Here is a 57671-nt window from a genome sequence, read left to right as displayed (position 1 = left end):
CCGACATCGAGCGAGTCGCAACATTCCACGAAGGCTGGATGCAAAGCCGTGAGCATCGCGCGGCGATCCTGTCCGAAGGCTTCGACCAATTCGGTTTCGGAGTCTCCGGTGAAGGAAACGAAATCTACGCCGTGCAGACCTTTGCCGGCCGCGGCAACGAAGCCGACGACCCCGACTTCGGCGTCGCGGAGGCCCGAGCCACGGCTCTCGAGGGGATCAACGCGCGCCGCAAGGGGATGGGGCTCGACCCGCTCGAAGCGAGCGTGCCGCTCGATGCCGCGGCTGACCGATTGCTCGAGAAGCGCCTATCGGGCGAGGCTCCCGAGAACGCTTTCGAACTGCTGCCCGAGGAATCGACTGGCTGGACTAGCATGTCGATCCTCAGCGCCAGCCGCGGCGGGGCCGGGTCGCTGTCGGAAGAGGCTATGACAGGCATCGTCGATGACTGGGCCGATCAGGGTGCGGACACCGCTTTCGGCGGCGCCCGCGCCACGCATCTGGGCTTCGCTGTAAAGGCACGGGATGAGGGACGAACGACCGCGGTCGCAATCCTTGGCGGACGCGGCTAAAGGCATTTGCCGTCCGCGAATCCGAGGCTACGGATCACCCGGCGGCAGATCCGTGAGCCCCGTTCGAAGGATACACCTCGCCCTTACGCCCTCTTGCTGTCGCGCATCGCGCTTCCCGCGAGACCGTCTGCGTCCGGTTCGATTGCCGGATCGAACGGCCCGCATTGCCGCCACGTTTGCAGGCCGATCCGGCGTGCGAACGGTTTACGAAGCCGTGACGGTGGCGCCGCCGTTCCGGCCTGACCAGTCCAGCGGCGCGTGCAGGAACTGCTCGACCTCGGTCAGGGTCGCGGGGTCGAAATGACCGCCCTTCTTGGCCTCGGCAAGGACGTCCCACCAGGTGGCCAGCGTGTGCAGGCGGATGCCGTGCGAAGTAAGTGTCTGCCGCGTGTCCGGAAAGATGTCGTAGAAGAAGATCACCATCGTGTCCGAGACCTCGGCCCCGGCGTTGCGGATCGCCTCGCAGAAGCGGATCTTGCTGCCGCCGTCGGTGGTCAGGTCCTCGACCAGAAGGGTGCGCGCGCCCTCGGGCAGGTGGCCTTCGATCTGGGCGTCGCGGCCAAAGCCCTTGGGCTTCTTGCGGACGTATTGCATCGGCAGGCCCAGCCGCTCGGCGATCCATGCGGCGAAGGGGATGCCGGCGGTCTCGCCCCCGGCGACGGCGTCGATGCGCTCGAACCCGATGTCGCGCAGGATCTTCGAGGCGGCGAAATCCATCAGCGTACCGCGGATGCGCGGATACGAGATCAGCTTGCGGCAGTCGATGTAGACCGGGCTGGCGAGGCCCGAGGTCAGCTTGAACGGGTCCTGCGGCCTGAAGTGGATCGCGTCGATCTCCATCAGGGCGCGGGCGGTCAGCGACGCCATCAGTGCGTCGTCGGGAAAGGTGGTGGTCAGCATCGCGGCATCCGGTATCGTGAGGGCGCAGTCGCCTTAGCATGGGCCCCGCGGCTTCAATAGCCCAAACCGTCACCTGGGGCGCCGGCGTTGCCGTGCGCCCTCAGCCCAGGCCGACCCAGGTCACGAACCCCAGCGCCAGGCCCAGCAGGATCAGCGTGTTGATCAGCAGGATCGCGGCATATCGCGGATCGACGCGGGCGATCGCAGCAAGGCTCGTCTTGACGCCCAGCGCCGAGATCGCGATCACGAGGCACCAGCGCGACACGTCCGACACGACCGCGATGACGGGTGCGGGCACCACGCCCAGGTTCGCCAGCACGGCAAGCGCGAGGAACATCACCAGGAACAACGGGATGCCCACCCGCTGACTTTGCGCACCGCGGAAGGTAAGCATCACCAGCATCACGACGACCGGCAGCAGCGCCACGCGCAGCATTTTGACGAAGGTCGCCTGAAGACCGGCCTCTTCGCTCACGGAATAACCGGCGCCGACCACCTGCGCCACGTCGTGGATCGTGGTGCCGATCAGAAAGGCGCTTTCCGCGTCGCTCAGCCCCAGCCAGCGGAACAGCAGCGGATAGGTGACCATCGCCACGGTCGACAGCGTGGTGACGCCGATCACCACCAGCAGCGTGTCCTGTGCACGCTCGCCGCGCCGGGGCAGGACCGCGGCGATGGCCAGCGCGGCCGAGGCACCGCAGATCGCCACCGACCCGCCCGCCAGAAGGCCGAAGGCCATCTTCCGCCCGAACAGAAAGGACAGGGCAGCCCCGCAGGCCAGCGTCGCCATCACCAGACCGACCACCGCCAGAGCCGGGACAAGGCCGAGCGACTGCACATCCTCGACCGCCAGGCGCAGGCCCAGGAGGCCGACTCCCAGCCGCAGCAGCGTCGACGACGCGAACTCGATTCCCCGCTGGCAGGAAGGATTCTCGGCGAGGAAGCGGAACGCCATGCCGATCAGCAGCGCGAACAGCATCACCGGGGCGCCGTAGCTTTGTCCAAGAAAGGTGGCGGCGGCGGCGATCATGCCCGCCAGCAGCAGTCCGCGCAGCACGTCGGGGCGCAGCATGCCCCTCGCCTTTTCGCCCCGGCCGGTCACCTAGCGCGCAAGCGCCCGGTCATAGCCGAACAGCGCGGCGGACCCGCCGGTATGGACGAAGACGATCCGGTCGTCGGTCGTGAAGTGCCCCTTGCGCACGAGGTCGATCAGCCCGGCCGCACCCTTGGCGGAATAGACCGGGTCCAGCAGGATGCCCTCGAGTTCGGCGAAGAGGTGGATCGCCTCGATCCCGCCCTCGGTCGGGATGCCGTAGCCGTCGCCGACGTAATCGGTGTTGGCCACGACGTCGTCGCGCGAGACCACGCCGGGGCAGCCCAGTTTTTCGGCGGTGGCGACGGCGAGGTTGTAGACGTTCTCTTCCTGCTTGGGCTTGGGCGCGCGCACGCCGATCCCCAGAAGCGGGATGCCCGCGTTCGTCGCCTTGAGGCCGGTGACCAGCCCGGCCTGCGTGCCGGCGCTGCCGGTGGCGTGCACGATGTGCGACACCGCCAGCGCGCCGTCGTTCAGCTGGCCCAGCAGCTCGAACGCGCAGTTGACGTAGCCCAGCGCGCCCGTGGGGTTCGATCCGCCGCCGGGGATGGTGAAGACGCGGCGCCCCTCGGCGCGGAACCGCTCGGCCACGGCCTCCATCTCGGCAGGCATGTCGGCGCCGCCGGGGCGTTTCTCGGTCGTGGCGCCGTGCAGGTGGTCCAGCAGGACGTTGCCGTTCCCGTTGTAGTTGGGATCGTCCGAGCCGGTCCGGTCCTCGAGCAGCAGGTGGCAATCGATCCCCAGCTTGGCGGCGAAGGCGGCGGTCTGGCGGGCGTGGTTGGACTGGGTCGCGCCCTGCGTGATCACCATGTCGGCGCCGGCGAGTTCGGCCTCGGCCATCAGGAATTCCAGCTTGCGCGTCTTGTTGCCGCCGGTGGACAGCCCGGTGCAGTCGTCGCGCTTGATCCAGATCTCGGGGCCGCCGAGCTCGGCGCTCAGCCGGTCGAGCCGTTCCAGCGGCGTCGGAAGGTGGGCAAGGAAGCGGCGGGGGAAACGGGCGAGGTTCATCGGTGCTCTCCGGTCTGTGATCGGCCCTTGCCTAGCGCGGCAGGCGCCGGAAGGCGAGGCGGTTTCGGCCGTCTCGACCCGGGCCCGCCCGAGGCCCGGCGGTCAATTCGCCGCCCCGGCGGCGGGGGGCCGGGCGGGGCGGAAACGGGTGTCCCACGGTGGGACATCGGGTCGCCCGTGGAAAATCAATGGCTTGCAGAGACGGATTTACCTTTCGGTAAGCTTTGGCCGCTGGGGCGCTGCCTGCGCGCGGCGCGGGGGAGGCCCATCAGGCCAGCTTTCAGGCGTCGGCTTTCAGGCGGAAGCGCTGGATCTTGCCCGTCTCGGTCTTGGGCAAGGCTTCGACGAAGCGGATCGAGCGGGGATACTTGAAGGGCGCGATCGTCGCCTTCACGTGATCCTGCAGGACCTTCACCATCTCGGGGCTCGGGGCGTGGCCGTCGGCCAGCACCACGTGCGCCTCGACGATGGCGCCGCGTTCCTCGTCGGGGCGGCCGACCACGGCGCATTCGGCCACGGCGTCATGCGCCAGCAGCGCGGCCTCGACCTCTGGGCCGGCGATGTTGTAGCCCGACGAGATGATCATGTCGTCGTTGCGCGCGGCGAAGTGCAGGTAGCCATCTTCGTCCATTGAGAACGCGTCGCCGGTGATGTTCCAGCCGTCCAGCACGTAGTCCTTCTGCCGGTCGTCGGCCATGTAGCGGCAGCCGGTCGGGCCGCGCACCGCGAGGCGGCCGACGGTGCCGCGCGGCACCTCCTGCCCGTTCTGGTCCACGACCTTCGCCTCGTATCCGGCGACGGGCTTGCCGGTGCAGGCCGGTCGGTGGTCGTCGAAGCGGTTGGTGATGAAGATGTGCAGCATCTCGGTCGCGCCGATCCCGTCCAGCATCGGCTTGCCGGTCTTGGCGATCCATTCCTCGTAGACCGGCGCGGGCAGCGTTTCGCCGGCCGAAACGGCGGCGCGGAGGGAGGACAGGTCGGCGCCCTCGTCCATCGCGCGCAGCATCACCCGGTAGGCGGTGGGCGCGGTGAACGCCACGGTGGCGCGGTAGGTCTGGATGATGTCGATCATGTTCGGGGGCGAGGCCTTTTCCAGCAACGCCGCCGTTGCGCCGAAGCGCAGCGGGAACACCGCGAGCCCGCCCAGCCCGAAGGTGAAGGCCAGCGGCGGAGAGCCGACGAACACGTCGTCGGGCGTGACGTTCAGCACCTCGCGCGCGTAGCCGTCGGCGATGGCCAGGATGTCGCGGTGGAAGTGCATCGTCGCCTTTGGCGATCCCGTGGTGCCGGAGGTGAAGCCCAGCAACGCCACGTCGTCGCGGCCCGTGGGCACCGCGTCGAACTTCACGGATTTCTCGAGCGCGAGGCGGTCAAGCTCGGCGTCGTGGTTCGAGGTGCCGTCGAAACCGACCACCTTCTTCAGGAAGGCGGATTCCTTCGCGCAGGTCACCATCTCGTCCATCAGGCGGGTGTCGCACAGGGCGAACTCGACCTCGGCCTTGTCGACGATCTTGGCCAGTTCGCCCGCGCGCAGCATCGGCATGGTGTTGACCACCACCGCGCCCGCCTTCATCGCCGCCAGCCACGCCGCGACCATCGCAGGGTTGTTGGCCGAGCGGATCAGCACCCGGTTGCCGGGCTTCACGCCGATATCCTCGACCAGCGCGTGGGCCAGCCGGTTGGTCCAGTCGGCCAGCTCCTTGTAGGTGCGCCGGCGCCCGTTGCCGATCAGCGCGACCCGGTCGCCGTGTCCCTGTTCGACCAGCCGGTCGGTCAGCTCGACGCCGGCGTTGAGCCGCTCGGGGTAGTCGAAGCCGTCCAGCAGGAAGTCGGGCCACTGGTCCACCGGCGGCAGGTTGTCCCGGGTGAAGGTGTCGACATGGGCCGAGGGCCCCAGCACGTCGTTCGCGGTCGTCATGGCCTGTTCCCTTGCTTCGTTCACCGTGCGGCGGTGTCCAGCGTCTGCCGCGCGATGATGACCTTCTGCACGTCGGACGCGCCCTCGTAGATGCGCAGGGCGCGGATCTCGCGGTAGAGCCGCTCGACGATGTGGCCCGAGCGGACGCCGTCGCCGCCATGCAGCTGCACCGCCGCGTCGACGACCTTCTGCGCCTCGTCGGTGGCGTAGAGCTTGGCCATCGCGGCCTCGCGGCTGACGCGCGGCGCGCCGGAATCCTTGGCCCAGGCGGCGCGGTAGACCAGCAGGGCCGCCGCATCCACGCGCAACGCCATGTCGGCGACGTGGCCCTGGACCAGTTGCAGGTCGGCCAGCGGCCTGCCCTGCACCTGTCTTTCGGTCACCCGCGCCAGCGCCTCGTCAAGCGCACGGCGGGCAAAGCCCAAGGCCGCAGCGGCGACGGTGGTGCGGAAGACATCCAGCACCGACATGGCGATCTTGAACCCCTGCCCCGGCTGGCCGATCAGCGCATCCTTCGGCAGGCGTGCGCCAATGAGGCGCAGCGTGGCCAGCGGATGCGGCGCGATCGTGTCCAGCCGTTCGGCGATGTGCAGGCCGGGCGTGTCGGCGGGCACCACGAAGGCCGACAGGCCCTTGGCGCCGGGGCCTTCGCCGGTGCGGGCGAAGAGCGTGTAGACGTCGGCGATCCCGCCGTTGCTGATCCAGGTCTTCTCGCCGTCCAGCACCCAGGCATCGCCGTCGTCGCGCGCAGTCATGGTGGAATTGGCGACGTCCGATCCCGATTGCGGTTCCGTCAGCGCGAAGGCCGAGATCGCCTTGCCCGTGCGCGTCAGCGGCAGCCATTCGGCGCGCTGCGCCTCGGTGCCGAAAAGCGAGATCGCCCCGGTGCCGAGGCCCTGCATGGCGAAGGCGAAATCCGCCAGCCCGTCATGGCGCGCCAGCGTTTCGCGGCTCAGGCACAGCGTCCGCACGTCCAGCGGCTGCGGATCGGCCGGGTCGATCGCGGTGGGCAGCAGCCAACCATCCGCCCCGAGCCGCGCCACGAGATCGCGGCAGGCGGCGTCGGTGTCGTGGTGGTCGATCGGCCCCAGCCCCTGCGCCCACGCGTCCAGCGCCTGGGCATGGTCGCGGTGGCGCGGTTCCAGGAACGGCCAGTCGAGATAGGAGCGGTCGGCCATCAGTTGCCCTCGAACACGGGTTTTTCCTTCGCGACGAAGGCGTTGTAGGCGCGGGTGAAATCCTCGGTCTGCATGCACAGGGCCTGTGCATGCGCCTCGGCCTCGATCGCCATGTCGAGCGACATCGACCATTCCTGGTTCAGCATGGTCTTGGTCATCATGTGGCCGAAGGTCGGCCCCGCGACCAGCCGGGCGGCCATCTCCTGCGCCGCCGTCTCCAGGTCCTCGGGCGCGACGACCCGGTTCCAGAAGCCCCACCGCTCGCCTTCGTCGGCGCTCATCGACCGGCCGGTATAGAGCAGCTCGGCCGCCCGGCCCTGCCCGATGATGCGCGGCAGCATCGCACAGGCACCCATGTCGCAGCCGGCAAGGCCCACGCGAGTGAACAGGAACGCGGTCTTCGTGGCGGGGGTGGCGATGCGCAGGTCCGACGCCATGGCGATAATCGCCCCCGCGCCGACGCAGACGCCGTCGGCGGCCGCGATCACCGGCACGCCGCAGTTGATCATCGCCTTGACCAGGTCGCCGGTCATCCGGGTGAAGGCCAAAAGCTCCTTCATCGACATCTTCGTCAGCGGGCCGATGATGTCGTGCACGTCGCCGCCCGAGCAGAAATTGCCGCCGTTCGAGCCGAAGACCACGGCCTTGACGCTGTCGTCGTAGGGGCGCTGGCGGAACCAGTCGCGCAGTTCGGCATAGCTGTCGAAGGTCAGCGGGTTCTTGCGGTCCGGACGGTCGAGGCGCAGCGTCGCGATCCCGTCCTCGATCTCGCAGCGGAAATGCGTGGGCATCAGGCTTTCTCCTCTTGCGTCGTGACCGCGTCGAAGCGGGTGGCCAGCGCCTCCGCCTCGGCCTCGGTGAAATCGTCCAGCAGCGCGTCGATCCAGGCGGCATGGGCGGCGGCCTGGCGGGTGAACTCGGCCCGCCCGTCGGCCGTCAGCCGCACGACCGAGGCGCGGCGATCGCCCTGCATCTGCACCCGCACCACGTGCCCGTCCTCGGCCAGCCGGTCCACGATGCCGGTGACGTTGCCGTTCGACACCCGCAGCACACCCGACAGCGCCGACATCTTCAGACCGTCCTCGTAGCGGGCCAGCGCGGCCATCACATCGAAGCGCGGCAGCGTGGTGCCGAACTCGGTCCGCAGCCTTTCGCGCAGGACGGCCTCGACCTGGCGGGTGCTTTTCAGCAGCCGCAGCCACAATCTCAGGCGCGCCTTGGACGGGCTCGATTCTGCGGGGCGAGGTGCCGGTTTCATGCGTCGCGGTCTCCTGCCTGTGAGGTCCGGGCGGGCGGTCCGGCCATGGGGCAAGCCGGCATGGCTCAACGCTAGGCAGCGCCCAAAATTGTTTCAAGCAAAAAATGTTTTGGCTTGAAGCATCGGCTTCCGGTTCCCGCGCACAGGCCCCGCAAGAGCTTGGAACATCCTGAGGTTGCGGGATCTTCCGGCCCGGCCGCGCCTGCCCGGATTGCCGGCAGAAAACACTTGCGTCGCATCGCCAACGGGTTTCCGCTGCAGAAATGGCTTGCACGGCGGAAAGCTTCAAGCCTTAAATATTCAAGCCACAAATATCCGCCCCGACCCACGAGGCGCGGAAACACAGGGAGAAGATCATGACCAAGACCAAGCTTCTGGCCAGCACGCTGCTGTCGCTGGCCGCCGTTCCCGCCCTTGCCCAGGACGTGCCGCCCGCGGCGCAGGACGACGTTCTGAAGATCGGGCTGATGTACACGCTTTCGGGGCCCGCCGCGGCGCTGGGCGAGCATGCGCGCGACGGCTTCATGCTGGCGGCCGAGCAGATGGGCGACATCGGCGGGATGGAGACCGAGATCATCGTCGTCGACGACGAGCAGCGCCCCGACCTTGCCGCCGACAAGGCGCGCGAACTGGTGCAGCGCGAGAACGTCGACTTCGTCGTCGGGCCGATCTTCTCGAACATCCTGGTGGCGATTCACCAGCCGGTGACCGAGACCGGCACGATCCTGATTTCGACCAACGCCGGCACGTCGAACTTCGCCGGTGCCGACTGTCACCCGAACTTCTTCGTGACCTCGTACCAGAACGACCAGAACCACGAGGTCATGGGCGCCTATGCGCAGCAGCAGGGCTACGAGAACGTGTTCCTGATGGCGCCGAACTACCAGGCCGGCAAGGACAGCCTCGCGGGCTTCAAGCACTCGTATACCGGCGGCATCGCGGGCGAGGTGTTCACCGAACTCGGCCAGCTCGACTTCTCGTCGGAACTGGCGCAGATCGCGGCGTTCCAGCCCGACGCGCTGTTCACCTTCATGCCCGGCGGCATGGGCGTGAACCTGGTCAAGCAGTACGACCAGGCCGGCCTGTCCTCGATCCCGTTCCTGTCGGCCTTCACGGTGGACGAGACCACCCTTCCGGCCACGCAGGACGCGGCGCTGGGACTTCTGGGCGGCCAGAACTGGGCGCCCGATCTCGACAACGAAGCCAACGCGGCCTTCGTCGAGGCCTTCATCGAGAAGTACGACTACGTGCCCGGCACCTACGCGATGCAGGCCTATGACGCGGCGCAGCTGATCCAGTCGGCGGTGAGCAAGCTCGACGGCGACCTGACCGACCGCGACGCCCTGCGCGCCGCGCTGAAGGAGGCCGACTTCGACAGCCCGCGCGGCGACTTCTCGTTCGGGGTCAACAACTACCCGGTGCAGGACTTCTACCTGGTCGAGGCGGTCAAGCGCGACGACGGCCGCTACGCGACCTCGATCCGCGAGAAGATCTTCGACGACTACGTCGACACCTACGCCGACCAGTGCGAGATGCAGTGAGCCCGCACCGCACCTGACAAGACCCTGACCGGCGGGAGACCACGGCCATGATGAACCTGTTCGTGCTGCAACTGCTCAACGGCGTGCAGCTGGGCGTGCTGCTGTTCCTGATCGCGGCTGGCCTGACGCTGGTCTTCGGCATCATGGACGTGGTCAACCTTGCCCACGGGGTGCTTTACATGGTGGGGGCGTATTTCGTCGCCACCTTCGCCGCCCTCACCGGAAGCTTCTGGTGGGGGCTGGTCCTGATGCTGCCGGCGGCGGTGGCGGTGGGGCTTATCCTGGAATACGTCGTGATCCGAAGGCTTTACACCCGCTCGCACCTGGACCAGGTGCTGGCGACCTTCGGGCTGGTGATGATCGCCAACGAGACGGTCAAGATCGTCTGGGGCGTGTCGCCGCTGTCCGTGCCGCTGCCCGAGATCCTGTCCGGCTCGGTCCCGCTGATGGACCCGCTGCGCTACCCGGTCTACCGCATCGCGATCATCGTCGCGGGGCTGGCGGTGGCGGCGGGCCTGTTCGTCACGATCAACCACACGCGCATCGGCATGCTGCTGCGCGCCGGTGCCACGAACCGCGCGATGGTTTCGGCGCTGGGGATCGACATCGGCAAGCTGTTCGCCATCGTCTTCACGCTGGGCGCGGTGCTGGCCTGCCTTGCCGGCGCGCTGGTGGCGCCGATCCTGTCGGTCGACACCGGCATGGGGGAAAGCGTGCTGATCCTGACCTTCGTCGTGGTCGTTATCGGCGGCATCGGGTCGATCAAGGGCGCTTTCCTGGGCGCGATTCTCGTCGCGGTCGTGGACACGCTGGGCGGCGTCTTCGGTCCGATCCTGCTGCGCGCGGTGCTCGACCCGTCGGCGGCCGGCCAGGCGGGCCGGATGCTGGCGCCGATGCTGGTCTACATCCTGATGGCGGCGATCCTGTTCGCCCGGCCCGCGGGCCTGTTCGGAGGCCGGGCATGAGCGTCGTGTCCACGTCCGCCCCCGCCCGCGCGCCCGTTCTTGCCCCGCGCGTCAAGGCCGCACTGGTGCTGTTCACGCTCTTCGCGCTGTTCCCGCCGGTGGTGACCGCTCTGGACGATCCGTTCCTGATCCTGATCGGCACGCGCATCCTCGCCTACGCCATCGCCGCGATGGCGCTGGACCTGATCCTGGGCTACGGCGCGATGGTGAGCTTCGGCCACGCCGCCTATCTGGGCTTCGGCACCTACGCCGTGGCGATCCTGTCGAGCTACGGCATCCACGACATCCTGCTGCAGACCGCGGCCGCGATCGCGCTGTCGGCGGTCTTCGCCTTCGTCACGGGCGCCATCTCGCTGCGCACGCGGGGCGTCTACTTCATCATGATCACGCTGGCCTTCGGGCAGATGGCGTTCTTCTTCTTCATCTCGCTGTCGGCCTATGGCGGCGATGACGGCTACGGCCTGCGGCAGCGCTCGACCCTGTTCGGCTCGGACGTGCTCGAGAACGAATACGCGCTGTATTACGCGACGCTGGTGGTGCTGATCGGGCTGTTCGCGCTCAGCCACCGCATCGTCGGATCGCGCTTCGGCCGCGTGCTGACCGGCATCCGCGAGAACGCGACCCGGATGGAGGCGATCGGCTACTCGCCCTTCCGCTACCAGCTGACGGCCTTCGTGATCTCGGGCTGCATGACCTCGATCGCCGGCGTCTTCCTGGCCAACCAGGCCGAGTTCGTGTCGCCCGCCTTCATGTCCTGGCACCGCTCGGGCGAACTGATCGTGATGGTGGTGCTGGGCGGCATAGGCACGCTGTCGGGCGCCATCGGCGGCGCGGTGGCGGCACTTCTGCTCGAGGAATTCCTAGGCAAGCTGACCGAGCACTGGCGCCTGTGGTTCGGCCTGTTCCTGGTGCTGATGGTGCTGTTTTCGCCCCGCGGCATCACCGGGCTGATCCAGCAGATCCAGCAGGGGCGTGCGCGATGAGCCGGCTTGTGGTCGAGAACCTGAACAAGAGCTTCGGCGCGCTGACGGTGACCGACGACGTCTCGCTGACGGTCGAGCCGGGAGAGTTGCACGCCATCATCGGCCCCAACGGCGCCGGCAAGACGACACTCGTGGCGCAGCTGTCCGGCCAGCTTGCGCCCGATTCCGGGCGCGTCACGCTGGACGGCCGCGACATCACCCGCGCGTCGATGCCCGAGCGGGTCCGCATGGGCCTGGCACGCAGTTTCCAGATCACGCAGATCCTGCCGGGCTTCACCGTGCTCGAGAACGTGGCGCTGGCCGTTCAGGCGCGGCAGGGATCGTCCTTCCGCTTCTTCGGCGACGTGGTGCGCGAGACCGCGCTGAACGATGCCGCCATGGCCGCCCTGGCCGAGGCCGGCATCGACGAGCGCGCGGCGGCGATCGCCTCGGAACTCAGCCATGGCGAGCATCGCCGGCTCGAACTCGCGATGGCGCTGGCCACGAAGCCGTCGACCCTGCTGCTGGACGAACCGCTGGCCGGTGTCGGCGGCGAGGAATCGGATGCCTTCGTCGCGCGCCTGATGGCGATGAAGGGCCGCTTCACCATGCTGCTGATCGAACACGACATGGACGCGGTCTTCGCGCTGGCCGACCGCGTCTCGGTGCTGGTCTACGGCCGGATCATCGCCACCGGCGCGCCTGACGAGGTCCGTGCCGACCCGGCCGTGCGCACCGCCTACCTGGGCGACGAGGAGGAGATCCCGGCATGAGACACAGCCCCTCCCCTTCAATCCGGCACGGGTCCACCCGGCCCGGGATGCGCCTCACCGGAGCGCGGCCATGCTGAGCGTCGAGGGACTCGAGGCCGCCTACGGCCACAGCCGCATCCTGTTCGGCATCGACCTGCACGTGGGCGAAGGCGAATGCGTCACGCTTCTGGGGCGCAACGGCATGGGCAAGACCACCACGATCAAGTCGATCTTCGGCATGCTCAAGCCGCGCGCGGGCCGCGTCACCATCGGCGGCACCGACCTGACCGGCGCCGATCCGCACAAGATCGCGCAGGCGGGGTTGGGGCTGGTGCCCGAGGGCCGGCAGGTCTTTCCCACGCTCACGACCGAGGAGAACCTGCGCGCCACCGCGCGGCCCGGCAAGTGGACGCTCGACAAGGTCTACGAGCTTTTCCCCCGGCTGAAGGAACGCCGCCGCAACATGGGCACGCAGCTTTCAGGCGGCGAACAGCAGATGCTGGCCATCGGCCGCGCGCTGATGACCAACCCGCGGCTGGTGGTGCTGGACGAGGCGACCGAGGGCCTCGCCCCGCTGATCCGCGCCGACATCTGGTCCTGCCTCACCCGCCTGAAATCCGAGGGCGAGGCAATCCTCGTGATCGACAAGAACGTCGACGCGCTAACAAAGTTCGCCGATCGCCACGTGGTGGTCGAGAAGGGCCGCGTCGTCTGGACCGGCACCACCGCCGACATCCTCGCCACACCCGAGGTCAAGAACCGCTTCCTGCACGTCTGAAAGGACACGCCCATGACCATGATACCCGGCGTCACCCGGTCCACTTCCGGGATCGACGACATCAGCTGGAACATCCTCGGCCAGACCTACGTGCCGAAGCAGAAATCCGAGAACTCGATGGCGTGGCACGCCACCCTGCCCAAGGGCACCTTCGTGCCGCCCCACATCCACCCGACGCAGGACGAGTTCATCTACGTCCTCGACGGCCGGTTCGACCTGCTGCTGAACGGCGTCGAGACCCATGCCGAGCCGGGCGACCTGATCCGCCTGCCGATGGGCATCCCGCACGGCATCTTCAACAAGACCGACACCACGATCAAATGCCTGTTCTGGGTCGCGCCGACGCGGCGCCTCTACGACCTGTTCTGGGCGCTGCACAACCTCGGCCCCGACGCGAACCCCGCCGACGTGGTCGCCGTTTCGGCCGAGCACGAGGTCGATTTCCTGCCCCCGCCCGAGGAGTGATCCAATGCGCGTCATCATCGCAGGCGCCGGCATCGGCGGATTGACCACGGCGTTGATGCTGCATGCGCGCGGCGTTCCCTGCGTGCTGTACGAGGCCGCGCGCGAGGTGCGCGAGGTCGGCGTGGGCATCAACGTCCTGCCGCACGCGATCCGCGAACTGACCGAGCTGGGCCTGCTGCCGGCGCTCGACAAGGTGGGCGTGCGAACGCGCACGCTGTCCTACCTGACGAAGCAGGGCCAGGAGGTCTGGTCCGAGCTGCGGGGGTGTCATGCGGGCCACGACGTGCCGCAATTCTCGATCCACCGGGGCCGGCTGCAGAAGATCATCCACGATGCAGTGATCGACCGGCTTGGCGCGGGCGCGCTGAAGACGGGCCGCCGGCTGACCGGCTTCGTGCAGGACGAAGCCGGCGTGACCGCGCATTTCGCCGACAGCGTCGAGGGTGCGGCGGGCGAGACCTGCCGCGGCGACGTGCTGATCTGCGCCGACGGCATCCATTCCGCCGGACGTCGCGTGTTCTACCCGAACGAGGGGCCGCCTTCGTGGCAGGGCGTCGTCATGTGGCGCGGGGCGACCGAGTGGCCGCTCTGGAAGGACGGCGAGAGCATGGCCATCGGCGGCGGGCTGGGCGGCAAGATCGTGCTGTACCCGATCGCGCCGCCGCAGGGGAAACGCCAGTTGATGAACTGGGTGGTCAACGTCCGCATCAAGGACCCGGCCGTGTCGACGCCGCCGCCCGACAACTGGTCGCGCAAGGCGCCGCTGTCGCAGGTCCTGCCGCACGCGCTGCGCTTCTCGGTGCCCGGCGTCGACATCGGCCGGCTGGTCCGGGCCACGCCCGAGATCTACGAATACCCGATGGCCGACCGCGACCCCCTGCCCCGCTGGACCTTCGGCCGCGTCACGCTGCTGGGCGACGCGGCGCACCCGATGTACCCGGTGGGCAGCAACGGGGCGAGCCAGGCGATCCTCGACGCGCGCTGCCTTGGCGACGCGCTGGCGCGGGCCGAGCATCCCCGCGCGGCCCTGTGGGTGTATGAAAAGGACCGTCTGCCGAAGACCGCCGAGGTGGTGCGCACCAATCGCGTCGGCGGGCCGGAACGCGTGATCGACGAGGTCGAGAAGCGCGCGCCGGCGGGCTTCAAGGACGTGAACGACGTGCTGAGCTTCGAGCACCGCCGCGCCATCGTAGGCGGCTATGCTTCGATAGCGGGCTTCTCGAAGGTGACGCGCTAGACCTCGCCGCCCGCGATGGCGATGGCCTGCCCGGTGATGCCTTCGGATCCCGGCCCGCAAAGCCACGCCATCGCGGCGCGCACCTCCTCGGGGCGGATCAGGCGGCGCTGCGGGTTCATGCGTTCCAGCTGCGCGCGCGCGTCCTCGGCGCTCATCCCGGTCTTCTCGGCGATGTTGGCGACCGACCGGTCGGTCATCTCGGTGTCGAGGAAGCCGGGGCAAAGCGCGTTCACGGTGATGCCCGTGCGCGCCATTTCCAGCGCAGCGGATTTCACCATGCCGACAACGCCGTGCTTGGCCGCCGCGTAGGCGGACACGTAGGGATAGCCCTTCAGCCCGGCGGTCGACGCGACGGCGATCAGCCGGCCCCATTCGGCCCCCTTCAGCCGCGCGGCGCCCTCGCGCAGGGTCAGGAACGCGCCGGTCAGGTTGACGTCGATCATCTGCCGCCATGTGTCGAGGTCGGTGCGCGAGAACGGCGCGCTGGCCGAGGCGCCGGCATTGGCGATGACGATCTCGCACGGGCCGGTGAAGTCGAACATGGCGCGCACGCTGGTCTCGTCCGTCACGTCGCATTCGACCGCGTGCAGGTTCTCGTGCGTCGCGGCCAGCGCGTGCAGCGGCTCGGCCCGGCGGCCGGCGATCCAGGTGCGCGCCCCCGCATCGGCCAGAGCGCGCGCCAGGTCGGCCCCCAGCCCCGAGCCGCCGCCGGTGACCAGCGCGGATTTTCCCGTCAGGTCCATCAAACGCGGATCCCCAGACCCTCGCCGCGTTCGGCGAGGCGCCGCATCTGGTCGCGGCCCGGAAGGTAGGGCAGCGGCCACGCGCTGTCCTCGTCGCCGAGCGCGGCGGCGGCGTGCAGGGTCCAGTACGGATCGGCCAGGTGCGGCCGCGCGAGGCAGACCAGGTCGGCCCGGCCCGCCATCAGGATCGAGTTGACGTGGTCGGGCTCGTAGATGTTGCCGACCGCCATGGTGGGGATGCCGCGGTCGTTGCGGATGCGATCCGAGAACGGGGTCTGGAACATCCGGCCGTAGACCGGCCGCGCCTCGATGCTGGTCTGCCCGGCCGACACGTCGACGATGTCGACGCCCGCGTCGCGGAACATCGTCGCGATCTCGACGGCCTCCTCGCCCTCGACGCCGCGGTCGCCCACCCAGTCGGTGGCCGAGATGCGCACGCTCATCGGCTTGGACTCGGGCCATGCGGCGCGCATGGCGCGGAACACCTCGAGCGGGTAGCGCATGCGGTTTTCGAGACTGCCGCCGTATTCGTCGGTGCGTTGGTTCGAGATCGGCGAAATGAACGACGACAGCAGGTAGCCGTGCGCGGCGTGCACCTCGATCATGTCGAAGCCCGCGCGCGCCGCCATTTCGGTCGCGGCGACGAACTGGTCGCGGACGCGGTCCATGTCATCGCGATCCATCTCTTTCGGCGGTTCGTGCCCCTCGTCCCAGGCGATGGCCGAGGCCGACATGGTCGGCCAGTTGCCGGCCTGCAGGGGCGCGTCCATCACCTCCCAGCCAAGCTGGGTCGAGCCCTTGCGCCCGGAATGGCCGATCTGCATGCACAGCTTCGCGTCGGTCTCGGCATGCACGAAGTCGCACAGGCGCTTCCACGCGGCCTCGTGCTCGGGCGCATAAAGGCCCGGGCAGCCGGGCGTGATCCGGCCCTCGGGCGACACGCACGTCATCTCGACGTAGACCAGTCCGGCACCGCCCTTCGCACGTTCGGCGTAGTGCGCGAAATGCCAGTCGGTGGGGCAACCGTCGACCGCCTTGTACTGCGCCATCGGGGACACCACGACGCGGTTCTTCAACCGCATGTCGCGCAGCTGGAAGGGCGCGAACATCGGCGCGCGGTGCACGCCGTTGGCACCGGCCTGGGCCTGGAACCATTCCTCGGCCTCGCGCAGCCAGGCGGCGTCGCGCAGGCGCAGGTTCTCGTGGCTGATGCGCTGGCTGCGTGTCAGCAGCGAGTAGTTGAACTGCACCGGGTCGAGATGCAGGTAGCGCTCGACCTCCTCGAACCACTCGGTCGAGTTGCGCGCCGCCGACTGGAGGCGCAGCACGTCGGTGCGCCGCTCCTCCTGATACTTCTCGAACGCGCTTTCCAGCGTCGGTTCTTTCGTCACCAGATCGGCCAGCGCGATGGCGGATTCCAGCGCCAGCTTGGTCCCCGAACCGATCGAGAAATGCGCCGTGGCCGAGGCATCACCCAGCAGCACGACGTTCTCGTGGTGCCACTTCTCGCACAGCACGCGGTTAAAGTTCAGCCAGGCCGAGCCGCGCAGGTGCTTCATGTTCGACATCAGGGGATGGCCGCCAAGCTCGTCGGCGAAGATCGCCTCGCACGTCGCGATCATCTCGTCCTGGCCCATCGTGTCGAAGCCCAACCCGCGCCAGGTGTCCTCGGCGCATTCGACGATGAAGGTCGCGGTGTCGGCGTCGAATTGGTAGGCATGCGCCCAGATCCAGCCGGCCTCGGTCTTCTTGAAGATGAAGGTGAAGGCGTCGTCGAACTTGGCATGCGTGCCCAGCCAGACGAACTTGCACGCGCGGGTGTCGATCTCGGGGCGGAAGGCGTGTTCGAACCGCTGGCGGGTCTTCGAGTTGATGCCGTCCGCGGCGACCACGAGGTCGTTGTCGCGCATCAGGGCGTCGATGTCGTCGACCTCGGTCTCGAACTGCAGGTCGACGCCCAGCTGGCGCGCGCGTTCCTGCAGCAGCAGCAGCATCTGGCGCCGCCCCAGCCCGCAGAAACCGTGGCCGGTGGACGTGATGGCGACGTCCTCCTTGACCACCTTGATATCGTCCCAATAGGCGAAATGGCCGCGGATCGCCTCGGCGCTGACGGGATCGTTGGCGGCGAGGTTGTCCAGCGTCTCGTCCGACAGCACGACGCCCCAGCCGAAGGTGTCGTCGGGGCGGTTGCGCTCAATCACCGTGACCTGCGCCTCGGGATCGCGCAGCTTGAGACTGATGGCGAAATACAGCCCCGCGGGGCCCCCACCAAGACAGACGGTCTTCATCGCACATCCTCCTAGATCGGCGTCAAGGTAGGACCATTCCACCAAGCGGCAATCGTTTCAAGCATAAAGCTTTAGGCTTGAAACGATTGCCGTGCTGGTAAAGTATGCCACGATCGCGCGCACCCGCGCCCTGCAGGAGATCGCCCTTGGCCACGTTCACGCACCGGACTCCCGTGATGTTCCAGCATTGCGACCCGGCGGGGATCGTCTTCTATCCGCGCTATTTCGAGATGATCAACGCGGTGGTCGAGACGTTCTTCGACCGCGCGCTTGACTGGTCCTTCGCGACACTGCACGGGAGCGAACGCATGGGCGTCCCGATGGGCCGCATCGACGCGAATTTCCACGCGGCGTCGCGCCTCGGGGACGTGCTGGACTGGTCGCTGACGATCGGCCGCATCGGCCGGGGAAGCGCCGAGATCGAAATCACCGGCGCCTGCGGCGCCGAGGCGCGGCTGAGCGTCCGCGGCACGCTGGTGCTGGTGGACCTGGACAAGATGAAGTCGCGCCCGTGGCCGGAAGCCCGGCGCGCGGCACTGGAACGCTACACGAAGGAGAACACCGCTTGAGCACGATCACCATCCACCCCGAGGGCTGGACGCCCGCCAAGGGCTACGCCAACGGGATCGTCGCCGAGGGCCGCGTTCTTTTCGTCGGCGGCCAGATCGGCTGGAACGCCGAGCAGGTCTTCGAGTGCCACGATTTCATCGGCCAAATGAAGCAGGCGCTGCGCAACATCGTCGCCGTGGTCGAAACCGCCGGCGGATCGGTGGCAGATATCGCCCGCCTCACCTGGTACGTCACCGACAAGCGCGAGTATCTGGCGAATCAGGCGGCCGTCGGCGCGGCCTATCGCGAGGTCATGGGATATCACTTCCCGGCGATGACGATGGTGGTGGTCGCGGACCTGGTCGAGGATGACGCGAAGATCGAGATCGAGGCCACGGCCGTTCTGACCTGAACACGAAGGGGCCGGCCGGCGCGTGATCCGACCGACGCGCCGGATCCCGCTCGGGTCATGGCAGACGGCGCAGGCGGGTTGCCGCCGCCCGCATCTCGAGCGCGGGACCATGCGGAGCCACGGCACGCGGCGAAGCTGCCCGTTCGTCGAGGCCGGCCATCGTGGTCGATGCCAGGAAGACCTGCAGGGCGTCTTCGGGCATCGGGCGCGAGAAATGGAACCCCTGCAGGACGTCGCAGCCGATACGGCGCAGGATTTCCGCATGCTCTTCGGTTTCGACCCCTTCGGCGACGACCGACAGGTCAAGCGAATGCGCCAGCCCGACGATCGCGCGCACGGTGCCCATGCTGCGCTCTGACGTCATGGCACGGCCCGACAGGGTTCGGTCCAACTTGACCGTTTCCGGCCCGATCTCGAACAGCCCGTTGATCGAGGCGTGATCCGAGCCGAAATCGTCGATCTCGATTCGGAAGCCGCGTTCGCGCAACGCATCCAGCACGTAGATCAGCGGCGCCCCGTGCAGTTCGACCGACACGGTCTCGAGCACCTCGAACGCGATCCGGCGCGGGTCGGGAAAATCGATGGCGTCCAGCGTGGACAGGAAGTCCGGCGCCAGAAGCCGCCCGGTCGACGCGTTGAACGACACCGACGGCAGAACGCATCCGACCGCGTCCAGCCGGGCGATCGCGGCCAGACCTGCCTCGAACACCGCCCGGTCGACCGCCGCCTCCTGGCCCAGCTGGCGCGCGACGGGCAGGAACTGGTCGGGCGTGACCGGCCCGATCCGCGGATGGTTCCAGCGCACCAGCACCTCGACTCCGACGACAGCGCCGGTGCGGGCGTCGTGCTGAGTCTGGAAGTACGGCACCAGGTCGCCCTGCGCCAGCGCACGCGGCAGCGCGTCTGCGATCAGCCGCGCGCGCGACGCTTCGTGCTTCATCGCCCGGTCGAAGAGGGCGACCTGCGCGCGCCCGCCGGCCTTGGCGCTGTAGAGCGCGACATCCGCGTCGCGCAGCATGTCCGCGGGTTCGTCGTGGTCCGGGTCAGGCGCGGCGATGCCGAAGCTGGCGCCGTACTGGCACAACCGACCTTCGAACAGGATCGGCTTGAGGAATTCGGCCAGGAACCGTTCGGCGATCCTGGCGGCGTCCTGGATTTGCATGTCGGCCGGGCACAGCACGACGAATTCGTCGCCCCCGATACGCGCCGGGAAACAGTCGGGCGCGAGCCGTTCGTTCAGGATTCCGGCCACGTGGCGCAGAACGTGATCGCCGGCCGCGTGCCCCAGCACGTCGTTGACCGACTTGAACCGGTCCAGGTCGATGCGGATGATCGGACCGACCTCGTGCTCGGACTTCGCGTTCAGGATCTGGTCGAAATGCCGCCGGTTCGGCAACCCGGTCAGCGCGTCGGTCAGCGCGGTCCTGGCAATCTCGGCGTTGGCGGCCTGCAGGCGGCTGACGTAGTGCGACTGGCGCCGTTCGGCCATCACGTAATCGGTCACATCCGCGCGGGTCACGATCGTGTCGCCGAACTCGGTCTTGCGGTGGCGGACGCGGACATAGCGCCCCCCCGCGGTCAGCAGGACGATGCCCTGCTCCTCGAACTCCAGCGTGCGCAGGGAATCCGCGATGAAGTCGTCCGCGCCGCCGGAATCGACGTCAGGATAATGTCCGCGCGCGATGGCATCCTTCAGGATGTCCGCCACATGCTTGCCCGGCCGGACGAAGGCCGGGTCGGGATGCACGGTTTCCGCGTAGGCCTTGTTGCACAGCAACAGCCGCCAATGCCGGTCGAACAGGCCCATGCCCTCGCCGGGGGATTCGAGCGCCAGCTTCAGCCGGCTCGACAGGGCGGCGAATTCGCGCTTGGTCCGTTTCTCGTCCCGCCAATGCGCGACGAACTGGCGCATGAGGATGGCGAACACGATCCATGCGGCCGAGCCCGTGCCGAAGGTCACGAGCATCACCGTACGGTGCAGGATCGTCTCGACTTCGTCGATCAAGGGCTGGAAGACGCTGGAACTGTGGCGCATCTGCTCGAGCGCGTCGAGAACTCGCAGGCGCTGGGCGAAGGCCGATTGCGACCCCGAGCCGAAACGGTCGGCATCCAGCCCCTTCTCGATCGCGTCCAGCTGATCGAGCAGCGCGCGATTCGTCTCTAGCCCGCTTGCGCAGGCAGAGACCACATCCCCGCCGCCGACCGAGCCGGCCAGGAGACGTTCAACCAGACTCAGCTTTTCTATGCACCACCCGACTTCGGCGCGCGCGGACAGGACGAGGGCGCGGACCTTGTCGAGACTGTCGTGCCGGAAAACCGCGACCGACCGGGTGATGTCGATCGCCTGCTGCGTCGCCTGATAATGGGCGAAGTTCCGCGCCCGGTATTCGCTGGACAGCGTCAGGTAGTGATAGCCGATGAACGCGGCCGCAATCAGGCCGGCGATCAAAAGCCCGAACACCACGAAAAGCCGGCGAATGTACATGCGCGCCTTGGTCTGACTGCCCCCAAACCGAAAGGTTAACCTGCAGACCATCAACGAGACGTTAACAAATCCACCGTTTCATCGCCCGGTCAACAATCCGGCTGCGTGGCACCGAAGGAAACAGGCGCTGCAGGACCCGCTTCGGCCGCGAGGCGGGCGGCGGCAGACGCGGCCACCGCCCGGACCCGGTGCCCTACCAGCTGTTGTAGCCCAGGTACTTCCCCGACATCTCGATCCTGACGCGGTCGCCCTTGGGGTGCTCGACGCGGCTGATCCGCATGTCGAAATCGATCGCGGACATGATGCCGTCACCGAACTTCTCGTGGATCAGCGCCTTGATCGTGGGACCGTAGACGCCGACGATCTCGTAGAGGCGATACATGCAGGGGTCGGTCGGCACGGCCTGTTCCCAGATCTTTGTCGGGCTTTCCTCCAGCACGGTGGTGGCCTCTTGCGGCAGGCCCATCACGCGGGCAAGGTCGGCCGCCTTGTTGGCCGGCATGGCGTTCATGCCCATGCAGGCCGAGTGCGTCCAGACCGGCGACATGCCGATCCGTTCGGCGATCTGTTCCCACGTCATGCCGCTGGCGCGCTTGGCCGACAGGATCATCGCGGTGACGTCTTCCCTGGTCATCATCTGCGGAACTTCGAACGTGTCCTTCATGGAGTCCTCCTGGTTGTCGTGTGGAAGGGTGTCGTGCGCCGGCACGCTCATTCGTTGACTGCGCGCAGGCGCCGGGGGCTTTCGGGTTCCGCGCGCGCCGGGGCCGCGACCGCGTGCCCGTTCTCGAAGCGCACCGTCGCGGGCGACTGGTCGAGTCCCTCCGCCGGTCGACCCGCCAGCTCTTTCGACCGCCGGCCGAGGAACTGCACCGTGTGGTTCCGGATCGCGTAGTAGTTCGCGTCCTCGACGATGGTCGTGCGTTCGCGCGGGCGGGGGATGTTGATCTCGACCGATTCCGCCACGCGGGCTTGCGGCCCGTTGGTCATCAGCAGGATGCGGTCCGCCAGCAGGATCGCCTCGTCGATGTCGTGGGTGATCATGAAGACGGTCTGTTCTGTCCCGCCCCAGATCTTCAGCAGCTCCTCCTGGATCGTGCCCCGGGTCAGCGCGTCGAGCGCGCCGAAGGGTTCGTCCAGAAGCAGCAGCTTGGGGTGGTTGGCGAAGGCCCGCGCGATCGACACGCGCTGGCGCATGCCGCCCGAAAGCTGGCTGGGCTTGCGGTGCACCACGTCGCCCTCGAGGCCGACCATGGCCAGGTATTCCCGGGCATGCGCCTCGACCTTCGCGCGGGGCCAGTCCGGATAGCGTGCCTTGACGCCGAAGGTGACGTTTCTCAGCGCCGACAGCCACGGCAGCAGCGAGTAGTTCTGGAACACCACGCCGCGATCCAGGCTGGGGCCGGAGACCTCGTAGCCGTCCATCTTGACCACGCCGGACGTGGGCTCGGCCAAGCCGGCGAGGATGTTCATGATGGTCGACTTGCCACAGCCCGAATGGCCCAGGATGCAGACGAACTCGCCCTTTTCGATCCCGAAGCTGGCGTGCTCGAACACGGTCAGCGTGCCGCCCTGCCCGTCCGGGAACTGCTGCGTCATGCGCTCGATGGAAAGGAATGGTTTCGACATGGAAAGGCTCCTTATTCCGCGTAGGCGACGGCGCGCTGGAGCCAGCCGAAGGCCGCATCCAGCATCATGCCGACGACGCCGATCATGAGGATCGAGAAGATGACGGAGGTCAGGTCGAGGTTGTTCCACTCGTTCCAGACGTAGTAGCCGATGCCGGTCCCGCCGACGAGCATCTCGGCCGCGACGATGACCAGCCAGGCGATGCCGATCGAGATCCGCATGCCGGTGATGATCGTCGGCGCTGCCGCCGGCAGGATCACGGTGAACGCGGTCCTGAAATGGCCAAGCTCGTGCGTGCGGGCGACGTTGACCCAGTCCTCGCGCACGCCGGCCACGCCGAAGGCGGTGTTCAGCAGCATCGGCCAGATCGAGCAGATGAAGATCACGAAGATCGCGCTGGCCTCGGAATCCTGGATGATGAACAGCGCCAGCGGCATCCAGGCCAGCGGCGAGATCGGCCGCAGCACCTGGATGTAGGGGTTCAGCGCCCGGTAGGCGATCGGCGACATGCCGATCAGGAAGCCCAGCGGGATCGCGATCAGCGCGGCCATGACGTAACCCGTGAGCACGCGGTAGATCGAGTAGCCGATCTGGATGCCGATGCCCTTGTCGTTGGGCCCCGCGTCGTAGAACGGGTTCGACAGTTGCTCCCAGGCCTTGGCGATCACGTCCGAGGGCGGCGGCACCCCAGCGCGCTCGGAGCCGAGCCCCATGAGGCGCTCGTATTCGGTCAGGTTCTCGGCCGCCTTCTGCGCCGGGATGGCGGCCTCCCACACCAGGAGGCCGACCAGAAGGATCACGACCGACAGGATGGCCGCGCGCTGGTTGAGCGACAGGGTCATGCGGGACATGGCTCAGACCTTCCCGATCGCGAAGCTCGAGACGTAGGCCTCGGGCTCGGCGGGATCGAAGGTCTTGCCCATGATCGTGTGCGACTTGTAGGTGACGTCGGGCGCGTCGTAGCCCAAGTCGGTCATCACCTTCTTCGCGTCGGCGGCCAGATAGACCTGTTCGGCCACCGCGCGGTAGTCCACGTCGCCCTCGATATAGCCCCAGCGCTTCATCTGCGTCAGGATCCACACGCCCATCGAGTGCCAGGGGAACGGGTCGAAATCGATCCGGTCGGGCACCTGCTTCACCTCGCCCAGCCCGTCGGCATAGGTGCCGGTCAGGACCTGCTCGATCACCGGGACCGGCTGGTTGAGGTAGTTCGTCGGCGCGATCGCCTCGGAGATCTCCTTCCGGTTCTCGGGGTTGCTGGCATATTGCGTGGCGTCGATGATCGACTTCAGCAGCGCGCCGTAGGTGTTGGGCAACTCGCTGGCGAAGCTGGCCGGCGCCGCGAAGGCGCAGCAGGGATGGCCTTCCCAGATCTCCTTGGTCAGGACGTGGATGAAGCCGATGCCCTCCCAGACCGCGCGCTGGTTGAACGGGTCGGGAGACAGGTATCCGTCGAGGTTTCCGGCCCGCAGGTTGGCCACCATCTCGGGCGGCGGCACCACGCGGATCTGGATGTCGACGTCGGGGTCGAGCCCGTATTCCGCCACGTAGTAGCGCAGCAGGAAGTTGTGCATCGAGTATTCGAACGGCACGCCGAAGGTGAAGCCCTTCCACTGCGCGGGGTCACGCTTGTCGAGATGCTCGTTGGAGAGCACGATGGCCTGGCCGTTGATGTTCTCGACCGCGGGCATGATGTAGGGTTCAGCCACCGATCCGGCGCCCAGCGTCATCGCCAGCGGCATCGGCGTCAGCATGTGAGATGCGTCGTATTCACCCGACAGCGACTTGTCGCGCGCCACCGCCCAGCCGGCGGTCTTGATGACCTGCGCGTTCAGGCCATAGCGTTCGTAGAAGCCCATCGGCTGCGCCATGATGATCGGCGTGGCGCAGGTGATCGGGACGAAGCCGATGTTCAGATAGGCCTTTTCCGGCGTGCCAAGGTTATCGAGGATCGCCGCCTTGGCTTTGTCCATCGGGAACACGGACGCGAGCGCGGCGGCCACGGTGCCGCCCCCCATCATGCCCATGAAGGACCGCCGCGACACGTCGCTGTGGCCAAAGACCGACCGCACGACAGCGCTTTCGACGGCGCGTTCCAGCATCTCGTCCGCGTTCATCGCCTGGGGGTTGAGCGTGCCGCCGGCGTGGCCCGAACAGCCGTCGCAGCCGCAGTCGGCGCCGTGGCGCAGGTCGTTCTTTTCCGAATACGGATCGCCAAGGCTCTTGGTCGTCATGATGTTGCCCTCATCGCTTTACCCCTCAAGCTTGCGATGACCAGCGGCACCTTTAGAACGGGGTGCCTGAAATTCGGGCAGTCTTAAAAGTCTTTTTTTCGCAATGGCTTGTCAGTTCCTCGCTGTGGCGATCGTTATGATATTTCGCGAATTACGATTTTTCGTTTTCGCGCACTCGGGCCGGCTGGCTAACCTGCTTCAATGCAAGACAGTCGCGCCTCACTCGATTCCCTGCTCTCGGTCCTGCCTCAGGCGGCGATGCTTCTGGACCTTCGCGCGGACCGCATCCTGTCGGCCAATCGCGCGGCTGCCGGACTTCTGGCGATCGAACCAGGCAATCCGCCTGCGTTTTCCCGTCTGGTCGGGCGGTCGATGCCCCGGTTCCTGGTCTTTCTGCAGGAAGTCGAACACCGGTCCGAGGCCTGGACCCGATCGGTCCGGCTGTCGAATGCCGATGGCGAGGGGCTGGGCCTGGAATTGCGCGCACGGCTGCTGCCCGACGAGCCCGGGCTTTTGTTGCTGGTCCTGCTGGACCTGTCGGAACTCGCCCGCCGCGCCGAAGTTATCGAGGCCAGCGCGCTGCAGCGGGCGGGCCTGGGCGAATGGAAGCGCGCGCAGACCTTCTTCGCCGAGCTCGAGCGTGGAAACCAGCTGATCCTGAACGCGGCGGGCGAAGGCATCTACGGCGTGAACGCCCAGGGCGAGGCGACCTTCGTCAACCGCGCGGCGCAGGAGATGCTGGGCTGGACGTCCGAGGACCTGATGGGCGAGAACATGCACTCCAAGATCCATCACCACCATCTCAGCGGCGACGTCTACGCCGCGCATGACTGCCCGATCTATCGCTCGTTCCGCTTCGAGCAGGTCCACCGGATCGAGGACGAGGTGTTCTGGCGCAAGGACGGCAAGCCGATCCGCGTCGAGTACGTCTCGACCCCGATCTACGACCAGAAGGTGCTGGTGGGCGCGGTGGTGATCTTCCGCGACATCACCGAGCGCAAGGAGAACGAGCGCAAGCTGCGCGAGGCGCTGGACGAGGTCGCGGCGCTGCGCGACCGGCTGGAGCAGGAAAACGCCTACCTGCAGGAAACCATCACGACCGAACGCGCGCATCACGACATCATCGGCACGTCGGCGCCGATCCGGCAGCTTGTCCGCAGGGTCGAACTGGTGGCCGAAACCGACGCCACCGTCCTGATCACCGGCGAGACCGGCACCGGCAAGGCGCTGGTGGCGACCTCCATCCACAAGGACAGCGCGCGGCGCAAGCGGCCGCTCATCCACTTCAAGTGCGGCTCGGTCGCGCCGGACGCGGTCGAGGCCGAACTGTTCGGCCAGATGCGCGGCGCCTTCGTCGGCGCGCTGCGGGACCGGCCCGGCCGGCTGGAACTGGCGCATGGCGGCACGCTGTTCCTGGACGACGTCGAGGAGCTTCCCTCCGAGGTGCAGGGGCGCCTGCTGCAGACGCTGACTGCCGGCGCGGTGACGCGGCTGGGCGACACCCGGGCGCGCAGCCTGGACTTGCGGGTGATCGCGGCGACGACCACCGATCCGGACCGCGCGGTCGCCCAGGACCGCCTGCGCGAGGACCTGCTGCTGCATCTCAGCGTCTTCCCGATCCACTGCCGCCCCCTGCGCGACCGGCGCGAGGACATCCCCGCGCTTGCCGCGCATATGCTCGACCTGGCATGTCGGCGGCTGAACCGCCCGGTGCCGGTGATCACCGAGGGCACGATGCGCGCGATGGTCGAGTACGACTGGCCGGGAAACGTGCGAGAGTTGCGCAACGTGGTCGAACGCGGCGCGATCGTGTCGAAGGGCGGCAAGCTGGTGGTCGAGCTTGGCGCCGACACCACGAACGCGCGGCGCGGCACCGACGGCTTCCGTCCCGAGGCGGAAATGCAGCAGATGATCCGCGACAACCTGATCGCCTGCCTGCGCGAAACCGGCGGCCGCGTCTCCGGCGCGGCCGGCGCGGCGGAAATGCTCGGGCTTCCCGCGACCACGGTCTACTCACGGATGCGCAAGTTCGGCATCGACCGCGCGGCGCTTGGCGCCCGGGACGGAACCGCATGACCGCTCCGGAGTTTTGACAGGCCGTCGCGCAATCCCCAGCGACGGGCGGCAAGCCGCTCCTTCGACGCCGGCGCGGCCCCGCTACGCGAACCGGCAATCTCGCGCGGTCGTGCGCAGGAGGGCATTGCACCCGGCCGCGATCTGCGGCCATCACTGGGCTCGCAGGCCGCTTGCACGCAGGAGAAGACCATGAAGTTTCGTTTCCCCATCGTCATCATCGACGAGGATTTCCGCTCGGAGAACTCGTCCGGGCTGGGCATCCGCGCCATGGCCGACGCGATCGAACGTGAAGGCTTCGAGGTGCTGGGGGTGACCAGCTACGGCGACCTGTCGCTGTTCGCGCAGCAGCAATCGCGGGCCAGCGCCTTCGTGCTGTCGATCGACGACGAGGAATTCAGCCCCGGCCCCGACCTCGACCCGGCGGTCGTCAATCTGCGTAACTTCATCCAGGAGGTGCGGCGCAAGAACGAGGACGTGCCGATCTACGTCTACGGCGAGACCAAGACCTCCCGCCACCTGCCCAACGACATCCTGCGCGAGCTGCACGGCTTCATCCACATGTTCGAGGACACGCCCGATTTCGTCGCGCGCCACATCATCCGCGAGGCCAAGGGCTATCTGGAAGGCATCCAGCCGCCCTTCTTCAAGGCGCTGCTCGATTACGCCGAGGACGGGTCCTATTCGTGGCACTGCCCCGGCCATTCGGGCGGCGTCGCGTTCCTTAAAAGCCCCGTCGGACAGATGTACCACCAGTTCTACGGCGAGAACATGCTGCGCGCGGACGTGTGCAACTCGGTCACCGAACTGGGCCAGCTGCTGGACCACGACGGCGCCATCGGCGCGTCGGAACGCAACGCGGCGCGGATCTTCAACGCCGACCACTGCTTCTTCGTGACCAACGGCACCTCGACCTCGAACAAGATGGTCTGGCACCACAGCGTGGCACCGGGCGACGTGGTCGTGGTCGACCGCAACTGCCACAAGTCGATCCTGCACAGCATCATCATGACGGGCGCGGTGCCGGTCTTCCTGAAGCCCACGCGCAACCACCACGGCATCATCGGCCCGATCCCGCAATCCGAGTTCGAGATCGACTCGATCCGCGAGAAGATCCGCGCCAACCCGCTGCTCAAGGACGTGGATGCAGACACGGTCCGGCCGCGCATCCTGACGCTGACCCAGTCGACCTATGACGGGGTGCTGTACAACACCGACACGATCAAGGGCCAGCTCGACGGGCATATCGACAGCCTGCATTTCGACGAGGCCTGGCTGCCGCACGCGGCGTTCCACCCGTTCTACGGCGGCTACCACGCCATGGGGCGCAAGCGCGAGCGGCCCATGAAGTCCGTCACCTATGCCACCCAGTCGATCCACAAGTTGCTGGCCGGGATCAGCCAGGCCAGCCACGTGCTGGTGCAGGACAGCCAGGAGCACAAGCTCGACCGCCACCTGTTCAATGAATCCTACCTGATGCACAGCTCGACCAGCCCGCAATACAGCATCATCGCCAGCTGCGACGTGGCCGCCGCGATGATGGAGCCGCCGGGCGGCACCGCGCTGGTCGAGGAAAGCCTGGCCGAGGCGCTGGATTTCCGCCGCGCCATGCGCAAGGTCGACGAGGAGTTCGGCGACGACGACTGGTGGTTCCAAGTCTGGGGCCCCGAGTCCATGGCCGAGGAAGGCATCGGCGAGACCTCGGATTGGGTGCTGGGCAAGTCGGAGGCCGATTTCGCGCAGGGCAAGGGCAGCGCGGACACCTGGCACGGCTTCGGCCGGATCGAGCCCGGCTTCAACATGCTGGACCCGATCAAGTCCACGATCATCACGCCGGGGCTGAACCTCGACGGGCGGTTCGACGAGACCGGTATCCCCGCCTCGATCGTCACCAAGTTCCTGACCGAGCACGGCGTCGTGGTGGAGAAGACCGGGCTCTACAGCTTCTTCATCATGTTCACGATCGGCATCACCAAGGGCCGGTGGAACACGATGCTGACGGCCCTGCAGCAGTTCAAGGACGATTACGCCAAGAACCAGCCGATGTGGCGCACGATGCCGCAGTTCAGCGCCAAGCATCCGCGCTACGAGAGCATCGGCCTGCGCAACCTGTGCCAGCACGTGCACACGCTCTACAAGAAGTACGACGTGGCGCGGCTGTCGACCGACATCTACCTGGGCGACCACACCCCGGCGATGAAGCCAAGCGACGCCTTCGCCCATATCGCGCAGCGCAAGACCCAGCGCGTGCCGATCGACGAGCTCGAGGGGCGCATCACCACCAGCCTGGTCACCCCCTACCCGCCGGGCATCCCGCTGCTGATCCCCGGCGAGGTCTTCAACCGCAAGATCGTCGAGTATCTCGACTTCAACCGGACCTTCACCAAGGAATGCCCCGGCTTCGAGATCGACATCCACGGCCTCGTCCAGGAGATCGACAAGGACGGGGTGGTCCAGTATTTCGCGGATTGCGTCGCCACCTAGGCGCCACGGGCGGAACCCCGCCGGCAGAGTCAGGGTTAACCCTCGAAGCCGCCCGGCGGCCGCCAGACAGGCGGCCGCGCCAGGGGCGGGCGCCGGGAAAGGCCGGCCCATCGAAGGCGAGGAGAACCGAATGAAGTCTGCATTGCTTGGGGCGGCCGTTGCTTGCGGCTTTGCCGGGTTGGCGCAAGCCGATGAAGTCACCGTTACCGGCGACTCGATCACCGTGATCAACGAAGCGGGCGAAGTCGTGGCCGAAGGCGACGCGACCATCGTCATACAGGGCGACGGCCAGATCGCCGTCGAAGGCGACGGCGGCGCCGCATCCGGAAGCGGCCAGGCGGCCGGCGAAGGCACCGCTGCTGCGGCGCCCGAGGCCGCGGGTGGCGCGGCCACCGAAACAGGCGGCACGGAGGCAGGCGGCACGGAGACAGCCGAAGGCGAGATGGCAGCCGAAGGCGACATGGCGGCCAAGGAGATCCCGGTTTCAGCCGACGTCGCCGCCGGGGAAGAGGCCTACCAGGGCGTCTGCCGCAACTGCCACGGGCCGAAGGCGCAGGGCATCGCGAGCTATCCCAGGCTTTCCGACAAAGACTTCGCCTACATCGTGGACCGCCTCGAAACCTATCGCTCGGGCGAGCGAGTGGGGCCGAACTCGATGCTGATGATCCCGCACGCGCGGCCGCTGTCGGACGAGGAGATCGTCAACCTCGCGGCCTACGTCACGACCGCCTTCGACTGACACGGCCACGGCCGACGCCTTCTCCATCGGCTTGCCGAAGCGGAAGTGCGCAATACGTTTCGACCATCCGGGGCGCCATGCACCGCGAGGATCGCAGGGCCACCCGGCAAACATGCTTAAGGGAGGACACCATGCATAACCCGTTCCGCAATACATCCGCGGCCTACCTGCTGCCCCTCGTGGCTGGTGCGGCCGTGGCCGCTTCGCCGGCGCTTGCCCAGTCCGGCATGAACACCACCAGCCTCGAGCATGAGGTGGTGATTTCCGATCTCGACAACCCGTGGGACATGTCTTTCCTCGATGACGGCACGATGTTCTTCACCGAGAAATGCGAGGGTCTGTCCGTGCGCATGCCCGATGGCTCGGTCAACACGCTGCTGGGGATGGGCGACACCGAGGGCTACCCCACGAACGCGGACGACCTTTTCTGCGAAGGCCAGGCCGGCATGATGGGGGTCGCCGTCGACCCGAACTTCGACGAGAACCGGCGCATCTACGTCTACGCGACGTCGAACATGTCGGACCCGCACACCAACCGGCTGATGCGACTCGAGGTGAACGAGGACTTCACCGACGTGTCGAACCGAACCGACATCGTCGACGACGTGCCCTACAAGATGGAAGGCACCGATCACCCGTTCGGCGGCCCCGGCGCGCATAACGGCGGCCGCGTGCGCTTCGGTCCCGAGGGCGCGCTGTGGCTGACCACCGGCGACAACCACAACCCCGAGATCCCGCAAAGCCCGACGATGATGGGTTCGAAGGTGCTGCGGATCGACACGGACGGCAACGCACATCCCGACAACAACCCGCCGGAAGGCTTCGATCAGCGGACCTACACCTACGGTCACCGCAACGTGCAGGGCATCGCCTTCCATCCGGAAACGGGCGACGCCATCGTGGTCGAGCACGGCCCCTGGCACTCGGACGAGACCACGGTGCTGGAAAACGGCGGCAACGCCGGCTGGGACCCGCGTGACAACATGGCCGGTCGCGGCGAATGCCCCGACGATTACTGCGGCTACATGCCCAACCAGAACGAGGGCATGAACCGTTACGAGCGCGCCGCCTTCATGCCGATGACCGACTTCGAGACCTACCCCGACGCGATGCCTCCGATCTGGGAAAACAACGGCTGGTCGCAGGGCAGCGCCACGGCCGCCTTCCTGGAAGGCGAGCAATGGGGCGACTGGAACGGTGACATGGTCGTCGGCATCATGGGCATCGGCTTCGGCGGCACGCCGATCGGCCAGCGCATCGACGTGATGGACCTGAACGTCGAGGAGGGCGAGATCTCGGTCAACGACGTGACCGAGATGACCCTGCCGATGGAGCCCGCGCGCTTCCGTTCGCTGGTTCTCGGGCCAGACGGCAGCCTCTATGCCGCAGTGGACGAAGGCATGATCCACAAGCTCACGCCCGGCGGCGAGTGATCCGCCTGCCGCGCCGCCTTCGGGCGGCGCGGCATCCCGGCCAAGGCCGCTTCGTCACGCGCCACGCGCGTGACTTTTTTTCCGTCCAGTGGGACGTCGCGCACGAGACGAACCTTCCCAAGGTCGCGAGGCCGCGTCGAGTAAGGTCCTGGTGCGCGTGGCACCGCCCCGTTGCGTCAGCTCACTTCGTCGAGGGCGGCACCGAACGTGCCCAGCAGCTTGTGCTTCAGGATCTTGCCCGTCGCCGCGGCCGGCAGAGCGTCCACGATCAGGATGCGCGACGGGCGCTTGTAGCCCGAGAGTCTGCCCGCCACGAAGGCCCGCAGCGTCTCGGCATCGACGGCGCCTGGCGCGGTGGGCACACAGAAGGCCAGCACCTCTTCATCCCCGGCGGCCTTCCGGCCGATCACAGCGGATTGCACCACGCAGGGATGGTCATTCAAAGCCGCCTCGACCTCGGGCGGATAGACGTTGAAGCCGCCGCGGATGATCAGTTCCTTCGACCGGCCGACAATGTGCAGGCGGCCTGCGTGGTCGATCCGGCCCAGGTCGCCGGTGCGCATGAAGCCGTCCGGCGTGATTGCTTGCGCCGTCGCCGCGGGGTTGCGGTAATAACCCTTCATGATGTGCGGCCCGCTTGTCAGCACCTCGCCCACGCCGGGTTCGTTGCCGACGCTCTCGTCCAGCCTGACCTCGACCCCCGGCAGCGGCGGCCCGACCGAGGTGTCGGGATCACCGATCGGGTTGCGCGTGCCGCTGACTCCGGCGGTGGTTTCCGTCATGCCGTAGCCGTTCTGCAAGGGCAGGCCGTAGAAGGCTTCGGCCTTGCGCTTCCACGCAGGATCGAGTGGCGCCGCGCCCGACGAGACGTAGCGCAGCCGCGCCGAGCCCAGCGTCTCGTGGCCATGCTTGGCGGCGTAGGCCATCAGCACCGCGTGCATCTGCGGCACCGCCGGCACGACCGTCGCGCCGCGCTTGAGCGCGTCGTAGAGCGCCTCGGCCGAAAAGCGCGCGGCCAGTTCCACCGTGCAGCCGGTCAGCGCCGAGGCCATGAGCATCGAGGCCAGCCCGAAGACATGCGTCATCGGAAGCACGCCGTAGACGTGGTCGGTGGGCGTCAGGTTGCGCAGGTCGCGCGACGCGGTGGCGGCGAAGATCAAATTGCCGTGGGTCAGCATGACGCCCTTCGGATCGCCGGTGGTGCCGGTGGTATACAGGATCACCGCCACCTGATCGCGCCCCGGCTCGGTCGGCTCGGCCGCGCCGCCGGGACCTTCGGCCATGCTGAGCGCGCCGAAGCACGTTACGCAGGGATGCGCGGCGGCATCGTCCGCATGCGCGGCGGCCTCTTTCGAGACGTGGCTGGTGAACAGGATGCGCTTGGGTTGCGCGTGGTCGCGGATGCGCGCCAGCTCGGCCCCGGACATGCGGGCGTTGACCGGCACGGCCCAAGCGTCGAGCTTCGAGCACGCCATCACCAGAACCGCCACGGCGAGGCAGTTCTCGGCCACGATCAGCACGCGATCGCCCGCGCCGACGCCCTGCACCGCCAGAAGCTGCGCGGCCTCTTCGACGAGGGCGTCGTAGCGCGCCCAGTCGACCTGCTTGCCGTCCGCGTCTATCACGGCGATCGAGTCGGACCGCGTCTGGGCATGGGCCGCGATCATCTGGTGAATCCGGGTGAAGTCGGTCATCTGGCGTCCCTCCTTGCGCCAAGGGCATGCGCGGGACTTGGTCGGCGGCTCACGCATCGCCTCCGCGGTCCATCTTCTCGCGCGGGACGCGCTTGAACACGCCTGTCGCCGTGGCGATCAGCGCGCCGTCGTCGGCTTCCAGCCGCGCCTCGATGAACAGCAGCGACTTGCCGCCGCCGGCCACCTGCCCAGTCGCCGTCAGCCGCTGCCCCACATGCGCGGGACCGACGAAGCTGGTCGCCAGCGAGATCGTCAGGAAGGGCGTGCGCCCGGTGTCGTCCACCGTCAGGCTGCCCGTCGCCCCCATCGCGTTGTCGAGCAGCAGCGCCGCGATGCCGCCATGCAGCACGCCATGACGGTTGGCATGCGCCTCTGTCACGGTGAGCATGCAGCGCGCGCGCCCGTCCCCACGGCTGACGTCGAGGACGTAGCCAAGCGTGCGCTGCGCGCCGGTCTCGTTCTCGATCAGGGCCATCAGGCGGCCGAGAGGCGGATGAAGCGTTCGAGGTGGTGATCCGCGTCGCCGAAGCGGTGGTCGACCATCGTCAGCCGCTTGACCAGGTGGCCCAGCGCGTATTCCTCGGTCATGCCGATGCCGCCATGCATCTGGATCGACTCCTCGACCACCAGCCGTCCGGCGCGGCCGATCAGGTTCTTGGTCGCGCTCACATGCCGTTCGCGGGTCGTCCGGTCGGCATCGACGTGCCCGGCAAGGTTGATCACGGCCGAACGCGCCTGCTCGATCTCGACCAGCATGTCGGCCATGCGGTGCTGCAGCGCCTGGAACTTGCCGATGGGCTGGCCGAACTGCTTGCGGTTCTTCAGGTAGTCGACGGTCAGGCCGCGGATGGTTTCCATCAGGCCCAGCGCCTCGGCGCAGAGCGCGCATGTCGCCCGTGCGGCCGCGCGTTCGATCGCCGCGTAAGCGCCGCCCTCCGGGCCGATCAGCGCATCGGCAGGCACGGTCACGTCCAGCGTCACCTCGGCTGCGCGGCCGCCGCCGTTCAGCGGGTAGTCGCGAATATCGACGCCCTCGCCGGCCGGGACCAGGAAGGCCGAGATGCCGTCGGTTTCGGTCGTTTCCCCGCCGGTGCGGGCGGTCACAAGGAAAGCCTCGGCCACGCCGGCGTGGGTGACGAGGCTCTTGCGGCCGGTGATGCGCCAGCCGTCGCTGTCCTTTTTCGCCTTGGTCTCGACGTGCTCCAGATCGTAGCGCGCGCCGGGTTCGCTGTGCGCGAAGCCGATGATCGCGCCGCCGATGATCGCCTCGACGCGGTCGGCCTGCGCTTCGCCGCCCAGTTCTGCGAGCAGCCCGCCGGCGAGGATGCCTGTCTCGGCCAGCGGCTCGAACACGCCCGCGCGGCCGACTTCCTCGAACACGACGGACAGGTCGAACCCCGCGCCGCCGAACCCGCCCTTGTCCTCGGGGAACAGCGCGCCGATCACGCCCATCTCGGCCAGGCCCTTCCAAAGGGTTTCGGAATGGCCGGCCGCGCTAGTGGTCGCCTGCGCCAGCATCTCGGGCGAGACGCTGTCGGCAAGGTAGCGCCGCAGGCTGTCCTGCAGCATCTGGCGCTCTTCGGTCAGTTGGAAGTTCATCTCAAAGCTCCAAGATCGTCTTGCTGATGATCTGGCGCTGCACCTCGTTCGAGCCGCCGTAGATCGAAAGCTTGCGGTTGTTGAAATAGGCCTGCGTCGCGGGCAGCGCGTAATCCGGGCCGACCGGCTCGACGTTCGAGCCTTCGTCCAGCGCCTCGGACACGAAGGGCATGGCGAAGGGGCCGACCGCCTGACGGGTCAGGGCGTTGATCTCCTGCCGGATCACGGTGCCCTTGATCTTGAGCATCGAGGATTCCGCCCCCGGCGCCTGCCCGGCCGCCGCGGCGGCGATGGTGCGCAGGTTCGTGGTGGCCATCGCCATCAGGTCGATCTCGACCTGCGCCATCTTCGCCGCGAAGAACGGGTTCTCGATCAGGGGGCGCCCGCCGGCCTTTTCCAGCCCGGCGATGCGCTTGAGGTTTTCAAGGCCGGCCTGCGCAAAGCCCACGCCGGCGATGTTGGTGCGTTCATGCGTCAGCAGATACTTGGCGTAGGTCCAGCCCTTGTTCTCCTCGCCGACCAGGTTCTCGACCGGGACCTTCACGTCGGACAGCCAGACCTCGTTCACCTCGGCCTCGCCGTCGATCAGCACGATGGGACGGACCTCGACGCCCGGAGAGTCCATGTCGATCAGCAGGAAGCTGATCCCCTGCTGCGGCTTGCCCTCTTTCGACGTGCGCACCAAACAGAAGATCTTGTCGGCGTATTGACCCAGCGTGGTCCAAGTCTTCTGGCCATTGACGATGTAATGGTCGCCCTCGCGCACAGCCGTCGTCTTGACCGAGGCAAGGTCCGACCCCGCGCCCGGCTCGGAGTAACCCTGGCACCACCAGTCGTCGCCGTTCAGGATGCGCGGCAGGTAGTGGTCCTGCTGCGCCTTCGATCCGAACTTCATCAGCACCGGGCCGAGCATGTTCAGACCGAAAGGCACGATGCGCGGGGCGTGGGCGCGCGTGGTCTCTTCCTCGAAGATGTGGCGCTGCACGGCGTCCCAGCCGGTGCCGCCGAACTCCGCCGGCCAGGTCACGCCCAGCCAGCCGCGTTCGTTGAGGATGGCATGCCACTCCTCGTAATCGGCCTTGGTCAGCCGCTTGCCGCCGGCGACCTTGTCGCGCTGCCGCTTCGGCAGCTTGTCGTCCAGAAAGGCGCGAACCTCGTCGCGGAACGCCTTCTGCTCGTCGGTATAGGTGAGATCCATCGGTCTCTCCTTCGTTTGGTTGCGGCCGGGAGAAATGCCCGGACCGAGGAGGCCTGCGCCTCAGAAGATTTCGAACAGCCCGGCAGCACCCTGCCCGCCGCCGATGCACATGGTCACGACGCCCAGCTTGGCACCGCGGCGCTTGCCCTCGACCAGCAGGTGGCTGGTCGTGCGCGCGCCGGTCATGCCGAACGGGTGGCCGATGGCGATCGCTCCGCCGTCGACGTTGAGCCTGTCGTTGTCGATGCCCAGCCGGTCGCGGCAATAGAGCAGCTGGCTGGCGAAGGCCTCGTTCAGTTCCCACAGGTCGATGTCGTCGACCGTCAGCCCGTGACGCTCCAGAAGGCGCGGCACGGCAAAGACCGGCCCGATACCCATCTCGTCCGGCTCGCACCCGGCGACCGCGAAGCCGCGGAACCGGCCGAGCGGCTCGAGGCCGGCGCGCTCGGCCTCCTTGGCGTCCATCATCACCAGCGCCGCGGCGCCGTCGGACAGCTGCGACGCGTTGCCGGCGGTGATGAACTTGCCTTCGCCGCGCACGGGCTTCAGCGATTGCAGCGCCTCGAGCGTCGTCGACGGGCGGTTGCACTCGTCCATCTCGACCGTCGCGGTCACCTCGGCGGTTTCGCCGGTTGCCTTGTCGGTGATCTTCTTGACCACCTCCATCGGCACGATCTCGGCGTCGAAGCGCCCGGCCTTCTGCGCGGCGGCAGTGCGCATCTGCGACTGGTAACCAAGCTCGTCCTGCGCCTCGCGGCTGACGCCGTAGCGTTCGGCCACGTTGTCGGCAGTGTCGATCATCGGCAGGTAGAGGTCGGGCTTGTGCTCCATGATCCACGGGTTGGGCGATTCGTCAGGCGGCGGCTGCACGCCCGAGATCGACTCGACCCCGCCCACCAGCACGGCCTTCGCGCCTTCCATTGCGATCATGTGGCCGCCCATGGCCACGGCCTGCAGGCCGGAGGCGCAGAACCGGTTGACGGTCGTGCCCGCGATGTCGACCGGCAGGCCCGCGCGGATCACCGCCTGGCGTGCGATGTTGCGCCCGGTGACGCCCTGCGGGTAGCCGCAGCCCCAGATAGAATCCTCGATCATCTTCGGGTCGATGCCGGCGCGTTCGACCGCGTGTTTCGTGACGTGGCCGGCCATGTCGGCGCCGTGGGTGATGTTGAAGCTGCCGCGCCCGGCCTTGCCGATGGCGGTGCGGGCGACGGAGACGATGACGGGATCGGACATTGGACCTCCTCAGCCGTTCAGGCTGGCGAATGTGCGGTTTTCGGATGCGAGCCGCTGCAGAAGCGGCGCGGGCTGCCAGAAGAACGGGTCTTCCTCGGCGTAGCGTTCGATGTCGGCCTTCAGATCGGCCAGCCCCACGGTGTCGGCCCAGTGCATCGGCCCGCCGCGCCAGCGCGGAAAGCCGTAGCCGTAGAGGAACGTGACATCGACATCGAGCGGCCGGCGCGCGATGCCTTCGTCGACCACGCGAGCGGCCTCGTTCACCATGGCGGCCATGTAGCGGCGCTGAATCTCCTCGTCCGAGAAGTCCCGGGGGGTGACACCCTGCGCTTCGCGGGCCTTGGCGACGAGCGCCTCGACCTCGGGGTCTTCCTTCCCGCCGCGCTGACCCGCTTCGTAGATATAGTAGCCGCGGCCGGTCTTCTGGCCCAACCGGCCCAGGTGATAGAGTTCGTCAGCCCAAGTCGGCACCACGTCGCGCGGATCGCGGGTGGCGGCCTTGCGCTGGCGGGTGGCGTAGCCGATGTCCAGGCCCGCCAGGTCGCCCATTTCATACGGCCCCATCGGCCAGCCAAAGGCCTTGACCGCCCGGTCGACCTGGTAGGGCGAGGCGCCGGCCAGCACCATGCGGTCGGCCGCGGCGCGGTAAGCCGACAGGATGCGGTTGCCGATGAACCCGTCGCAGACGCCCGCGCGTACGGCGGTCTTGCCCATCGTCTTCGCCAGCGCGAAGGCCGTCGCGGTCACGTCATTCGCGGTGTCGTCGGCGACCACGACCTCGAGCAGCTTCATCACGTGGGCGGGGCTGAAGAAGTGCAACCCGATCACGTCCGCCGGGCGGGACGTGCTGCGCGCGATCGCGTTCACGTCGAGGTAGCTGGTGTTCGTCGCCAGCACCGCGCCGGGTTTCATCACTCGGTCGAGTTCGGCGAAGACCTGTTTCTTGACGTCCATGTCCTCGAACACCGCCTCGATCACAAGGTCGGTGCCCGAAAGCGCGTCGTAGTCGGTCGCGGTGCGGAAGGTATCCTTCAGGATCGCATCGCGCTGCGCTTGCGCCAGCTTGCCGCGCTTCACCGCGCCGTCGAGGTTCCTGGCGATGGTGCCGGCGGCCTTCTCGGCCGAGGCGTCGTCGCGTTCCACCAGCGTCACATCCAGGCCCCGAGTCAGCGCAGCGGTAGCGATGCCCGCGCCCATCGTGCCGCCGCCGATCACGCCGATCTTGGCGATGTCGCGCGGCGCGACACCATCGATTTCTGGCAGCTTCGCGGTCTTGCGTTCGATGAAGAAGGCGTGGATCAGCGCCGCGCGCTGCGGCGTGTTGATCATCTCGTCGAAGATGCGGCGCTCTTCGGCCATGCCCGGCTCGATCGCCAGCCGGGTCGCGGCCTCGACGGCGTCGATGGACGCCAGCCGCGCTACCTCGCCGCTGCTCTTCTTCGACCAGAGCGCACGCGCCTCCTCGAAGGCCTGCGCGCCGTGCTCGGGGCACGGCATCCGGCCCACGGGGCGTGGTCCGGCACCCTGTTCGATCAGTTCCCGCGCATAGGCCAGCCCGGCCTCGCGCGGATCGCCCGTCGCCAAACGGTCAGCCAGACCGATCTCGACGGCACGTTCGGCCGACACCGTGCTGCCGGCCGGGATGAGCTCGAGCGCGGCGGCGACGCCGGTCACGCGCGGCATCCGCTGCGTGCCGCCCGCGCCGGGGATGATGCCGAGATTGACCTCGGGCAGGCCCAGCTTCGCGCCCTTCATGGCTAGACGGTAGTGACAACCCAGCGCCACCTCAAGCCCTCCGCCCAGCGCGGCGCCCTGAATCGCGCAGACAACCGGCTTGGACAGTCCTTCGAGCCTCGCGATGATCTCGGGCAGCCAAGGGTCCTTCGGCGGCTTGCCGAACTCCGAGATGTCGGCCCCGCCGAGGAACAGCTTGCCCGAGCCAAGGATCAGCGTGGCCCGTGCCGCGTCATCGCCGGCGGCCCGCTCGATCGCGCCCAGCAGGCCCACGCGGACCGCGTGGCCCAGCGCGTTGACTGGCGGATTGTCGATGGTGATGACGGCCATCCCGTCGATCAATTCGTAGCGGACCTTGTCTGTCACGTCGTCCTCGTTTTCCTGTGCGGGGTGCCCCGCGTTTTCCTGATGCGGGCGACGCCCGCGCCGGGGTCAGTCGCGGAAGATGGTCCCGCCGCCCTGCCCCATGATGCGTTCCAGTTCCTGCACCGCGGCGTTCAGCTTCGGGCCGACCTCGTCGCGCATGCGCTCGAGACTCAGGTCCTCGGGCATGGCGCCGCAGGTGAAGATCACAGGCTCGGACAGGTCGCGCGACTGGAACGGACGCGCCACCGCGTGGATCGACGGCGCGAAATAGGCGGCCGGGTCGTGGATTACGAAGCCGCGGCCCATCAACTGGCTCCAGGCCTCGCGGCGCGTCTCGGCGGCCGCGGCCGGATCGGCACCGGTCAGCAACACGGTGCGGTGATACGCTTCTTCGGATTGCGCCGCCAATAGCGCGCGCCCCGAGCTTGACCCCATCACCGGCACCCGGTGCCCCGCCTCGAGCCAGAGCGAGGACACACCACGCGGCCGCCACGTCTTGACGATCAGCAGCTTGGCCTGGTCGCGCACCAGCAGCAGCGACAGCGTCCCAGTCTCGTCCGCCGTACGCTGCATGATCGGCCCGGCCAGGTCGACGAAGCTGATGGACGCCGACGCGACGCTGCCCAGCGCCAGCAGCGCGGGGCCGGGACGGTAGCGGTCGGCGCGGCCCGAATGGGTGAGATATCCCAGCTGGTGCAACGTCCAGCTGAGCCGCGACACGGTGGATTTGGGCAGGCCCGTGCGCTCGGCGATCTCGCCGTTGCCCAGGCCGTCGTCGCTGGCGCGGAAGGCGCGCAGCACAGCCAGCCCGCGCGCCAGCGTCGTGGCAAAGCGGCGATCGGCCTCGGGCGCGGTGTGGGACACGTGTTCGTTCATCGCGGCCTCACATCGACGAGGGTATCAGCAGCGACAGGATCGGGAAGGCCATGATGAGGCCCAGGACGATCACGTCGACGCTCAGGAACCGCAGGATGCCCGAGAAGATGCGGTCGATCGGCACCTCCTTGCCGACGACGCCCGCGATGACGAAGACGTTCAGCCCCACCGGCGGCGTGATCAACCCGATTTCCAACAGCTTGATGACGACGACCCCGAACCAGATCAGGTCCCAGCCGTAGCTTTCCACCAGCGGAACCATCAACGGCAGGGTCAGCACCATGATGCCGATCGGGTCGAGGAACATCCCCAGCACCAGGTAGATTGCGGCGATCGCCAGCAGCAGGACCACCACGGACAGGTTGGCGTCGCTGACGAAGCCGACGATGTCCGAGGCCACGCCGGTCAGCGCGATGAAGGCGACGAAGATCTTGGCGCCGGCGGCAATGATGAAGATCGACGTGGTCTGGATCACCGTTTCGCGCAGGCTTTCCCACAAGGCGTCGAAGGTCAGCTTGCGCTGCGCGAAGCCGATCAGGATCGCGGCCGAAACGCAGACGGCCGCCGCCTCGGTCGCGGTGAAGATGCCACCGTAGATGCCACCCACGATGATGACGAACAACGCCACGGCGGGCCAGGCCTCGATCGCGGCGGTCAGGCGTTCGCGGGTGCTGACCGTGCCGGTGAAGGCCGGCGCGGCCTCGGGCTCGCGCCAGACCCAGATGTAGATGACCAGCAGGAAGCCCAGCAACGACAGGATGCCGGGGATGATGCCCGCCAGGAACAGCGCCGAGATCGATGTCTCGGTGAAGATGCCGTAGATGATGAACAGAACCGAGGGCGGGATGAGGCTGCCCAGCGTGCCGCCCGCGGCGACCGATGCGGTCGCCAGCCGCTTGTCGTATCCCATGCGCAGCATCTCGGGCGAACAGATCCGGCCCATCGTCGACGCGCAGGCGATGGACGACCCGGTGATGGCGGAAAACCCGCCGCAGCCCAGCACCGACGCCATGGCGACACCGCCAGGCACCGAAGTCAGCCAGACGCGCGCGGCATGGTAGATCTTGGTCGTGATGTCGGCGCGGTAGGCGATGTGACCAAGGGCGACGAAAAGCGGGATCATCGAAAGGTCGTAGGAATGGATCAAATCGAACGAGTTCGAGAAGACGAGGCTGGCCGTCGGCGTCAGCGCGCGCTCGGGCATGAAGGTGCCGGTGCGCAGCGCGAAGATCGCGAAGGTGCCCAGCGTGGCCACGCCCGCCAGCGCGAAGGCGATGGGGACCCGCAGGCCCAGCAGCACGATGACCGCGGCAAAGGCGATCAAGCCGATCAGCGTTCCGTCCATGTCAGGCCCCGTGCCCGGTCTCGGCCAGCGGCTCGCCCCGGCGCATTGCGCCGACGTCCTGCCAGACCATGATCGCCAGCCGCAGCCAGCAGAAACTTACGCCGATGAGGAAGATCACTCGCCCCGGCCATTTCGGCAGGTTCAGATCGCCGAAGAAATAGCCCCCCGACGCGATGGTGTGCGTGACCTCGCGCCACCCGGCCCAGATCAGTGGCGCCAGCGCCAGCAGGCCGAAGACCGAGCCGAAGATCACCAGCCCGTCGCGGATGCGCGGGGGCATCCGGTTCGACACGAACTCGACCACGATGTGCGACCGCGAAGCCGTGGTGGCGGCCAGCGGCAGGATCACGGCCGCGACCATCAACTCGCTGACCATGACGATCGCGTCGGGCACGCCCGAGTTGAACACCGCGCGCAGGACGACCGTGGCGGTGATCAGAAAGCCGAGGCCCAGCACCGAAATGATGGACAGATCGACCAGCAGGCGCTCGATACGGCGCAGCATGGCTTACCTCGATTGTCGGAAAGTGGTGGATCCGGCCGCGCCCCGTGAAGGCGCGGCCGCGAAAGGCGAGCGAGCCTAGCCCTGCTCGCGCTCCCAGGGGTAGCCCTGCGTGTCGCGTTCTTCGGCGTACTTGGCCAGCAGGGCCTTGTACTCGTCGAGGATCGCCGCACCGTCGAGCCCCATGCCCGAGACCTGCTCGACCCACTCGTCGATGTACTTCTGGCCGGCCTGGACCAGCTTGGCGCGCTCTTCGTCGGGCAGTTCGATGATCTCGACGCCGGCTTCGCGCATGGTCTCGATCGCCGCCTCGTTGTCGGCGGTGATCAGGCGGCCCAGCTCGTCCGACATCGACGCGCCGGCTTCCAGCAGGATCTGCTGCTTTTCTTCGCTCAGACGGTCGAAGGCTTCCTTGTTCATGAACACGCCCAACGCGCCGGTCTGGCCCCAATCGAGCAGCGTGTAGCTGTCGATCACTTCCTGCTGCTTCAGCGCCGCGGTGGCGTAACTGTAGGTCTGCGAGCAGTCCAGCAGGCCGGTGTCGAGGCCCTGGTACGCGTCGTAGATCGACATCGGCACGAGGTTGGCGCCGAAATCAGCGAAGGTGTCGCCGTAGGCGCCGACGCCGCGGATCTTCAGGCCCGCGATGTCATCGACGGTGCGGATCGCCGTGTCCTTGCAGCCGATATGCACCGCCGAAGTGGTGAAGGTGCCGAGGTAGACAAGGTTCTGCGCCGCCAGATGTTCGGCAATCTGCTCGTTGTTGCGCATGATCTCGTCGGTGGCCTTCATGCCGACCCACGCATCCGAGCTTTCCAGCGGCATGTCGGCGATCCGGTAGGGCGCCATTTCCTGCGGAAAGTAGACCGCGATGATCGTGCCCATGTCGGCCACGCCGTCGGCGATGCCCGACAGCGCCGCGCCAGCCTTGAAGAGCGCGCCGCCCCACTGGATGTTCAGCGCCATCTCGCCGCCAGACTTCTCCTCGACCTGCTCGGCGAAGTAGTTGAGCGATTCGCCCCGCGCGCCTCGGTTCGGCCCGGCCTCGCCGACGAAGAATTCCTGCGCGCCAGCGCCGGCTGCGCCGAAGATCAGCGCGCCAGTCAGGGCCGCCTTCACAACATTGGTCATGGGTTCCTCCTCCCAGTTTCACTATGCAGAATTTAATTCCACTTTATGGAACACGGGAAGGCGCGCCTCGTCAACCCCGTGCAGGACCGCGAAAGGCCCCGAGGGCAAAGAACGCCGAAGTGCGCTGCCGACCGAGGGAGCAGAAGAGATGTGGGAGATCGACCTGCGGCGCGGCGCGCGGCGATCGGCAGGTCACATCGCGGCCAGCTTGCGCGCCAGAGTCATGGGGCCAAGCGGATGCATGATTTCCACCGTGCGCCACACGCGGTCGTCGCCCTGCTCTATCGTCATCACGCTTATGAACGAGGGCAGCGCAAGCATCTGCCCGCTCAGCACATGGGTTCGGTAAAGACCCTGGACCCGCCGATCGCCCAGCCGGCGCGCGCGCTTGACCAGGCGCACCATGTCGGTGATCTCGTTCATGCGGAAATCCGCAAGCACACGATCGAACTGGGCCCGCAGGGTATCCCTCGTGCGGACGATGTGCGTGCCTTCCGTGTTCTGCAGGAATAGCGGATGACGGGTCGTGTCGCACAGCAGGTCGAAGTCGCCTTCGAGAAACGCCTGCGTCATCCGGTCGAGCGCGTGCGAAAAGATCGCGGCGACCTCGGCATGATCTTCGTCCGCACCCGGCGCCATTTCGAAACCCATCCCCGCCGTCGCATCGTCGGCCAGCGCGAACTGCGCCCGCGACAGCCGCCAGTGCCCGTCGTCCTGTTCGATGACGGACAATCCGGAATGCGGCGCGCGCGCCAGCGTATCGCCGCTCCAGAGCCGGGTCACATGGGCCCGCAGCAGCCGCCCGCGCCCATCCTCGACCACCGCCTCGACCGTGCTGTCCACGCGGGTCACCTTCAGCGTCCTCGCAGCTTCGGCCATGCGGCGAAAGGCGGCTTGCAGAGACGCACGCGTCTCGAAGCGCTGCAAGCCCCGCGCCGTTGCCGTCACCAGCGGCAGCCGGACGTGATTCAGGAACGCGTCGAAATCGCCGGCCAGAACGGCGGCCGAGACATGATCGAGATTGTGTTGCGCGACATCAAATTCGGAAGCGGTGCCAGCGCCTGTGCCCCGGGCGGAAAGCCCGGCGGGGCCGAAACATGGAGTCATGAAAAAACCTGTGCACTCGAAACGCTTTACTGGCGAAAAGATCGCATGAAGGCGCCATCGGGGCAAGCGCGCGATCCCGCCGTGGGGCCGTACGGAAACTCCTATCGTGTTCGTGCGTTGTGAGACGTGTGCGGCGGCCCGCGTCAGCCTAGCCGAATACTGCGCAACTTTACGGAATGCCTTGCGCGATGGTGGCAGATGCTTTGATGTCGTGAAACGCTTCGGCCTCGTCGGACGAACCAAGGAAACGCGGTGCCCATCTCAGATCAGCGACCCGACCTACACCTTCTCGAGCTTGCCAGCGAAGTAAGTCAGACCGGTGCGTGGTATTACGATATCGCCACCGACCGCGTGACCTGGAGCCGCGTGACCCGGCAGTTGTTCGAGCAGCCCGACGACGCCGAGATCGACCTGGACACGGCGCTGGGGTTCTATCGGCCGGAAAGCCGAAAGCGGCTGACCGAGGCAGTCGAGCGATGCATCCAAAAGGGCACGCCCTTCGACCTGAAGCTCGAGGTCGAAACGCCCGAGCGCGGAGTCTTCGTGGCCCGGTCCGTCGGGCGGGTGCAGCGCGACGCCCAAGGTCGGATCATCGGCCTGGCCGGGTCGTTCCAGGACATCACCGTCCTGGTTCGGGCCGAGCAACGACGCGAAGCCGCAGAGGCCGAGCTGGAATTCGTGATGCGCACGATGTCAGACGGGTTCTTCCTGCTCGACAAGGACTGGTGCTTCAGCTTCGTCAACGCCGCATCCGAACGGATGCTGCAGCGCAAGCCCGCGGACCTGATCGGCCGATGCATGTGGGAAGCCTTTCCCGAAGCCGTCGGATCGAGCTTCGAGCGCAATTACCGCGCAGTGCGGGAAACCGGGCGCAGCGTCATGTTCGTGGAATTCTTCGAACCGCTGCAAGCCTGGTTCGAAGTCAACGCCCACCCCGCCCAGACCGGCGTAGCGGTCCATTTCCGTGACATCACCGATCGCGTTGCCGAGCGCGAGCAACTGCATCTTTTCCTGACAGCCGTAGAGCATCAACCCGTCGGGGTCATGATCGTCGCGCTGAACGCTACGAAGCCGCTGCTGGACCAGGGGATCGGCTACGCGAACGAAGCGATGACCCAGTCGTCGCGCCGCACCCGCAGACAGCTGAGTGCCCTGAGCCTGCGCTCGTTTCTGGGCGATACGGCCGATACGGCATCGCTCGAGCGGTTCGCGGATGCGATCGAACGCGGCCAACCCGCGCGCGAAACCTTCCAGGCACGCACGCCCGCCGGCAAGAGCCAGATCTACGATGCCACGGGGGCTCCGATAATCGGGGCCAACGGCGCGGTGACCCATGCGGTCGTCATCATGGACGACGTGACCGAGCGCCGCCGCGCCGAGGCCGAGGCGCGCCGCACCGAGCGCCTGGCACTACTGGGGCAGCTTGCCGGTGGCGTCAGCCACGATTTCAATAACCTGCTGGCCGTCATCATGGGCAATATCGAACTCATGGGGCTGACGGAGGACCCAGCCGAGGCCGACGAGTTGCGGAACGAGGCGGTTCAGGCCGTGCTGCGCGGAAAGACACTGAACGAAAGCCTTCTCGCCTTCGCGGGGCGCGCCACGATCGAACCGCGGACCGAGGATCTGGGGGATTTCCTGCGCGCGCTGCAGCCGCTTTTGCGGCGCACGCTGCCCTCGAACATCGAGCTGGTCATCGATTGCCGTCCCGGCCTTCCGCCGGTGGTGCTGGACCAGGCGATGGCCGAGAGCTGCGTGCTCAACCTGGTGATCAATGCGCGCGAGGCCCTGCCCGAAGGCGGCCGCATCGACATCACCGTCGAGGAGCGCACTGCACGGCACGAATCCGCCGGAATGTTGCAGCGGTGGACGACGCTCGTGGTCCGCGACAACGGCAAGGGCATTCCGGCGGACCTGCACGAGGTGGTCTTCGACCCGTTCTTCACCACGCGCGGCGTCGGCGAGGGCTCCGGTCTGGGGCTCAGCCGCGTGCGCGGCTATGTCGAGCAGACCGGCGGATTCGTCACGCTGGACAGCGCGCCGGGGCGGGGCACCACCATATCGTTGTTCTTCCCCATCGCCACTGTCGACGATCGCGTGCAGCAAAGCGACCGCCCCGCTTCCGCGCCACTGCCCTCGCAACCGCGCGGCCGCGTCCTTCTGGTCGACGATACCAAGGCGGTGGCCCGGGTCTCGTCTCGGATCCTGGAATCGTTGGGCTACGAGGTCCGCGTCGCGCACGATGGCGACCAAGCCGCGGCCATCTTCGAGCGCGAAGGCCCGTTCGAATACCTTCTGACCGACATCGTGATGCCGGGCGAGGCCGGCAATGCCCTAGCCGCCCGTCTGCGCAAGCGAGCGCCTGGCCTGGGAGTTATCCTGATGTCCGGATATCCGCAGAAGGCGGAATTCGCGTCCATGCTGGACGATCGGACGGTCTTTCTGGACAAGCCCGTGACGCGCGACCGCTTGGCGGACGCGCTGCGCTCTCTCGGATAGGAGCGGCCGGGGCACAGAAGCGTCCCGGCGATCAAGATGGGGAAAGGCGCCCGGAGGCGCAGTAGCTGAATGGTGCGGTCGAGAAGACTCGAACTTCCACGGGAGTTACCCCACAGCGACCTCAACGCTGCGCGTCTACCAATTCCGCCACGACCGCACAGTCAGGCTTGGTGGCCGTTCTCTAGCGCAGCACCTTTGTCTCGACAAGCGAAAATTCCGCCGCGATTTTTTCGCCAGGAACAAGCGTGCCGCCGATGGGCTGCCTGCGCTGGATCGCATTGCCGTAACGCGCTAGACCGCCATGAACCGAGGCCGCGGGTAGCGGTTCTGCGGCTTGGCAGGCAAGGCGGGCGGAGAGCGATCGATGGTGGAATGGCTTCTTTCGGACGGGCTGGTCGACTACGAGACCGCCGTCGCCGAGATGGAGGCACGCGCCAACGCAATTGCCGACGGCAGCGCCGACGAATGCGTCTGGCTGCTGGAACATCCGCCGCTCTATACGGCCGGGACCAGCGCGAAGCCGGCCGACCTGCGCGACCCGGATCGCTTTCCGGTCCACGAGACGAAGCGCGGTGGTCAATATACCTATCACGGCCCCGGCCAGCGCGTGGCCTACGTGATGCTCGACGTCAGCCGCCGTGGCCGCGACGTGCGCCGGTTCGTCCATGATCTCGAATCATGGGTGATCGCCGCGCTGGCCGAGTTCGGCCTGACCGGGCACATCCGCCCCGGCCGCGTCGGCGTCTGGATCGAGCGGCCCGACCGCCCGCCATTGCCCGACGGGCGCATGGCCGAGGACAAGATCGCCGCCATCGGCATTCGGCTGCGGCGCTGGGTCAGCTTTCACGGCATCTCGATCAATGTCGAGCCAGACCTGTCGCATTTCGACGGCATCGTGCCCTGCGGGATAAGCGATTACGGCGTGACCAGCCTCGTCGATCTCGGCCTGCCGGTCACGATGGCCGACGTCGACGTGGCGCTGCGCCGCAGCTTTGACGCGGTCATGCAGTCCGGACACGCCCCGAAGGACGCCGCGTCGCCGGAGTAATGCTCCGCGGGTCGCCGCGCAAACCGTGAACGACTTCCCCGACAATACGGCAAAGATGCGACAAAAAGGCTGAGGCTGCGTCAAATCCGTGCATTGCCGCCGGGCCGGACACGGCCTAGAACGTCCTTCGAACGAAGGCCCGGATGCTGTCCGGCGCCTTAAAGGCTTTTCAGCAGGAGGCAGACAATGGCTGACGCCGCCATTCATGGCCACGAGCACGAGGACAACCGCGGGTTCTTCACGCGCTGGTTCATGTCCACGAACCACAAGGACATCGGGATCCTCTACCTGATCACGGCGGCAATCGCCGGGTTCATCTCGGTGGCCTTCACGGTCTACATGCGCCTGGAGCTCATGGAGCCCGGCGTTCAGTTCATGTGCATGGAAGGCATGCGCCTGCTGCCGGCGGCGGTGTCGGAATGCACGCCCAACGGGCACATCTGGAACGTGATGGTCACCGCGCACGGCATCCTGATGATGTTCTTCGTGGTGATTCCCGCCCTGTTCGGCGGCTTCGGCAACTACTTCATGCCGTTGCAGATCGGCGCGCCGGACATGGCGTTTCCGCGCCTGAACAACCTCAGCTACTGGATGTTCGTCGCAGGCACCCTGCTGGCGATCTGCTCGGTCTTCTCGCCGGGCGGCAACGGTCAGCTCGGCTCTGGGATCGGCTGGGTGCTCTATCCGCCGCTGTCCACGAACGAAGCGGGCTTCTCGACCGATCTCGCGATCTTCGCGGTTCACGTCTCGGGCGCATCGTCGATCCTGGGCGCGATCAACGTGATCACCACCTTCCTCAACATGCGCGCCCCCGGCATGACGCTGTTCAAGGTGCCGCTGTTCGCGTGGTCGATCTTCGTCACCGCTTGGCTGATCCTTCTGGCCCTGCCCGTGCTGGCCGGCGCGATCACCATGCTGCTGACCGACCGCAACTTCGGCACGACGTTCTTCGATCCGGCCGGCGGCGGCGACCCGGTGCTATACCAGCACATCCTGTGGTTCTTCGGCCACCCCGAGGTCTACATCGTGATCCTGCCGGGCTTCGGTATCATCAGCCACGTGATCGCCACCTTCTCGCGCAAACCGATCTTCGGCTACCTGCCGATGGTCTGGGCGCTGATCGCGATCGGCGCCCTGGGCTTCGTCGTTTGGGCGCACCACATGTACACCGTGGGCATGTCGCTGACGCAGCAGAGCTACTTCATGCTGGCCACGATGGTCATCGCGGTGCCGACGGGCGTGAAGATCTTCAGCTGGATCGCGACGATGTGGCGCGGCTCGCTCGAGTTCAAGACGCCGATGCTCTGGGCCTTCGGCTTCCTGTTCCTGTTCACGGTCGGCGGCGTCACCGGAATCGTGCTCAGCCAGGCAGGCGTCGACCGCTACTACCACGACACCTACTACGTGGTCGCGCACTTCCACTACGTCATGAGCCTGGGCGCCGTCTTCGCCATCTTCGCCGGCATCTACTTCTACCTGCCGAAGATGAGCGGACGGATGTACCCCGAATGGGCCGGCAAGCTCCACTTCTGGGCCTTCTTCATCGGCGCCAACCTGACGTTCTTCCCGCAGCACTTCCTGGGCCGCCAAGGCATGCCGCGCCGCTACATCGACTACCCCGACGCGTTCGCCATGTGGAACGCCTGGTCGAGCTGGGGCGCCTTCCTGTCCTTCGCGTCGTTCCTGTTCTTCTTCGGCGTCATGGCCTACACGCTGCTGCGCGGTAAAAAGGTGACCCAGAACAACCCGTGGAACGAATACGCGGACACGCTGGAATGGACCCTGCCCTCGCCCCCGCCCGAACACACGTTTGAGCAGCTTCCCAAGCGCGAGGACTGGGACAAGTCCCCCGCGCACTGAGGCGGGGCCGACGACACCGATAGAAGGCCCCGTCCACGGCGGGGCCTTCTTCCTTTCAGGCCGGTCTTCCGGCACCGGAAAGCACGCCTAATGCCCTATGCCTGGTCCGCACCCTCGCCCGATTCGTCAGAACTGCAGCTCTGGCCGCACAACTCGCTGCCGCCTGCCGGCTTCGCAGGGATCGTCCTGGGCTTTTTCCTGATGGCGACGATCCCGCTTTACTGGCTGATCGGCACGGTGGTGCTGTGGGGCCTGCTGCCTTTCGTCATGGCCGCGGTTGCGGCGCTCTACTGGGGATTGCAGCGAAACTTCCGCGACCGCCGCATCATCGAGATCCTGACGCTGTCGCCCGACCGGGTACGCCTGACCCGGCACAACCCGCGCGGCGCGTCGCAGGACTGGGAAAGCAACACCTATTGGGTGCAAGTCGCCTGCCACGAGGCCGGGGGTCCGGTGCCGTACTACGTCACCCTGAAAGGCCACGGCCGTGAGGTCGAGATCGGCGCCTTCCTGTCCGAGGACGAGCGCAAGGCGCTGTACTCCGAGTTGCAGGACCGCCTTCGGTCCTGTGCGGGCGCCTGAAATGGCTCAGGCACCTGCCACTCCCAAGATGCGCCGTTTGGGCATTCGCGCCGCACAGGCGCTTGGAGGCCATTCGCTGGTCGAGGTCCTTGAACCGCAGCCCTCGGAAACCGCCGCGCTCGATCTGCGACGCGCCCGGGCGGGTCGCCCGGCGCCAGAAGCCGCCAAGGTGGTCTTCCTGATTCCGCTGGTCGGCCCCGCACAGGTGGGGGACTGGGACGCGGTCACCGACCGGCTTCACGCCACGCTGCGCGGACTGATCGCTCAGGCCGACCCGCGATGGGAAGCCGTGATCTGCTGTCAGCAGCGCCCGCCCCTGCCCGACGATGCGCGGATTTCACATCTGCCTTTCAATGATCCGGAGCCCGGAAACGACAAGTGGCGCAAACTCGCCGCCCTGTGCGACGAACTGGTCCAACGCGACGGCCCACCTTCCTACGTCATGAGCTTCGATGCCGACGATCTGCCCCACCACGACCTTGTCGGCGGCATGCTGTCCCAGGCCGCCCCCGGCGGCTACCTCGTGGAACGCGGTTACGTGATGGACGACGCCACCGGCGAGGTGGCGCTGGCCGCCGCGCCGGATCTGCGCGCGCCCCTGCGAAAGCCGTTCTGGAAGCTGTGCGGCTCCTGCGCGGCGCTGCATCACGATCCGGCCCTACCGCAAAGCGGGGCATTTCTGCGTGCGATGATGATGCACGAACACCGGATGTTCCCGTATCTCGCGCGTCTGGCCGGCCTGCGCCTGCGCAAGTTGGCCGATCCCGTAGTCCTCTATGTCCTGAACCACGGCGAGAATTTCGGCGCCCGCCGTGGCCGCGTTGGCTACAAGACGCGCTTCGTCCGTCGGTTCTCGATCGGGCATCGCGCGGACCTGCCACACCTGTCACGCGATTTCCCACTCGGTTGACCGCCTACCGGGTGCATGGCGGGACGGCGGGCGGGGCGATGCGGCGCAGCCGCGAGCGCCGGATGCCGGGCCGCACGCTCCCGGTATCAGCCCGACATTCTCAGCCGGAGAGCCGCGTCTTGACGCGCGGCCCGGCGGCGGCGAAATCCATCCGTCCCGTGTAGCGCTGCTTCAGCAGCCCCATCACCCGGCCCATGTCCCGGATCGACGTGGCGCCGATCTCGTCCATCGCGGCGGCGATTGCCGCCTCGACCTCGTCGTCATCCAGCGGGCGCGGCAGGAACTCCTCGATCACCTCGATTTCGTCGCGCTCCTGTTGCGCAAGGTCGAGCCGCCCGGCTTCCTCGTAGCTGGCCGCGCTTTCGCGCCGCTGCTTCACCATCTTGCCGAGGATTCCCAGCAGTTCGGTCTCGTCGACGCCGTCCTCGCGCCCCTCTCCGCGGGCCGCGATGTCGCGGTCCTTGAAGGCGGCGCTGATCAGGCGCAGCGTCGACAGGCGCTCCGACGCCTTGTCCCGCATGGCCTGCTTCACCGCCGTATTGATGCGCGCACGCAATTCCATAGCCAATCCCCGTCTGGCTTCCGCGCGACAGATTATCCAAAGCCACGCACCGGCGCAATGCGACCCCCGCACCTTGCCGAACACGCCTTTTCAATGACTTGACCCTAACCGGGCAACCTTGACCCGCGCCGCGCCACCCATTAGGTAAACGACGTTTCCCCCGAACCCGGAGTCGTCCAATGCCAGCCGCCCCCACTCACCCGACGGCCTGCCTTGCTTTGGCCGACGGCACGGTCTTCCACGGCCACGGTTTCGGCGCGACGGGGCAGACCACCGCCGAACTGTGCTTCAACACGTCCATGTCCGGCTACCAGGAGATCATGACCGACCCGTCATATGCCGGCCAGATCGTGACCTTCACCTTCCCGCATATCGGTAATACCGGCGTCACCCCCGAGGATGACGAGACCGCCGAGCCTGTGGCCGAGGGCATGGTGGTCAAGTGGATGCCGACGCAGGCGTCGAACTGGCGCGCCGCGCAGGAACTGTCCGACTGGCTCGCCTCGCGCGGGCGGATCGCGATCGGCGGCATCGACACCCGCCGCCTGACCCGCGCGATCCGGCAGCAGGGCGCGCCGCACGTGGCGCTGGCGCATTCGCCGGACGGCAAGTTCGACATCGCCGCCCTGGTCGAGGCCGCGCGCGGCTTCGCCGGCCTCGAGGGCCGCGACCTCGCCAAGGGCGTGACCTGCGCGCAGTCCTACCGTTGGGACGAGATGCGCTGGGCCTGGCCCGGCGGCTACGCCCGCCAGACCGACGCGCGCCACAAGGTCGTCGCGATCGACTACGGCGCCAAGCGCAACATCCTGCGCTGCCTGGCCAGCGCCGGATGCGACGTCACCGTCCTGCCCGCCACCGCCAGCTATGACGAGGTGATGGCGCACCGGCCCGACGGCGTCTTCCTGTCCAACGGCCCCGGCGATCCGGCGGCGACCGGCGAATATGCCGTGCCGATGATCCAGGGCCTGCTCGACAAGACCGAGATCCCGCTGTTCGGCATCTGCCTCGGCCACCAGATCCTGGCGCTGGCGCTGGGGGCGCGGACGATCAAGATGAACCACGGCCACCACGGCGCGAACCACCCGGTCAAGGACGTCGAGACCGGCAAGGTCCAGATCACCTCGATGAACCACGGCTTCGCGGTCGACAGCCAGACCCTGCCCGGCCACGTTCGCGAGACGCATGTATCGCTGTTCGACGGCTCGAACTGCGGCATCCGCGTCAACGACCGTCCCGTCTTCTCGGTCCAGCACCACCCCGAGGCCAGTCCCGGCCCGCAAGACAGCTTCCATCTGTTCGAGCGATTCGCACAATCAATGCGCGACCGCGCCGCCTGACCGCCCCTGCTCCATCAGGGTTAACCACGCGTTAACCCTCTGCGGCGCAGACTTCGCCGGTGCGGTTGACCGGTACGGGGCATGAGCCAGCAAGACGCCATCGAAAACTATCTGCAGTTCCGGGAGTCGACGGATCGTCTAGGCGTTCCGCTGGGCCGGATCCTTATCGAGGACGGCGTGCTGTCGCCAAAGGCGCTGCTCGGCGCCATGGCCGAGGCCGGCCGCCTGTCCCGTCCTCTTGCGCAGGTCATCGCGGCCGACGCGCTAGTGCCGCCCGAGGCACTTCTGCGCGCGCAGGCCGAGCATTACGGCGCGATGGTGCTGCGCCGCGCGGCGATGACGCCCAATCCCGACGCTCTGGCCCTGGTGCCCGCCGATATCTGCCTGGCGCATGGCATCCTGCCCTGGATCAAGCTGGGCGACACGCTTGTCGTCGCCACCGCGCGCCCCGAAAGCTTCGACGCCGCGCGTGCCGCCATGCCGGATCTTCCCGAAAAGTTGGTCATGGCGCTGACCATGGAACAGGACATCCACGACACCATCGCCGAGCATCACGGCGCAGCTCTGGCCCGCGCCGCCGAAACCGCCCGCTCCGCCGAGGTCAGTTGCCGCGACATGGACAGCGCGACACCCGGCGCGATCGCCGCCGGCTTGCTGTTCGCCGTCGGGTGCGCTGTGGCGCTGTGGGTTGCGCCGCACTGGTTCTTTGCCGCCGCCCTGACGCTGGCCCTGATTTCGCTGGTGGTCTCGCAGGGGATTAAGCTGGCCGCGCTGGCCGCGCTGCCCCGGCGCCCCCGTCCCCGCCCGGTCGAGGCGTTGCCGGATGCGCCGCCGACGGTGACGCTGATGGTCCCGCTTTTCCAGGAAGAGGCGATCGCCGACGCCTTGCTGCACCGCCTGTCGCGGTTGCGCTACCCGAAATCCGCGCTCGAGATCCTGCTGGTGCTCGAAGCCGGCGACGAGCGCACCAAGGCCGCGCTGGCCCGCATCACGCTGCCGCCCTGGGTGCGCAGCATCTGCGTGCCGCCCGGCCGGATCACGACCAAGCCGCGCGCCCTGAACTACGCGCTGAACTACGCCTGCGGCACGATCATCGGCATCCTCGATGCCGAGGATTCACCCGCTCCCGATCAGATCGATCACGTGGTTGCGCGCTTTGCCCGCGCGCCGCACGACGTGGCATGCCTGCAGGGCATCCTCGACTTCTACAATCCGCGCGCCAACTGGCTGTCGCGATGTTTTGCCGTGGAATACGCGGCGTGGTTCCGCGTGCTGCTGCCGGGTCTCGCCAAGCTCGGCTTCGTCGTGCCGCTGGGCGGCACCACCGTCTATATCCGGCGCGAGGCGCTAGCCGCCACCGGCGGCTGGGATGCCCACAACGTGACCGAGGATGCCGACCTCGGCATCCTGCTGGCGCGCCGGGGCTACGTGACCGAGCTGATCCCGACCGTCACCCGGGAAGAAGCCAACAACCGCTTCTGGCCCTGGATCAGGCAACGCTCGCGCTGGCTCAAGGGCTACGCGATCACCTGGTGGGTACACAACCGCCGCCCCGCCGCGCTGATGCGCGACGTCGGCTTCTGGCGCTTCTGGGGTGTGCAGGCGGTATTCCTGACCACCGTGCTGCAATTCGTCCTGGCGCCGGTGCTGTGGTCCTTCTGGCTGATCGTGTTCGGGCTGCCCCATCCGCTGGATGCGATGCTCGAGCCCGAGGTCCGCAGCACGCTGGTCGCAACGTTCCTCGCGGCCGAGGCGGTCACGATCCTGATCGGGGCGGCCGCGCTCCTGCGCAGCCCGCATCGCGGGCTGATCCCGTGGGTGCCGACGCTGTTCGCTTATCATCCTCTCGGCACGCTCGCCATCTATCGCGGCTTGTGGGAGATGCTGACCCGCCCCTTCTACTGGGACAAGACCCAGCATGGCCGCTCGGGGCCCGACACGCCCGACGCGGACACGCCGCCCGACGAAGCCGTGTGAAGAGCCGGCTAGGCCTTCGAATCCAGCTTGAGCCGCGTGACGAAAGCGACGGAGATATGATCGCGCAGCGCGCGGTAGGCGGCATCCTCGTCGCGGCGTCCGATCGCGTCGACGATGGCGGAATGCTCGGCCATCGCGATCTCGCCCCGCCCTTGCGCCGCCAGTGAGGTGGTCGCCATCAGCGCCATCGAGCGGTGCACCAGGTCGAGTTGTTGCACCAGGAACCGGTTGTGCGACGCCAGGTGGATCATCTTGTGGAACCGCCGGTTCGCACGCGCCAGCGCGCCGGGATCGTTGACCAGCGCGCGATCCTCCTCGACCATGTCCTGCAGCACCTGGATTTCTTCCTCGGTGGCGTGGCGCGCGGCGAGGCGGGCCGCCAGCCCCTCGAGTTCCGTGCGCACGGCGTAAAGCTCGGACATCTGGTTGTGGTCCAGCGACGCCACGATCAGCGACCGGCCGTCGCGCGCCAGCAGCGACTGCGTCTCGAGCCGCTGCAGCGCCTCGCGGATCGGCGTGCGCGACACGCCGAAGCGGTCGGCCAGCTCGCTTTCAACCAGCCTGTCACCCGGACGGTAGAGCCCTGAATCGATCGCCTCGAGGATCAGGGAATAGGCATCCTTCTGAGGTGGTCTCAGTTCCGTCATGCGGCGGGTCTCCTGCGGCGTGGCGACACGATAGCCGCGCGCGCGGCGCACAAGCAAGCGCATGCGCGATGGACGATCGCGCGTCGACGCCCTATGTCCTGGCAGGGCCGCGATCCGTCCAGAGTGCAGGGGACCCGACGTTGCTGAAATTCGATCACGACATCGTCGTCGCGGGGGGCGGGATCGCCGGACTGGCGGCGGCGGCCGCATTCGGCAACGCCGGGCTCTCGGTGCTCTGCGTCGATCCCGCTCCGCCGGTCACCGATCGCGCGGCCGAGGGCGCCGACATGCGCTCCACCGCCTTTCTGCAGCCAAGCCAGGGGCTGCTGGAGGAAATCGGACTGTGGGACCGCCTAGCAGAGCACGCCACGCCGCTGCAGACCATGCGCATCGTCGATGCCGGCGGCGATCAACCCGCTCCGCGCGTGACGCGCGACTTCGACGCCGCCGACATCTCGGACAGGCCCTTCGGCTGGAACCTGCCCAACTGGCTGCTGCGGCGTGAATTCGCGGCACATCTCGACGCGCTGGACGGCGTCGAGTTCCGCACCGGCACCGCCGCTATGCGCCTGTTCACCCGCGAGACCGAGGCCCGCATCGGCATGAGCGACGGCAGCCGTGTGCGGGCGCGGCTGGTAGTCGCTGCCGACGGGCGCAACTCGGCAATGCGGCAGACGGCGGGGATCGACGTGCGTACCACCCGCTTCGGGCAGAAGGCGCTGGCCTTTGCCGTCACGCATGACGCGCCGCACGACAACGTATCGACCGAGATCCACCGCACCGGCGGACCGTTCACGCTGGTCCCGCTGCCGGACCATGACGGGTGGCATTCCTCGGCGGTTGTGTGGATGGAGGCCGGGCCCCGCGCGGAGGCGCTGGCCGCGATGGACGTGGTCGAGTTCGAGGCCGCCATGACCGAGCGCAGCGCCGGCCTGTTCGGCCCGCTGAGACTTGTCACTCGCCGTGCCCTCTGGCCGATCATCGCGCAAGAGGCCACGCGGCTGTCGGCCCAGCGCATGGCGCTTGTGGCCGAGGCGGCGCACGTGGTGCCGCCGATCGGCGCGCAGGGCCTGAACATGAGCCTGAAGGACATCGCCGCGCTGCGCGACCTGGCCGTCGCTTCGCCGGACACGCTGGGCGACCGCGCGATGCTGGACGCCTACCATAACTCGCGCATCGCCGACATTCGCGCAAGGGTCGCGGGGATCACCGCGCTCAACCGGATCTCGATGCTGTCGCCGCAGCCGTTGCGGGACCTGCGCGCGCAGGGGCTGGACGCGCTCTACGCGGTGGCGCCCCTGCGGCGCACGCTCATGCAGCTGGGCCTGGGCGCGCGCGGCTAGCCGCCGGCCACGCCGCGGCGACGCCACCACAGCCCCCAGCGATGGACGAAGGGCGCGGGCTTCTCGGCAAGCAGCAGGCGACCCAGCGCAAAGGCCGCGTCCTCGTTCTGGCGCATCACCTGCTCGGCCGGGCCACTCAGCGTCTCGCGCGGGTCCGACGGCAACGTCTCGTCCCCCAGCACGCGATGGAATTCGGCTAGGTCGTGGTAATCGCCCAGAAGGTCGCCGAGGTCGGACACGGCCTGCGCGTTGGGTTCGGTCAGCTCGGGGAAGGATTTCTTCAGCAGCCGGACGTGGTAGCCGTGGTACTTTACCCGCTTGCGCCATTCGTGCATCGCCTTCGGCGTGCGGGCCTTGCGCGCCGCCTTCATCGCCTTTCGGGCGCGGTCGTGGGTCTTTTTCAGCCCGCCTTCGAGCGCGTCGAA

Annotated in this window: 50 protein-coding genes and 1 tRNA gene (2 of these 51 only partly in view); 22 read left to right on the top strand and 29 right to left on the bottom strand. The window is 67.5% G+C overall.

Annotated features, from left to right (window positions below):
• Positions 1-569: the 3' portion of a CAP domain-containing protein gene (locus BLW27_RS11925; RefSeq protein WP_218141107.1), read on the top strand. It extends 343 nt beyond the left edge of the window; the window shows 569 of its 912 coding nt (coding positions 344-912); the start codon falls outside the window, past its left edge; its stop codon occupies positions 567-569.
• 204 nt (positions 570-773) lie between these two features.
• On the opposite strand, the gene BLW27_RS11920 is transcribed toward BLW27_RS11925, so the two are convergent.
• The 7 genes from BLW27_RS11920 to BLW27_RS11890 all read right to left on the bottom strand — a co-directional run bounded on the left by BLW27_RS11920 (position 774) and on the right by BLW27_RS11890 (position 7924).
• Positions 774-1469, bottom strand: a complete 696-nt coding sequence (locus BLW27_RS11920) for an orotate phosphoribosyltransferase (RefSeq protein ID WP_089883566.1) — start codon at positions 1467-1469, stop codon at positions 774-776.
• A gap of 100 nt (positions 1470-1569) precedes the next feature.
• Complete coding sequence (locus tag BLW27_RS11915; RefSeq protein WP_089883563.1) at positions 1570-2541, bottom strand: YeiH family protein; 972 nt, start codon at positions 2539-2541, stop codon at positions 1570-1572.
• A gap of 30 nt (positions 2542-2571) precedes the next feature.
• The gene (gene cuyA, locus BLW27_RS11910) at positions 2572-3570 is read right to left on the bottom strand and encodes a D-cysteate sulfo-lyase (RefSeq protein ID WP_089883560.1); all 999 of its coding nucleotides are present in this window, start codon (positions 3568-3570) and stop codon (positions 2572-2574) included.
• 280 nt (positions 3571-3850) lie between these two features.
• Positions 3851-5470, bottom strand: coding sequence for an AMP-binding protein (locus tag BLW27_RS11905; protein ID WP_089883605.1), 1620 nt, complete (start codon positions 5468-5470; stop codon positions 3851-3853).
• Positions 5471-5508: 38 nt separating this feature from the next.
• Positions 5509-6666: an acyl-CoA dehydrogenase family protein gene (locus tag BLW27_RS11900; RefSeq protein ID WP_089883557.1), complete on the bottom strand. Its 1158-nt coding sequence runs from the start codon at positions 6664-6666 to the stop codon at positions 5509-5511.
• Entirely contained in the window at positions 6666-7457 is a 792-nt protein-coding gene (locus BLW27_RS11895; protein WP_089883555.1) for an enoyl-CoA hydratase family protein, read from the bottom strand. The genes BLW27_RS11900 and BLW27_RS11895 overlap by 1 nt, the downstream gene beginning before the upstream one ends.
• Positions 7457-7924 (bottom strand): MarR family winged helix-turn-helix transcriptional regulator, encoded by a 468-nt coding sequence (locus BLW27_RS11890; RefSeq protein WP_089883553.1) that lies wholly within the window; start codon positions 7922-7924, stop codon positions 7457-7459. Before BLW27_RS11890 ends, BLW27_RS11895 begins: the two co-directional genes overlap by 1 nt.
• A 356-nt stretch (positions 7925-8280) precedes the next feature.
• On the opposite strand from BLW27_RS11890, the gene BLW27_RS11885 reads away from it, so the two are divergent.
• From BLW27_RS11885 to BLW27_RS11855, 7 genes are all read left to right on the top strand, one after another.
• Entirely contained in the window at positions 8281-9465 is a 1185-nt protein-coding gene (locus BLW27_RS11885) for an ABC transporter substrate-binding protein (RefSeq protein WP_089883551.1), read from the top strand.
• Between the two features lie 47 nt (positions 9466-9512).
• Positions 9513-10430 (top strand): branched-chain amino acid ABC transporter permease, encoded by a 918-nt coding sequence (locus BLW27_RS11880; RefSeq protein WP_089883549.1) that lies wholly within the window; start codon positions 9513-9515, stop codon positions 10428-10430.
• Positions 10427-11413 (top strand): branched-chain amino acid ABC transporter permease, encoded by a 987-nt coding sequence (locus BLW27_RS11875; RefSeq protein ID WP_089883547.1) that lies wholly within the window; start codon positions 10427-10429, stop codon positions 11411-11413. The genes BLW27_RS11880 and BLW27_RS11875 overlap by 4 nt, the downstream gene beginning before the upstream one ends.
• Entirely contained in the window at positions 11410-12165 is a 756-nt protein-coding gene (locus tag BLW27_RS11870; protein WP_089883545.1) for an ABC transporter ATP-binding protein, read from the top strand. The genes BLW27_RS11875 and BLW27_RS11870 overlap by 4 nt, the downstream gene beginning before the upstream one ends.
• A gap of 70 nt (positions 12166-12235) precedes the next feature.
• Positions 12236-12922, top strand: a complete 687-nt coding sequence (locus tag BLW27_RS11865) for an ABC transporter ATP-binding protein (RefSeq protein WP_089883543.1) — start codon at positions 12236-12238, stop codon at positions 12920-12922.
• Positions 12923-12940: 18 nt separating this feature from the next.
• Complete coding sequence (locus tag BLW27_RS11860) at positions 12941-13387, top strand: cupin domain-containing protein (RefSeq protein WP_218141110.1); 447 nt, start codon at positions 12941-12943, stop codon at positions 13385-13387.
• Positions 13388-13391: 4 nt separating this feature from the next.
• Positions 13392-14624, top strand: coding sequence for a flavin-dependent oxidoreductase (locus BLW27_RS11855; RefSeq protein ID WP_089883539.1), 1233 nt, complete (start codon positions 13392-13394; stop codon positions 14622-14624).
• On the opposite strand, the gene BLW27_RS11850 is transcribed toward BLW27_RS11855, so the two are convergent.
• Together BLW27_RS11850 and BLW27_RS11845 are read right to left on the bottom strand one after the other, a co-directional pair.
• Complete coding sequence (locus BLW27_RS11850; RefSeq protein WP_089883536.1) at positions 14621-15367, bottom strand: SDR family NAD(P)-dependent oxidoreductase; 747 nt, start codon at positions 15365-15367, stop codon at positions 14621-14623. The two genes, BLW27_RS11855 and BLW27_RS11850, sit on opposite strands and share 4 nt — an antisense overlap.
• Positions 15367-17655, bottom strand: coding sequence for a bifunctional salicylyl-CoA 5-hydroxylase/oxidoreductase (locus tag BLW27_RS11845; RefSeq protein WP_089883534.1), 2289 nt, complete (start codon positions 17653-17655; stop codon positions 15367-15369). The genes BLW27_RS11850 and BLW27_RS11845 overlap by 1 nt, the downstream gene beginning before the upstream one ends.
• Positions 17656-17801: 146 nt before the next feature.
• Here BLW27_RS11845 and BLW27_RS11840 point away from each other — a divergent pair, with 146 nt between their 5' ends.
• Together BLW27_RS11840 and BLW27_RS11835 are read left to right on the top strand one after the other, a co-directional pair.
• Positions 17802-18224, top strand: a complete 423-nt coding sequence (locus BLW27_RS11840; RefSeq protein WP_089883531.1) for an acyl-CoA thioesterase — start codon at positions 17802-17804, stop codon at positions 18222-18224.
• Entirely contained in the window at positions 18221-18616 is a 396-nt protein-coding gene (locus BLW27_RS11835) for a RidA family protein (protein WP_089883529.1), read from the top strand. Before BLW27_RS11840 ends, BLW27_RS11835 begins: the two co-directional genes overlap by 4 nt.
• Positions 18617-18671: 55 nt before the next feature.
• On the opposite strand, the gene BLW27_RS11830 is transcribed toward BLW27_RS11835, so the two are convergent.
• The 5 genes from BLW27_RS11830 to BLW27_RS11810 all read right to left on the bottom strand — a co-directional run bounded on the left by BLW27_RS11830 (position 18672) and on the right by BLW27_RS11810 (position 24964).
• Positions 18672-21101 carry a putative bifunctional diguanylate cyclase/phosphodiesterase gene (locus BLW27_RS11830; RefSeq protein ID WP_177177882.1) on the bottom strand — a complete coding sequence of 810 codons (2430 nt, stop codon included), beginning with the start codon at positions 21099-21101 and terminating at the stop codon, positions 18672-18674.
• Positions 21102-21294: 193 nt separating this feature from the next.
• Entirely contained in the window at positions 21295-21765 is a 471-nt protein-coding gene (gene cynS, locus BLW27_RS11825; RefSeq protein ID WP_245710856.1) for a cyanase, read from the bottom strand.
• Positions 21766-21812: 47 nt separating this feature from the next.
• Positions 21813-22730: an ABC transporter ATP-binding protein gene (locus BLW27_RS11820; protein WP_089883524.1), complete on the bottom strand. Its 918-nt coding sequence runs from the start codon at positions 22728-22730 to the stop codon at positions 21813-21815.
• 11 nt (positions 22731-22741) lie between these two features.
• The gene (gene ntrB, locus BLW27_RS11815; protein WP_245710855.1) at positions 22742-23581 is read right to left on the bottom strand and encodes a nitrate ABC transporter permease; all 840 of its coding nucleotides are present in this window, start codon (positions 23579-23581) and stop codon (positions 22742-22744) included.
• Positions 23582-23584: 3 nt separating this feature from the next.
• The gene (locus BLW27_RS11810; protein ID WP_089883522.1) at positions 23585-24964 is read right to left on the bottom strand and encodes a CmpA/NrtA family ABC transporter substrate-binding protein; all 1380 of its coding nucleotides are present in this window, start codon (positions 24962-24964) and stop codon (positions 23585-23587) included.
• A gap of 258 nt (positions 24965-25222) precedes the next feature.
• Here BLW27_RS11810 and BLW27_RS11805 point away from each other — a divergent pair, with 258 nt between their 5' ends.
• The 4 genes from BLW27_RS11805 to BLW27_RS11790 all read left to right on the top strand — a co-directional run bounded on the left by BLW27_RS11805 (position 25223) and on the right by BLW27_RS11790 (position 31693).
• Positions 25223-27040: a sigma 54-interacting transcriptional regulator gene (locus tag BLW27_RS11805; RefSeq protein WP_245710854.1), complete on the top strand. Its 1818-nt coding sequence runs from the start codon at positions 25223-25225 to the stop codon at positions 27038-27040.
• A gap of 189 nt (positions 27041-27229) precedes the next feature.
• Positions 27230-29521 carry an arginine/lysine/ornithine decarboxylase gene (locus BLW27_RS11800; RefSeq protein ID WP_089883519.1) on the top strand — a complete coding sequence of 764 codons (2292 nt, stop codon included), beginning with the start codon at positions 27230-27232 and terminating at the stop codon, positions 29519-29521.
• A gap of 130 nt (positions 29522-29651) precedes the next feature.
• A complete protein-coding gene (locus tag BLW27_RS21685) occupies positions 29652-30260 on the top strand; it encodes a c-type cytochrome (protein ID WP_245710853.1) in 609 nt (202 codons plus the stop codon).
• A 131-nt stretch (positions 30261-30391) separates the two neighbouring features.
• Entirely contained in the window at positions 30392-31693 is a 1302-nt protein-coding gene (locus tag BLW27_RS11790) for a PQQ-dependent sugar dehydrogenase (protein WP_089883517.1), read from the top strand.
• Positions 31694-31869: 176 nt separating this feature from the next.
• Here the strand turns inward: BLW27_RS11790 and BLW27_RS11785 are convergent, their stop codons facing one another.
• The 11 genes from BLW27_RS11785 to BLW27_RS11735 all read right to left on the bottom strand — a co-directional run bounded on the left by BLW27_RS11785 (position 31870) and on the right by BLW27_RS11735 (position 44724).
• Complete coding sequence (locus BLW27_RS11785) at positions 31870-33387, bottom strand: class I adenylate-forming enzyme family protein (RefSeq protein WP_245710852.1); 1518 nt, start codon at positions 33385-33387, stop codon at positions 31870-31872.
• 49 nt (positions 33388-33436) lie between these two features.
• Complete coding sequence (locus BLW27_RS11780; RefSeq protein WP_089883515.1) at positions 33437-33862, bottom strand: PaaI family thioesterase; 426 nt, start codon at positions 33860-33862, stop codon at positions 33437-33439.
• Entirely contained in the window at positions 33862-34986 is a 1125-nt protein-coding gene (locus BLW27_RS11775) for an acyl-CoA dehydrogenase family protein (protein ID WP_089883513.1), read from the bottom strand. The genes BLW27_RS11780 and BLW27_RS11775 overlap by 1 nt, the downstream gene beginning before the upstream one ends.
• Position 34987: 1 nt before the next feature.
• A complete protein-coding gene (locus tag BLW27_RS11770; RefSeq protein ID WP_089883511.1) occupies positions 34988-36184 on the bottom strand; it encodes an acyl-CoA dehydrogenase family protein in 1197 nt (398 codons plus the stop codon).
• 60 nt (positions 36185-36244) lie between these two features.
• Positions 36245-37420, bottom strand: coding sequence for an acetyl-CoA C-acyltransferase (locus tag BLW27_RS11765; protein ID WP_089883509.1), 1176 nt, complete (start codon positions 37418-37420; stop codon positions 36245-36247).
• Between the two features lie 9 nt (positions 37421-37429).
• Entirely contained in the window at positions 37430-39520 is a 2091-nt protein-coding gene (locus BLW27_RS11760) for an FAD-dependent oxidoreductase (RefSeq protein WP_218141106.1), read from the bottom strand.
• 66 nt (positions 39521-39586) lie between these two features.
• A complete protein-coding gene (locus BLW27_RS11755) occupies positions 39587-40396 on the bottom strand; it encodes an IclR family transcriptional regulator (protein ID WP_089883506.1) in 810 nt (269 codons plus the stop codon).
• A 7-nt stretch (positions 40397-40403) separates the two neighbouring features.
• Positions 40404-41741, bottom strand: coding sequence for a TRAP transporter large permease (locus BLW27_RS11750; RefSeq protein WP_089883505.1), 1338 nt, complete (start codon positions 41739-41741; stop codon positions 40404-40406).
• Between the two features lies 1 nt (position 41742).
• On the bottom strand, positions 41743-42246 hold the full coding sequence (locus tag BLW27_RS11745; protein ID WP_089883503.1) for a TRAP transporter small permease: 504 nt from the start codon (positions 42244-42246) through the stop codon (positions 41743-41745).
• Between the two features lie 75 nt (positions 42247-42321).
• Positions 42322-43374: a C4-dicarboxylate TRAP transporter substrate-binding protein gene (locus BLW27_RS11740; protein WP_089883501.1), complete on the bottom strand. Its 1053-nt coding sequence runs from the start codon at positions 43372-43374 to the stop codon at positions 42322-42324.
• 192 nt (positions 43375-43566) lie between these two features.
• Entirely contained in the window at positions 43567-44724 is a 1158-nt protein-coding gene (locus BLW27_RS11735; RefSeq protein WP_143042249.1) for a hypothetical protein, read from the bottom strand.
• Between the two features lie 9 nt (positions 44725-44733).
• On the opposite strand from BLW27_RS11735, the gene BLW27_RS11730 reads away from it, so the two are divergent.
• Positions 44734-46980 (top strand): PAS domain-containing protein, encoded by a 2247-nt coding sequence (locus BLW27_RS11730; protein ID WP_089883498.1) that lies wholly within the window; start codon positions 44734-44736, stop codon positions 46978-46980.
• Positions 46981-47050: 70 nt separating this feature from the next.
• Here the strand turns inward: BLW27_RS11730 and BLW27_RS11725 are convergent.
• Positions 47051-47137 (bottom strand) — tRNA-Leu (locus BLW27_RS11725).
• Positions 47138-47344: 207 nt separating this feature from the next.
• Between BLW27_RS11725 and lipB the strand changes: the two genes are divergently transcribed.
• The 4 genes from lipB to BLW27_RS11705 all read left to right on the top strand — a co-directional run bounded on the left by lipB (position 47345) and on the right by BLW27_RS11705 (position 51380).
• Positions 47345-48028 (top strand): lipoyl(octanoyl) transferase LipB, encoded by a 684-nt coding sequence (gene lipB, locus BLW27_RS11720; protein ID WP_089883495.1) that lies wholly within the window; start codon positions 47345-47347, stop codon positions 48026-48028.
• A gap of 186 nt (positions 48029-48214) precedes the next feature.
• Entirely contained in the window at positions 48215-49888 is a 1674-nt protein-coding gene (gene ctaD, locus BLW27_RS11715) for a cytochrome c oxidase subunit I (protein WP_089883492.1), read from the top strand.
• A 90-nt stretch (positions 49889-49978) separates the two neighbouring features.
• On the top strand, positions 49979-50470 hold the full coding sequence (locus BLW27_RS11710; protein ID WP_089883489.1) for a DUF2244 domain-containing protein: 492 nt from the start codon (positions 49979-49981) through the stop codon (positions 50468-50470).
• A 1-nt stretch (position 50471) separates the two neighbouring features.
• Positions 50472-51380, top strand: a complete 909-nt coding sequence (locus tag BLW27_RS11705; protein ID WP_089883487.1) for a hypothetical protein — start codon at positions 50472-50474, stop codon at positions 51378-51380.
• A 100-nt stretch (positions 51381-51480) separates the two neighbouring features.
• On the opposite strand, the gene BLW27_RS11700 is transcribed toward BLW27_RS11705, so the two are convergent.
• A complete protein-coding gene (locus BLW27_RS11700) occupies positions 51481-51942 on the bottom strand; it encodes a GatB/YqeY domain-containing protein (protein WP_089883485.1) in 462 nt (153 codons plus the stop codon).
• 179 nt (positions 51943-52121) lie between these two features.
• Between BLW27_RS11700 and carA the strand changes: the two genes are divergently transcribed.
• Positions 52122-53279 carry a glutamine-hydrolyzing carbamoyl-phosphate synthase small subunit gene (carA, locus tag BLW27_RS11695; RefSeq protein ID WP_089883483.1) on the top strand — a complete coding sequence of 386 codons (1158 nt, stop codon included), beginning with the start codon at positions 52122-52124 and terminating at the stop codon, positions 53277-53279.
• A gap of 81 nt (positions 53280-53360) precedes the next feature.
• Complete coding sequence (locus BLW27_RS11690) at positions 53361-55256, top strand: glycosyltransferase family 2 protein (RefSeq protein WP_089883481.1); 1896 nt, start codon at positions 53361-53363, stop codon at positions 55254-55256.
• A gap of 8 nt (positions 55257-55264) precedes the next feature.
• Here the strand turns inward: BLW27_RS11690 and BLW27_RS11685 are convergent, their stop codons facing one another.
• Complete coding sequence (locus BLW27_RS11685) at positions 55265-55903, bottom strand: GntR family transcriptional regulator (RefSeq protein WP_089883592.1); 639 nt, start codon at positions 55901-55903, stop codon at positions 55265-55267.
• Between the two features lie 140 nt (positions 55904-56043).
• On the opposite strand from BLW27_RS11685, the gene BLW27_RS11680 reads away from it, so the two are divergent.
• Positions 56044-57246, top strand: a complete 1203-nt coding sequence (locus BLW27_RS11680) for a UbiH/UbiF family hydroxylase (RefSeq protein WP_245710851.1) — start codon at positions 56044-56046, stop codon at positions 57244-57246.
• On the opposite strand, the gene BLW27_RS11675 is transcribed toward BLW27_RS11680, so the two are convergent.
• On the bottom strand, positions 57243-57671 hold the final stretch of the coding sequence (locus BLW27_RS11675; protein ID WP_089883477.1) for a CHAD domain-containing protein. It continues 468 nt past the right edge of the window; 429 of the gene's 897 nt are visible here — the last part of the coding sequence; its start codon lies off the right edge, out of view; it ends in the stop codon at positions 57243-57245. The genes BLW27_RS11680 and BLW27_RS11675 overlap by 4 nt on opposite strands.

The sequence above is a fragment of the Citreimonas salinaria genome (genome assembly GCF_900107235.1).
In the GTDB taxonomy this organism is placed as follows: Bacteria; Pseudomonadota; Alphaproteobacteria; order Rhodobacterales; family Rhodobacteraceae; genus Citreimonas; species Citreimonas salinaria.
This window is presented reverse-complemented; position numbering and strand designations above follow the sequence as displayed.

Bases quoted from the DNA above. Each gene is read 5' to 3' on its own strand.
- BLW27_RS11740 (WP_089883501.1), bottom strand. From the start codon at position 43,374: ATGACCAATGTTGTGAAGGCGGCCCTGACTGGCGCGCTGATCTTCGGC.
- carA (WP_089883483.1), top strand. From the start codon at position 52,122: ATGCCAGCCGCCCCCACTCACCCGACGGCCTGCCTTGCTTTGGCCGAC.
- BLW27_RS11845 (WP_089883534.1), bottom strand. From the start codon at position 17,655: ATGAAGACCGTCTGTCTTGGTGGGGGCCCCGCGGGGCTGTATTTCGCC.
- BLW27_RS11810 (WP_089883522.1), bottom strand. From the start codon at position 24,964: ATGACGACCAAGAGCCTTGGCGATCCGTATTCGGAAAAGAACGACCTG.
- BLW27_RS11820 (WP_089883524.1), bottom strand. From the start codon at position 22,730: ATGTCGAAACCATTCCTTTCCATCGAGCGCATGACGCAGCAGTTCCCG.
- BLW27_RS11690 (WP_089883481.1), top strand. From the start codon at position 53,361: ATGAGCCAGCAAGACGCCATCGAAAACTATCTGCAGTTCCGGGAGTCG.
- BLW27_RS11710 (WP_089883489.1), top strand. From the start codon at position 49,979: ATGCCCTATGCCTGGTCCGCACCCTCGCCCGATTCGTCAGAACTGCAG.
- BLW27_RS11865 (WP_089883543.1), top strand. From the start codon at position 12,236: ATGCTGAGCGTCGAGGGACTCGAGGCCGCCTACGGCCACAGCCGCATC.
- BLW27_RS11775 (WP_089883513.1), bottom strand. From the start codon at position 34,986: ATGAACTTCCAACTGACCGAAGAGCGCCAGATGCTGCAGGACAGCCTG.
- ntrB (WP_245710855.1), bottom strand. From the start codon at position 23,581: ATGTCCCGCATGACCCTGTCGCTCAACCAGCGCGCGGCCATCCTGTCG.
- BLW27_RS11920 (WP_089883566.1), bottom strand. From the start codon at position 1,469: ATGCTGACCACCACCTTTCCCGACGACGCACTGATGGCGTCGCTGACC.
- BLW27_RS11750 (WP_089883505.1), bottom strand. From the start codon at position 41,741: ATGGACGGAACGCTGATCGGCTTGATCGCCTTTGCCGCGGTCATCGTG.
- BLW27_RS11875 (WP_089883547.1), top strand. From the start codon at position 10,427: ATGAGCGTCGTGTCCACGTCCGCCCCCGCCCGCGCGCCCGTTCTTGCC.
- BLW27_RS11885 (WP_089883551.1), top strand. From the start codon at position 8,281: ATGACCAAGACCAAGCTTCTGGCCAGCACGCTGCTGTCGCTGGCCGCC.
- BLW27_RS11780 (WP_089883515.1), bottom strand. From the start codon at position 33,862: ATGGCCCTGATCGAGAACGAGACCGGCGCGCAGCGCACGCTTGGCTAC.
- BLW27_RS11800 (WP_089883519.1), top strand. From the start codon at position 27,230: ATGAAGTTTCGTTTCCCCATCGTCATCATCGACGAGGATTTCCGCTCG.
- BLW27_RS11915 (WP_089883563.1), bottom strand. From the start codon at position 2,541: ATGCTGCGCCCCGACGTGCTGCGCGGACTGCTGCTGGCGGGCATGATC.
- BLW27_RS11895 (WP_089883555.1), bottom strand. From the start codon at position 7,457: ATGCCCACGCATTTCCGCTGCGAGATCGAGGACGGGATCGCGACGCTG.
- BLW27_RS11870 (WP_089883545.1), top strand. From the start codon at position 11,410: ATGAGCCGGCTTGTGGTCGAGAACCTGAACAAGAGCTTCGGCGCGCTG.
- BLW27_RS11860 (WP_218141110.1), top strand. From the start codon at position 12,941: ATGATACCCGGCGTCACCCGGTCCACTTCCGGGATCGACGACATCAGC.
- BLW27_RS11850 (WP_089883536.1), bottom strand. From the start codon at position 15,367: ATGGACCTGACGGGAAAATCCGCGCTGGTCACCGGCGGCGGCTCGGGG.
- ctaD (WP_089883492.1), top strand. From the start codon at position 48,215: ATGGCTGACGCCGCCATTCATGGCCACGAGCACGAGGACAACCGCGGG.
- BLW27_RS11805 (WP_245710854.1), top strand. From the start codon at position 25,223: ATGCTTCTGGACCTTCGCGCGGACCGCATCCTGTCGGCCAATCGCGCG.
- BLW27_RS11890 (WP_089883553.1), bottom strand. From the start codon at position 7,924: ATGAAACCGGCACCTCGCCCCGCAGAATCGAGCCCGTCCAAGGCGCGC.
- BLW27_RS11830 (WP_177177882.1), bottom strand. From the start codon at position 21,101: ATGTACATTCGCCGGCTTTTCGTGGTGTTCGGGCTTTTGATCGCCGGC.
- BLW27_RS11790 (WP_089883517.1), top strand. From the start codon at position 30,392: ATGCATAACCCGTTCCGCAATACATCCGCGGCCTACCTGCTGCCCCTC.
- BLW27_RS11700 (WP_089883485.1), bottom strand. From the start codon at position 51,942: ATGGAATTGCGTGCGCGCATCAATACGGCGGTGAAGCAGGCCATGCGG.
- BLW27_RS11900 (WP_089883557.1), bottom strand. From the start codon at position 6,666: ATGGCCGACCGCTCCTATCTCGACTGGCCGTTCCTGGAACCGCGCCAC.
- BLW27_RS11770 (WP_089883511.1), bottom strand. From the start codon at position 36,184: ATGGATCTCACCTATACCGACGAGCAGAAGGCGTTCCGCGACGAGGTT.
- cuyA (WP_089883560.1), bottom strand. From the start codon at position 3,570: ATGAACCTCGCCCGTTTCCCCCGCCGCTTCCTTGCCCACCTTCCGACG.
- BLW27_RS11880 (WP_089883549.1), top strand. From the start codon at position 9,513: ATGATGAACCTGTTCGTGCTGCAACTGCTCAACGGCGTGCAGCTGGGC.
- BLW27_RS21685 (WP_245710853.1), top strand. From the start codon at position 29,652: ATGAAGTCTGCATTGCTTGGGGCGGCCGTTGCTTGCGGCTTTGCCGGG.
- BLW27_RS11705 (WP_089883487.1), top strand. From the start codon at position 50,472: ATGGCTCAGGCACCTGCCACTCCCAAGATGCGCCGTTTGGGCATTCGC.
- BLW27_RS11855 (WP_089883539.1), top strand. From the start codon at position 13,392: ATGCGCGTCATCATCGCAGGCGCCGGCATCGGCGGATTGACCACGGCG.
- cynS (WP_245710856.1), bottom strand. From the start codon at position 21,765: ATGAAGGACACGTTCGAAGTTCCGCAGATGATGACCAGGGAAGACGTC.
- BLW27_RS11745 (WP_089883503.1), bottom strand. From the start codon at position 42,246: ATGCTGCGCCGTATCGAGCGCCTGCTGGTCGATCTGTCCATCATTTCG.
- lipB (WP_089883495.1), top strand. From the start codon at position 47,345: ATGGTGGAATGGCTTCTTTCGGACGGGCTGGTCGACTACGAGACCGCC.
- BLW27_RS11785 (WP_245710852.1), bottom strand. From the start codon at position 33,387: ATGACCGACTTCACCCGGATTCACCAGATGATCGCGGCCCATGCCCAG.
- BLW27_RS11685 (WP_089883592.1), bottom strand. From the start codon at position 55,903: ATGACGGAACTGAGACCACCTCAGAAGGATGCCTATTCCCTGATCCTC.
- BLW27_RS11755 (WP_089883506.1), bottom strand. From the start codon at position 40,396: ATGAACGAACACGTGTCCCACACCGCGCCCGAGGCCGATCGCCGCTTT.
- BLW27_RS11765 (WP_089883509.1), bottom strand. From the start codon at position 37,420: ATGTCCGATCCCGTCATCGTCTCCGTCGCCCGCACCGCCATCGGCAAG.